We start from the raw sequence: 55682 nt of genomic DNA, 5'->3' as shown, positions 1-55682 counted from the left end.
ACATACCGAGAGACCGACTGCGGAGTGCTGCAGCCATCCCGAGGGTGACCATGGCAACCGACGTGCTGACCTATCTGCCAAGATGCTAGCCCGTTGTTGTTCGTTTTTCTTGTTCATGGCCAAACGCATTACAACCCCCAAGGCCACCCATTCCTGCATACGCTGCGCACACAGGCGTTACAGCACGCAACTCATTGAGCGGAATCGCGAAACCGTCCAGACTCTGGGGTGTGCGTTGGAATTTGTGTAGAGGCCGGGGATAGAATGGGGAAAACCTGCGGGAAACCGTTGCCGCAATCCCACACAAGGCGCGTCAGGCGGCCGCAATTTCAGCGCTTAAGCGCATGTTATCCCCAGAATTCTTTTTCAGAACGCCGCAGCAAAGCGACGGCCTGAGCGCATGCGACGCCGTCACAAACATCTACAGCGCTCCCATAACGCAGTGGCCGCCTCCCCCAGTTGGAGAAGGCGGCCACTATTGCGGAGATCACTTTGCTGTCGGGGCAATCAGAGCGCGAAGGCAGCCTTGCGCGCGAAGCCCGGCAGCACCGGTGCGGCGACGTCAAACGCGCCCCATGGGTCAGCGCTGCGGCCAAGCCGCTTCCACAGCGTCGCAGTGCCAACGCCGTCCTCCACGAGGATTGCAACCAGGCGGCCGCCGTCTTTCAGCTGATCGAGCAGATCGTCAGGCACCACTTCGATCGCGCCCTCGATGACGATCGCGTCAAACGGCGCATTGTCCACCGAGCCTGCCGCCAGCGGCGCCAGATTTACCTGCACGTTCTGGATATCTAGCGCTTCGAGGTTGGCACGCGCAGCTTCGGCGAGGTTCTCGTCGCATTCGAGCGCGATGATCGTACCGCCCATGCCAGACAGGATGGCGGCGCCGTAACCGGTCGCACAGCCGACAACGAGAACGCGGTCGCCAGCATTGACATCGGCCAGCTGCAACAGCTTGGCCTGCGTACGGGGGGCCAGCAGGCGACGACGGCCTGCACCATCGCCCGTCAGCGGCAGCGCCTCATCGGTGTAGGCGATGTCGGTCAGGGCCTCCGGCACAAAGCGCTCGCGCGGCAGCCGGCGCATGGCGTCCAGGATACGGCGGTCCGTGACGTCACTGGGAAGAACCTGACCTTCAACCATATTCAGGCGCTGCGTAGCGGCGTCCACCATCGTCGTCTCCGGCACATCTGTTTCGTATTGCGGCGCACGATAACGCATCGTCCGATGATATGCGATGGGGTGCGCGGCTTGATTTCACACTGCATTCAGCCACGAAGGCCGGCCCGGTTCAATTCGGGGAGCAAGTCTGCGGCCCTTAAGCCATCACCCGGCCCTCATAAAGCAAAAGGCGTTTTTAGTGTCCCAACTTATGTGTCCGTGCGCTCAGGAGCTCAAACGTTGGCGGGCTGCGTCGAAACGGTTTTCGTTGAAACATCACACATGCACTTTGCAGTCCTATGTTGGTGTGCTACACGGCCAGTTCATCACTGAACTCGGCTTCGCCGGGACGGAAGGCCACGTGGCGGAGTGGTGACGTAGCGGACTGCAAATCCGCGCACCCCGGTTCGATTCCGGGCGTGGCCTCCAACTTTCCTAATGATTTCAGCGCGAGAAAAAGCGATCTGCGCCCTCCGCGGGTTGGTTAGCGGGGATTGCGCGCCTCATCCCAACCGTTTGTTAGATGGTCAGGCCGCTAGCTGCGTCCATGAGCGCCGCCTCGGACCGCCCGCCTTTCGAAACCGACATCCCGACGCCGTTTCGCGGGCCGAGAGCACGCGCGGGCGGTAAACGACGCGGCAAAGGTCGGCGCCGGTCCAGCTACGCCCAGAGACTGACTCGGGCCCGTCGGGCCAAGCTTCAGTTCTGGGGAGGCGTGCTATTGGCATGCCTCGGCTTTGCCGCCATCGCCGCCTGGGAGCGATACAATCGCCCGGTCGGCGAGATGCGCAGTGGCCCGGTGCCGCTGTGCTCGTCGTTCCAGCGCAACAACTGCATCATCGATGGCGATACCGGCCGCGACCAGGGCGAGAAGTGGCGACTGATCGCAATCGACACGCCGGAAATATCCGACCCGGGTTGCGAAAACGAACGGGTGATCGCCATCGCAGCGCGCAACCGCCTGCGCGATCTTCTGGTCGATGGCTACCGCCTGCGCTCCTCAGGGCGCAAGGACCCCCACGGGCGCAATCTGGTTGATATCGAGCTGACCGATGGCCGCGATGTCAGCCGCATTCTGCTTGATGAGGGTCTTGCGCAGCGCTGGCCCAACCGTGGCAACATCTGGTGTGATCGCTACACGAGCAATCCGGTTCGCAAACGCGGGTAGCGCATCTTGCGCGTACAAAGCATAGGAACACAAAGAAGAACGGCGCCATCTCCGAGGAGACGGCGCCGCTTTTTATTCCGGGTCCGAGCGTCCGATTACTCGATCAGATGCAGCGACTTTATGCCTGCGCTTACCGACTTACCGTCTTTAACCGCAGCCGTCAGATCCCACTTCGTCTGGTTGAGGATCAACGTATTGACGATGAGGGTCATCGTTCTGTTGTTCAGCTTGGAACCACCGTTGAACGTCACATCGCGGCTCGGCAGGTACATCATGCCCCGGAAGTTCATGTCGTTATCGTTGAACACCAACTGCGAGCGCTGCATGCCGCTCTTCTCAAAGATGACGATATCCTTGTAAGTGCCGCTGGTCGGTGCCGTCACATCTACCTTAGCGCCGCCGTTGAACTGGATCTTCGACTGGTCGGCGAAATAGAACGTAACGCCTTCGCCCTTCCAACTGCCCAGCGCATTCCAGCCACCATTCTTAATGATGTAAAGGCCCGGCTTCAGCGTGACGTTCTTGACGCCGCCGTTGAAGTTGATCCAGCCGCAGTACACGCCCGGGCTCAGGGTAACGTTGGTATCGTTGTAATTCATGTTGCTGAAGTCGCACTTCGAGGTCGACGGCTCTTCCAGCTTGCCCTTGTAGGGATCGTCATCAACCGTGCAGCCAAGCTCCAGATTCTTCGGGCGGTTGTTGCCGTTGATCAGCACGCTCGTGCTCTCGATGCAGATACGCGGGCTTTCGACAACGGTACCTGCGTTAAATACCGCAGCGTTGTTGGCCTTCGACTCAACATGGATCTCGCAGTCGGGTGCCTTGATCTCAGCGCCTGAGTTCAACAGCAGTGCCTGACTGGCCGTCTTGTCCAACGCAAGAATGCAGAACACGCCTTCATCGGTCTGACCCATGCCGACGCCTTTGGCCTTCGACAAAACGCCAACATCAAGCTGCTTGACGCCGAGAATGCCGGCGAGCGTCGTCTTGACCACACCCGTAGCAGTGCCACCGAACACACCATCGCCATACGACTGGAAGGCCGTTGAAACGTTGCTCGCAGCGTTCTGATCAAAGTTGGTCGTGAACATTTTTTCAGCGACGCTGATCTGCTCACCTTCCGCAGCGCGCGCACCAGCAAGAACCGCACTGTCGAGCGCAGCCTGCATCTTCGTCTGTGCATGCACGGTACGACCGTAGTCGATCGCGATACCGGCGCCCATGGCGACAAGCACGAACAGGAACGCAATCATAATTGCGACCGCACCGTCATCCTTGCGGGCAAGTCGACTGGCACAGGCCGAAAATTTGTTCGCAAGGTAGTTCAAATGCGCTCTCCCACGTTCAGACACGTCTCACTAGACGCCAATGTGTCTTCTAAATGGGAAATATAAAGAGCGCGCTTTTGAACGCGGTGAACAGAACTTTACACCTGCTGCATAATCACGTTTTTCATATCATTCTGGCTGTAATTTTTACCGCGTGTTAGCCATAGCGGCGCGGTTCTGATGTGCATCAGGCCGCATGCGTCGAGCACGACATCCCAACACACTCGCAACGCGATACGTTACGGAGCGGCTTCAGGTGCAGGCTGGTCCTGTTCCGCAGCCGGAGTAGGTGCGTTCTCTGCAGGCGCAGCCGGAAGCGATCCCGTGGCCAGCGGCGTTGCTGGCTGCGCAGCACGCGCCAGACGGTTCTGATTCAGCACCGAGCCGAACCACATTTCCTGCGGCAACAGACGCGCGTGCAGCGAATCCCACATGGAGCGTGACGTGATGCCGTCATAGAACGTCGCAATCGGCGGCGTCAGGAACAGCAGGCCAAGCGCCGTGGCGCCCATGAGAGCCGAGCCGGTCAGATTGCGGCGATCGAACAGTTTGAAGGCCGTGCCGAACGAACGCTTGATGCGATTTCCCAGCACATCAACGGAATAGATCTCATCCAGAACCAGATGTGTCAGGTAGCCGATGAACAGGAAGCCGCCGGCCAGCCAGGCGACACCCTCATGCCGGTCGAACACGTAATAGAAAACGATCATGGTGAAGAAGGCACAGGCGAGCCCGGCCACCAGCGAATGCCAGAGACCGCGATGGGTCGCAAGACGATGGAACGCCGTGTGCAATCCGTAGCGGACGAACAGCAGCGTCCCCAGCCATAGCAGCCACATCTCCGCGATTGAGAGCTTGGGCGCGAACTGGAACAGCAGCACGAATGCGAAAAACACCGCCAGGCCAGAGAAAAGCGCGCGGCTGGGGCGGGAATCCTTCAGGTCGATATCCGGCAGGACAGACCCCAGCGAACCAGCCAGAGTGACGGCCACAAGGTTTTCCGGCGCGATTACATCCGCCGCCAATGTCAGCGTGGCGAGCGAACCTGCCACCAGCGTTCCAACAACGATGTGCGTTGGGAAATTTGCCATAGCCGTCACCTCTCCCGCGCGCCGCAACGCGGCTACGTTCTCAACTGAACTCCATCTCCCATCAGATTCGCGAATGCAGAGGGAGGCGGGCGCCGGACTGGTGTGTGGAAAAGATGTATCTAACCCCAATGCGTGGTCGGAGCGTGGATCCGCTGCATCGCAAGGCTACGCCATCTTGCGTATCGCCGGCGCGGCCTCGTTGCTGAATGGGACGAAAATGAGAAGCATTCGCAATACGCGAGCAATGTTCAGCGCGATATTGTCACCGCCGCATCTAAACACTTGCAGACGTTTCCAACGGCGGCCTAACTGCGCCCATGCACACCGTCTCACATTCCTCGCCGCGGCCAAGCCAGCGGAGGCATCAGCTATTCGCCGCCACCAGCATCGCCGTGGCATTGCTGGTCATGGGCATCAAATACGCCGCGTATCTGATGACGGGCAGCGTGGCGCTGTTTTCCGACGCGCTGGAAAGCATTGTCAATTTGGTGACCGCCGTTGCCGCGCTTGTTGCCATTCGCATCAGTATGCAGCCGCCCGATCGCGGACATCCGTTCGGCCATCACAAGGCTGAGTATTTCGCCGCAGTGCTGGAAGGCGCGCTGATCATCGTGGCGGCGCTGCTGATTTTCCATGAAGCGTATCAGGCATTCCTGTCGCCGCGCACGCTTGATCAGCCCATCGCGGGCATGCTGGTGAGCGGCGTTGCGACCGCCATTAATGCCGCCTGGGCAACACTGCTGATCCGACGCGGACGGGCCTGGAAGTCGCCGGCACTTGAAGGCGACGGCCACCATTTGTTTACGGATGTCATCACATCGGTCGGTGTGCTGGTCGGCCTGGGCCTGGTGTTGCTGACGGGATGGAGCATCCTCGATCCGCTGATGGCCACCGCCGTTGCAATCAACATTCTCTACATGGGCTATAAGCTGACTGTGCAGTCCATGAGCCAGCTTATGGACCATGCCGCTTCGCCGGAGATCGAGGCACGGATCAAGGATGCCATCCGCGCCAACGGCGATGGCGCGCTGCAGGCGCACGACATCCGCACGCGCACGGCCGGCCCGCTGACCTTTATCGAGTTTCATCTCGTGGTGCCGGGCGAAATGTCCGTGCAGGCGGCGCACGACATCTGTGACCGCATCGAAGACGCGATCGAAAAGGAACTCATCAATACCGACGTGATCATTCACGTCGAACCCGACGACAAGGCGGAACACAAGGGTGCCGTCGATCTGTGAGCAACGCGGCGATCGTTATGCGGATTCAATCAGCGTGCAGCGGAACACAGGCGAGAGATTGACTGGCCCCATTGCACGCAATCCCGATTGCTGCCTAATAGCCCCATGACGGAAAAACCTAGCATTCGCCTTTTCATTGAAGCGCCTCTCGCCAAAGGCGTTGCCGTTGCCTGCAACGAAGATCAGGCCAACTATCTGGGCAATGTCCTGCGGCTGGCGGCGGGTGCTGAAATTGCCATCTTCAATGGCCGCGACGGTGAATGGCGCGCGCGCATTGCGGAGATCCGCAAAAAGCGCTGCATGCTGGAATGCGTTGAACGCATCCGACCGCAGCATGATGGTCCTGACATCCACTATCTGTTCGCACCGCTGAAACACGCGCGCCTCGATTACATGGTGCAAAAGGCAGCCGAGCTGGGCGTGGCGCATTTGCAGCCGGTCATTACACGCCGCACCGTGGCCGCGCGCGTCAATCTTGAGCGCATGCGCGCCAATGCGATTGAAGCGGCGGAGCAGTGCGGCGTGTTGCGCGTGCCGACAGTTGGCGAACCGCTGAAGCTGGAGGCGCTGCTAGCGCAGTGGCCAGCGGATCGGCATATGATTTTCTGCGATGAAGGCGCCGAAGTCGCCAATCCGTTGGAAGCGCTGCGCGCGTTGCAATCGGGGCCGCTGGCTGTGATCGTCGGGCCAGAGGGCGGCTTTGATCCCACCGAGCGGCAAGCGCTGCAAGGTTGTCCGTTCACCACCGCGATTTCTCTTGGGCCCCGCATCATGCGCGCCGACACCGCTGCCGTTGCGGCGCTGGCATTGGTCAACGCGACGTTGGGCGACTGGCGCTAAATTTGACGCAGCAATTCCGCGCAAGAACGCGTCACCCAATAAAAAATGGGGCCGCCGAACCGGCAGCCCCAACTTATCCATCTGGTTTCGTCGTCTGGGGTCTAATGTCTCGGACAACAGAAGCCCGGCACAAAAAGACCGACGATTAGCCGCCGCACTTGGCGTCGAGCTTGTCCAGAGCCGCGTCATAGACCTTGCCATCGCCCGATTCCGGATCGAGATCGGCGCCCGCTTCAAACGCGGTCTGGAAGTCGGCCCCCAGCGCATTCATGAAGGCTTCCATCTTGCTGTCGAGCTCGTCGGCCTTGCTCTCGTCCTCAACGTCCGGCGAGGACATCAGCTTGGTCATCTCGCAGTAGGTTTTGAGCTTGGCCGCATCGTTGCCGACAGCCTCGAAAGTCTTGACGGCCGATTCAACCGCTGCGCTGGCGGCCATGAGCGGCGAGGCCAGGAGACCGCAGAGGGCGGCGGCGGCCAGATACTTCTTCATTGTTTTCTCCCATATTTTGCGAGCGGCATCAGCAGCGTGGTTGTGACTTTCAGGGCACGTGATTCGTCTGACCATTGGATATACCCAACTCTTCAACGGGGCCGAACACATAAAGCCGTCGGTCGGCTCCGGGGATTCCGCGCAGTATCGGTGGCCAGCAATAGTGGTTTTTTATGGGACCCCTGCTTCAGAGCGATGACTTGACTCCCTACGCCAAGGGCTTAGAGGCGAGCTTGGACCGCACTGCCGCTGTTGACTGCGGTGGCAGGGAGGGCTTTCCAATCGACCGGCGGCTCCCCAACTTCCGGACTTACTAACGAACTTCCCGATTGAACCTCTGTGAGGCCTGCTGCATGTCGACCCGCGAAGATGGCGCGCCAGGCCACCTGATCCGCTCCCGCGATGACCTCGTTGCCTGGATCGCCAAGGGTGAAAAGCCCAAGAATCGTTGGCTGATTGGCACCGAGCACGAAAAATTTGTCTTCCATACCGATAGCTTGACCCCCGTGCCCTACGAGGGGGAACGCAGCATCTCGGCCCTGCTCAAGGCCTTGATCTCCGAATTTGGCTGGTCGCCCATCATGGAGGGCGACAACATCATCGCTCTGAAGCGCGAGGATTGTGAGCTGTGCGGCAACATCAGCCTGGAGCCCGGTGGCCAGTTCGAGTTGTCGGGCGGAGCTGTCGAAACCCTGCACGAGACGGCGGCTGAAACGCACCAGCATCTGCGCGAAGTGCTGAAGGTCGGCGAACCGCTGGGGATCGGCTTTCTGGGACTGGGCTTCTCGCCCAAGTGGACGCTGGCCGAAACGCCCCACATGCCCAAGCAGCGCTACAACATCATGACGCGCTACATGCCGACCGTGGGCTCGCGTGGGCTCGACATGATGTATCGTACCGCGACCATCCAGGTGAACCTCGACTTCGCGAGTGAAGCCGACATGGTCAAGAAGCTGCGCGTATCCCTGGCGCTGCAGCCCATTGCAACGGCCCTCTTCGCCGCCTCGCCCTTTACCGATGGCCGACCCAACGGCTTCAAATCCATGCGCTCGGAAGTCTGGCGCGATACCGATCGCCGCCGCACCGGCATGCTGCCCTTCGCCTTCGAAGACGGCATGGGATACGAGCGCTATGTCGACTATGCCCTTCAAGTGCCGATGTATTTTGTCTATCGCAACGGAAACTACATCGATGCATCCGGTGCCTCGTTCCAGGATTTCCTGGATGGACGCCTGCCCCAGATGCCGGATCAGCGGCCGACGCTGGATGACTGGTCCGACCATCTCACCACGCTGTTCCCCGAGGTGCGTCTGAAGCGCTTCTTAGAAATGCGCGGCGCCGACAGCGGGCCATGGCAGCGCATCTGCGCCCTGCCCGCGTTCTGGGTTGGTCTGCTCTACGACAGCGAGGCGCTGGATGCCGCCTGGCATCTGGTGAAGGACTGGACCGAAGAGGAGCGCGAGGCCCTGCGCAACGCCGTGCCTAAATCGGCGCTGGCAACACCGTTCCGATCGGGGACCGTCCAGGACATAGCCAAGGAGGTATTGCGGATCGCCCGGCGTGGACTGCGCGCGCGGCAACGCCTCAATCCCGCAAGCCAGGATGAGACGCTTTATCTGGAGCCGCTGGAAGACGTGGCCAACTCCGGCAAAACCCTGTCAGATCATATGCTTGATAAATTTAACGGGCCGTGGCGCGGGCAAATCGACCACGTCTTCGGGGAATACGCTTTCTAGGATCTGATATTCGGGCTGAAACCGGCGCAGCGCCGGTTCAAACCGCCGGCAAATGCCGCTAAGCTCACCGTTCAGGTTGTATTCATTCGGGCCCGCGTTAACTCCAGCGTCAGGGTACGGGGGGCTACAGGTATCCGGTTTCGAGGGCCGGAGCGGATGCCAGCAGCGGCGGGAGAACGGACGTGCTCGGAAGCAATATGAAATGGACGCCGATCAGCGTTGGCGCGCGGGCAAGCATTGCTGCTCTAGGCGCTGCGCTTGTTATCGGATTGGTGCTGGCGCTCGACATTTTGGGCGCGGCCACCCCCGCAGAGGCGGGGCAGTGCGGCGTGAGTTGCCGTAACGCCTATAACCAGTGCCGCATGTCCACCAAGGGTTCGCCCTCGTGCGAAGTGGCCTTCACCCGCTGCATGCAGAGCTGCATCAAGCGCTGAGCTAGGCGAACGCTGAGGCACCTGAATTCACCTCGGGCAACCTCAGGCTGACCACAGCACGACAGCAACCCGCCGGGGCCCGTGCGCGCCCATCACGATCTTGCCGCCGATGTCGCCGGTACGGGATGCCCCCGTGATGAGATTGACAGTACGCGGCATGCGGCCGCCGGTTGCCGCAAGCATGGACTGCATCGCTTCTTCATAGCTGGCGACGATCGCGCCTGTCTCCAGAACGACAATGTGCGTTTCCGGCAGATAGCCCAGCGTCACAGGGTTTTCCGCCCCCGACACCAGCAAAAGCGTGCCTGTTTCCGCCACACCGGCGATAGCGCGCGAAACACCGATCACATCGGCAGCCTCCGCCATGCCTGCTGCGATCTCGAGCCCCGAAGTCGACGACCATGGCAGTGCGGCAAGGAATGCATCGGAGCCCATCCGGATACGCGCCAAGCCTGCCGCATCATCGGCGACGTTGGCCGCAACATAGTTCGCAAGCGCCGCCGGAATTTCGGCAACGCTCCCCACTTCGATGACATCCGCGCCAAGCCGTGCAAGCTGCGCCTTGAAACGACCGATCAACGTCAGCTGTGCAGCACCTTCCGGGTCAGCTGTCTGGATTGAACGTAGCGGCCAATGCTGCGGCGGATGCGCAATGCGCTCCGCAACGGCTTCAGCCCGCGCTGTCTCGGATGGCATCGCCGGCGCATCCAGCGCCTTTCGAATGCGCGACAAGATTCGCAGTCGGTGGCTCATGGCACACTGTCCGATTTTCTGGCGCGCGCAGCAGACACATCCGCACGATCACGTTGCGCGCGCTTGTGTTCACGCTGTGCCCATTGCTGCTGAAACGTGCCACCCTGCGGCGCCGCCAGATCGCGATAGTCCGTCCAGGCATGCAAAAACGGCAACCGCCGTATGCGAGCGCCAGAACCGGCCAACCACTTGAGCGAGCGCGCAGCAATGCCGGCACACCAGCGATAGATCCGCGGATGCTGCGCCAGCCTTGCCCATGTGTGCAGCATGACGCGGGCCCGGCGCGAGCGCGGCTGCTCCAGCGCAAGCGACCGCCATTGGCGCATCACCGAAACAAGCGGGATTTCAACCGGGCAAACTTGCTCGCAACGGCCGCAGAAAGTGGAAGCCTCGGCCAGATGCGCTGCCTGCTCCGCACCCGCCAATGCAGGCGAGAGCGCTGCACCGATCGGTCCTGGATAAACCGAGTTATACGCGTGTCCGCCGATGGAGCAGTAAACCGGGCAATGGTTCATGCACGCCCCGCAACGGATGCAACGCAGAACGGGGCGCATCTCGCTGGCCAGAAGCTCGGTGCGGCCGTTGTCCAACAGAATGATGTGGCATTGCTCAGGACCATCGGGATCATCCGGCCGGCGGGGTCCGGTGACGATGGTGGTGTACGCGGTGAACGCCTGCCCGGTGGCAGAACGCGCCAGGAGGCGCAGCAACGGCCATGCATCGCTGAAGGTCGGCACCACCTTGTCGATCGACGTGAGAATGACGTGCACTTTCGGCAGCGACATCGTCAGATCGGCGTTGCCTTCGTTGGTGACAATAATCGCAGAGCCGCTTTCAGCCACCAGAAAATTTGCGCCCGTGATGCCGACGTCCGCCGAAAGAAATTTGTCACGCAATATGCCGCGCGCCTCGGCTATCATTTCTTCTGGCGTATCGAGCTTGCGATCAGGAGCAAGATGCCCGTGTTGGCGGCGGAATACGTCAGCGACATCCTCGGCGCGCATGTGAATAGCGGGCGCGATGATGTGGCTGGGCTTCTCGTTGCGGATCTGAACCAGATACTCACCGAGGTCCGTCTCGACCACGTCGAACTCCGCATCCTGCAACCGTTCGCGCAGCTCGATCTCCTCGGAGACCATCGACTTCGACTTGGTGATTGTGCGAGCGCCGGCTGCACGGCAGATATCAAGTACGATGCGACAGGCATCATCACCGCTTGCAGCCCAGTGCACACGCGAACCCGCCTTGGTTGCGTTGCTTTCGAAGGCTTCAAGATAAAGATCAAGATGCGCCAGCGCGTGATCGCGGATATCGCGGGCGACGCGGCGTAATGGCTCGAACTCCAGCAATTCTTCACGGGCACGGCGCCGCCCGGCGACAAACCCTGCGGGCACATCGGCCAGTGCACGCTGCAATGGCGCGTCGGCGAGCGCGGTATCAATGTCAGCATCAAATTGCGTGCGCGCCGTCATCGCCGCTCACCATCGCTGCTGTACGCAATAGCTGGCGCGGTCATCTCGCCGGCCAGCACCTCCGCGATATGCCGACATTGGATGTCAGCGCCTTGGCGTGAAAGCTTGCCTGCAACGTTGAGCAGGCAGCCCATCTCGCCTGACAACAGAAGATCAGGTTTGACGCTGGCGGCGTTGGCGCATTTTTTCGTAACCATCGCGTTGGAGATCGCCGGAAACTTGACCGCAAACAGACCACCAAAACCGCAGCATGCATCGGTGTCCGACATCTCGCACAACTCCAGCCCCGGCACGGCCGCCAGCAGGCGGCGCGGTTGCTCGCGCACCTTCAATTCGCGCAGCCCCGAGCAGCCGTCATGGTATGTGACGCGGCCAGCAAAACTGCCCGGCACCTGCTCCAGTCCGCACACATCAATCAGGAAGGCGCACAGCTCGTGCACCCGCTCGGCAAAAGCGCGGGCAGCGGACGCGTGTTGCGCATCATCGGCCAGCAGTCGCGGATAATGCACTTTGAGCATCGCGGCGCAGGAACCGGACGGTGCCACCACATAATCGAGTCCATCGAACGCGCGCATCGTTTGCAACGCAATCTTGCGGGCGTTTGCATTATCGCCGCCGTTGTAAGCGGGCTGGCCGCAGCAGGTCTGCTCTTCCGGTACGACGACTTCGCATCCCGCAGCTTCCAGCAGACGCACAGCAGCAAAGCCGACAGAAGGGCGCATCAGATCGACAAGGCAGGTGACAAAGAGCCCGACGCGGGGCCGCCTTGCATAGACTTCGGTCATGCTGATCACCGGATGGCACTGGTTTGCGTACAGCACACCAAATCGGCCGCCGGTGAGCAAGCGAATGCAGCGCCGTTTGCCTGAAAGAAGGATCGTAGCCGGGGGCGGATCAAGCAAGCCCGCAGGGTTGCATCAGCCCGCAGATCATCGCACCGTGGGCTGGGCGCACACTGCTGCGCCGCTAGATTTTGTCGACAGCAACTGCCCGCGTTGGTTTACCGACTTTACGCGCGGGGCGGCTTGAAATCGCCTTGTCCAGATTGAGATCCTTCTCCCAGTAGGGAGCCGGACCGTACAGCTCGCAGAGATAGTCGATCAGCGCATCGACCTTCGCTGGCATGAACTCGCGGCTTGGATAGACGAAATGAACCCCGCCCGCCGCATTGCGGTACTGAGGCAGCACAATGCGCAACGTGCCATCGCGCAGCTCTTCACCCACATCCCAGATCGACAGCAGACCGATGCCGATCCCCGATATGACCAGCTCGCGCAGGAATTCGACCGAGTTGCAGTGTACCGAGCCCTGCGGACGAAATTGCACCTCTCCTTCCGGCCCGGACATGCGCCACACGTCAACAGGATCGGCCGTCAGGCAATTGTGCAGTTCCAGATCGGCCAGTTGTGGCGGTACCCCGTGACGCTCGATATATGAGGGTGAAGCGCACAGCACGCGTGTGTCAGCGGCGATGCGCCGAGCCGCAAGCGAAGTTTCGCCGAGATCGCCGATGCGCACCGCGAGGTCAAAGCCTTCGCGGATGATGTCAACATACGCATCGGAAATGTTGACGTGCAGCTCGATCTCTGGATAGCGCGCCAGAAACTCCTTCATGTGCGGCGAGATGTGCTTGCGGCTGAACGCCGTCGGCACGCTGAGTTTAAGCAACCCGCGCGGCTTGGTGTTGCGACGGCTTACAAAATCTTCTGCCTCTTCGCACAGGCTCAGGATATCGGCGACGCGCTTGAAATAGCCGGCACCGGTTTCAGTCAGGGTGAGATGGCGCGTGGTGCGCTGGAACAGGCGCGTGCCCAGACGCTCTTCGAGCTGGCTGATGCGCTTGGAAACAACCGCCGGAGAAAGCCCGATCTCACGCCCTGCGGCCGACATATTGCCGGTGCGGGCGACGCGTGCGAAGATGTCGAGATCGCTAATGGCAGTCACGAGATCCCCCGTTGGCAACAGGCCCCCGGCCTTCTCCCAAGACCGCAAGGCGACAACGCATGCCAGCGAATACGTGTAACCGCCGCATGACGGTGACCATAAGGTATCGGCTGGAACACCCGATAGCTGTACTGTTGTCTAAGAGTATGACAGCAATCGGCGGCGCTGCGATACTTAATTTCTGTACACGCCGCGCCGCCCATCTGAACTTTTTGAAGCTGGAGCCCCCCATGACGCTGTCGAGAATGCCGGAGCCTGATCGCACGGTGCTCGACCGGAGCGAGGCGATTATCGGCGAGCTTGTCGCGCTGCTCGGCGCAGATGGCATCATATCGCGGGAAGAAGGCCGTCGCGCCTTCGAGGCCGATGCATTGACCGCATATCGCCAGCCGCCGCTCGCCGTCGCCCTGCCGCGCACCACGGAAGATGTGTCGAAGCTTCTCAAATATTGCCGCCAGGCGGGCGTGAAGGTTGTGCCGCGCGGCGCAGGCACTTCGCTGTGTGGTGGCGCAACCCCGACAGCGGATTCCATCGTCATCGGCACCTCGCGCATGAACAGCGTGCTGGAAACTGATTTCGTCAACCGCACCATCACCGTGCAGACGGGCATCACCAACCTCGCGATCACCGATGCGGTTTCGGCGGAGGGTTTTTTCTATGCCCCCGATCCATCGAGCCAGCTTGCCTGCACGCTCGGCGGTAACCTCGCCATGAACTCCGGCGGCGCTCACTGTTTGAAATACGGTGTGACCACCAACAACGTCCTTGGCCTCAAGATGGTGCTGATGGACGGCGAGATCGTGGAGATAAATGGGCCGTATCTGGATTCCGGCGGCTATGATTTCATGGCGCTTGTCATCGGTTCCGAGGGCCAGTTCGGCATCATCACCGAGGCAACGCTGAAGATCATTCCGCGCATGCCGTTCGCGCGGCCGGTGATGCTGGGCTTCTCATCGTGCGAAGCTGCGGGCCAGTGCGTCGCCGCCATCATCGGCTCGGGCATCATTCCGGTCGCGATCGAATACATGGACAAGCCTGCCATCGCCGTCGCTGAAGCATTCGCAAAGGCTGGCTATCCGCTGGACGTCGAGGCGCTGCTGATCGTCGAAGTGGAAGGCTTCGAGGACGAGATCGACCGGCTGCTGCGTGCCATCACCGACATTGCGCGCAACTTCGATCCTCAGGTTGTCGAGGCCAGCACATCGACCGAGCACAGTGATCGCATCTGGAAGGGCCGCAAGGCCGCGTTCGGCGCCATGGGCCGCATTTCCGACTACTATTGCATGGACGGCACTATCCCGCTGGCACGGTTACCCGAGGTGCTGAGCCGCATCGGCGAAATCTGCGCCGAGAAGCGCCTGAAGGTGGCCAACGTGTTCCATGCTGGCGATGGCAACCTGCATCCGCTGATCCTGTTCAATGCCAATGATCCCGACGAGGCGATCCGGGCCGAACAGGCGGGCGCCGAAATCCTGAAGCTGTGCGTTGCCGTGGGCGGATGCCTGACGGGCGAACATGGCGTCGGCATCGAAAAGCGCGATCTGATGGATATACAGTTCTCGCCATCGGATCTTGCAGTTCAGATGCGGATAAAGAGCATCTTCGATCCCCATTGGCTGCTGAACCCCGGTAAGGTCTTTCCGTTGCCCGCTCAGGAACTGGGCGAGCAGTCGGCGGCAGACGAAGCGGCCTGAGGAGAAAGCCATTGAGCGATTTGCAGCGCCCCGGCGCCGACTGGGAGCTTCAGTTCGTCATTGCCGGCTGCGCGGAAAAACGGATGCCGGTGGAGATCGTCGGCTCCGGTTCCAAGCGCGGCATCGGGCGACCTGTGGATGGCGCCGTTACGATCACCACCGCCTCGCTGCGCGGCATCTCTCTGTATGAGCCAAACGAGCTGGTGATGTCTGCGCGCGCGGGCACGCCGCTGTCGCAGGTAGAATCCGAGCTGGCCACGCGCGGACAGATGCTGCCGTTCGAACCAATCGACCTGGGCCCGGCAACCGGCGCTGCGCACGGTTCGCAGACCATCGGCGGCGTGTTCGCCACCAACATGTCGGGCGCTCGGCGCATCCAGTGTGGCGCGGCCCGCGATCATCTGATCGGCGTCAAAGGCGTCAATGGCCGGGCGGAGCTGTTCCAGCTTGGCGGCCGGGTGATGAAAAACGTCACCGGCTATGACGTGACGCGCGGGCTGGCGGGAAGCTGGGGCACGCTGGCAGTGATGACGGAAGTAACGTTCAAGGTGATCCCGTGGCCCGAAACCGCGGCGACGGTGATCTATCTCGGGCTGCCGGACGACCTAGCCATCGAATTGCTTTCAACCGCGCTGACGCTGCCGGTGGAAGTATCGGGCGCCATCCATCTGCAGGCTCCGGTGGCCGCTCGCCTTGGCCATCCGGGACTGCGCATCATGGGCAAGTCCGTCACTGCTCTGCGGCTGGAAAATTTCTCCAGCGCGGTTGCCGGACGCAAACAGCATTTGAAAGAAATGCTGAAGGTCTATGGCAAGGCTCTGGAACTGGACCACCGTGAATCGCTCGAGTTCTGGGGCGAACTGCGGCGGCTGTCGGTGATGCCCAACCGCCCGTCACTGCTGTGGCGCATCTCGACCAAGCCGACGACCGCGCCCAAACTCGTCGCCGCGATCAAGCGTTACATGCCGGTTGAGGTGTATTACGACTGGGGTGGCGCCTTGATCTGGCTCGAGGTGCCGGCAGCCGACGACGCCAGTACGGCCGAGATCCGCCGCGTCACCGCGATCCACGGCGGCCATGCGACGCTGATCCGGGCTGAGCCTGCCGTAAGGGCGGCGGTGGAAGTGTTCCAGCCGCTTGATCCAGGACTGGAGCGCTTGACCCGCGGCTTGAAAGCAGCCTTCGATCCCGCTGGCATCCTCAATCCTGGCCGCATGTACGCCAATTTGTAGGAGCAGCGAGTGTGATCGGAAGCCTTTCACGATCCGACATCACAGCCATTCCGCATTAAACCGACCGACAAACGGCTTTCACTTCTCAGCACATCAGGCACCAGCGGATGCAGACGAATTTCAGCCAGAAACAGTTGAGCAACGAGCGCATCGCCGAGGCCGAAGCGATCCTGCGCCGCTGCGTCCACTGCGGGCTGTGCACCGCCACCTGCCCCACCTATGTGCTGACGGGCGACGAGCGCGACAGCCCGCGCGGGCGCATTTATCTCATCAAGGACATGCTGGAGGACAGCGCGCCTGCCAGCCCCGAAGTACAGCACCACGTCGATCGCTGTCTGTCGTGTCTGTCGTGCATGTCAACCTGCCCGAGCGGCGTCGACTACATGCATCTGATCGACTTCGCGCGAGAGTACATCGAGCAGACCGGCACGCGCCCCTGGAAAGAGCGCGCCATGCGCCGCCTGCTGTCCGAAGTGGTGCCGCATCCCGATCGCTTCCGCTTCGCGCTCAAGCTGGCGCCGCTGGGCCGTCCGTGGGTGAAACTGCTGCGCCGCTTCGGCTTCGATCAGGCCGCTGCCATGATCGAGCTGGCACCCGCCGTGCTGCCGCCATCGCCGAAATATGAAGGCCCTGGCGTTGCTGCCACGGAGGACGAGCGCCGCGCCCGCGTCATCATGCTGGCCGGTTGTGCACAGCAGGTGCTGCGGCCGGGCATCAACGATTCCACCATCCGCTTGCTGGCGCGTCACGGCGTCGATGTCATCGTGTCCGCGGGTGCCGGCTGTTGCGGAGCGCTGACGTATCATTTGGGCGATGAAGCCGGCGCCATCGAATTTGCCAAGCGCAATGTTGATGCGTGGTGGAAGGATATCGAGAACGACGGCGAGCCGGTCGATGCGATCATCGTCAACGCATCCGGCTGCGGCACGACGGTGAAGGACTACGGCCATCTGCTGCGCAACGAACCTGACTACGCCGACCGTGCGGCGCGCATTTCCGAGCTGGCGCGCGATGTCTCCGAATTCATCGGCAAATATGACCTTGGCGCGCCGCGACGCTGGTCGTCGCTGCGGGTGGCGTATCATTCCGCCTGCTCGCTGCAGCATGGTCAGCAAATCAAGGAAGTGCCGCGCGAGCTGCTGGTGAAAGCCGGTTTCAGCGTGGTGAACATTCCGGAAGGGCACATTTGCTGCGGCTCGGCCGGAACGTACAACATCATGCAGCCGGAAATTTCCAGCCAGTTGCGCGACCGCAAAACCAAGAACATCAAGCGCGTGAAGCCCGACGTCGTGGCGGCGGGAAATATCGGCTGCATCACGCAACTGTCCACGTCGCTGGACGTTCCGATCGTGCACACGGTCGAGCTTCTGGACTGGGCGTTCGGCGGTCCGGTGCCACTCGGCCTGGAAGATTTGTCGAAATTCGTTTCCGATGTGCCAGAACCGAGCAAGCGCCGCGTGAACGATTTCATTCACGCTTGAGCTATGATCGCCGCGCTGCGCCGACCCGACTGAAGCGCGATGGGGCGGCGATGGAAACCATGCAGCGTAGGTGCGGAGAAAAGCGATCGTGCTTTAGCGCGCGCGATGTGGCATGGATCGCAAGAGCAAGATACTCTGCCGACCAACGCAATTCCGTTCCCGCTTCGCCGGGCATCAAGAACCCGGAGTTCTTACCGATGACAAAAAAACACAGCCCTGCGGAAGAACGCCGCGCAGCCGTCTCGACCGACTGGCGCCATGAACGCGGGCCGTTCGATTTCATCGGCGACGTGCATGGCTGCACGGATGAACTGATCGCGCTGCTGGAAAAGCTTGGCTACACTGCGCGTCTTGAAGGCACCGGCGATGATCGCCGTGCCATCACCACCGCGCCAAAGGGCCGCCGCGCTGTTTTTGTCGGCGATCTCATCGATCGCGGGCCCGCGTCCCCCGACGCGCTGCGCATCGCGATGGATATGGTCGAAAGCGGCCATGCGCTGATGATCCTCGGCAATCACGACGACAAGTTCCTGCGCTGGCTTAAGGGCAACACGGTGAAGATTGGCGCCGGGCTGGAACGCACGATCAGCCAGCTTGAAGGCGAAGGCGACGGCATAAAAACACGGGCGCAGGCGTTTCTGGCAACGCTGCCAAGCCACGCGTGGCTCGATGGCGGTTCGATTGCGGTAGCGCACGCTGGCATCCGCGAAAGCATGCTGGGCCGCAACTTCCCACGCGCACGCGACTTCGGCCTCTATGGCGAAACATCCGGCCGCGTCGATGCCAACGGCGTGCCGGAGCGGTTCAACTGGGCAGCGGATTATCGCGGACCGGTGCCGGTTATCTTCGGCCACACGCCGGTGCAAGAACCCGAATGGCAGAACAACACGCTGTGCATCGACACCGGCTGCGTCTACGGCAATACGTTGACAGCGCTGCGCTGGCCCGAGCGTGAGCTTGTCAGCGTGCCCGCGAACGAATCCCACGCCAAGTTGAAGCGCGGCTTCGGCCTGCCGCCGCCGCGCCCGGTGTTCGATCCCGCCACTGCCAAGATCGTTCCCGTGCCCGATACGCCCGACGAAGTTGAGCCGCAGCAGCCTGATTCACGGCCGAAGGTCGGCTGATGGTAATTGGGTAGGCGGCTGAACCAACGGTCGTCCGTGCCAGTTCGCGCCTATAAAATGATGCAGCCGATCGCAGCGGTTTTCGCGACTATTGGCGCGTAGGTGGTGCGTTCGCCGTAATAACGCTATAAGGCGCGCAATCCGAAGCCTCCGCACCCGTTGCGCAACCTATTGATTTCCCATGAGCAAGCAGAAAAAAGACGCGCGCCCCACCCCTCGCCTGCCGCGCGGGCTGCGCGACATCGAAGCCGCCGAGCTGCGTCAGCAGCAGACGATGCTGGGCAAAATTCGCGGCGTCTATGAGCTTTATGGCTTCGAGCCGCTGGAAACGCCTGCGTTCGAATACACCGACGCACTCGGCAAATTCCTGCCCGATCAGGACCGCCCCAACGAGGGCGTGTTCTCGCTGCAGGACGAAGACGAGCAGTGGATGAGCCTGCGCTACGATCTCACCGCGCCGCTGGCCCGCTATGTGGCGCAGCACTACCAGTTCATCGCCAAGCCGTTCCGCCGCTATGCCACCGGCTATGTGTTCCGCAACGAGAAGCCAGGGCCAGGCCGCTTCCGCCAGTTCATGCAGTTCGACGCTGACACGGTGGGCGCCGACAGCGTCGCGGCGGATGCGGAGATGTGCATGCTGGCAGCCGACACGCTGGAAGCGCTCGGCATCAAGCGCGGCGATTACGTCATCAAGGTCAACAACCGCAAGGTGCTGGATGCGGTGATGACTTCAATCGGCATCGGCGGTGATGACAACGCAGCCAAGCGGCTCACAGTGCTGCGCGCCATCGACAAGTTCGACCGTCTCGGCGCCGAAGGTGTGCGCGAGTTGCTCGGCAAGGGCCGCAAGGATGAAAGTGGCGACTTCACCAAGGGCGCGGAGCTGGATGACGCCGGCATCGAGGCCATTCTCGGTTTCACCGCAGCGCTGGCGGGCAGCAACGACGAGACACTCAACAAGCTGCGCGCGATCACCGACACCGAAGGCGTTTCCGAGCTGGCGCAGATCGCGGAGCTGACGGCCTCGGCGGGTTATGGCGTTGATCGCATCCGCATTGATCCATCGGTAATCCGCGGCCTCGAATATTACACCGGCCCCGTGTTTGAGGCCGAGCTGACCTTCGAGGTGAAGGACGAAAAGGGCAACCCTGTGCGTTTCGGCTCGGTTGGTGGCGGCGGCCGTTATGACGATCTCGTCGCCCGCTTCACCGGCCAGAAGGTGCCCGCGACGGGCTTTTCAATCGGCGTCTCGCGGTTGCAGGCGGCCCTTGCCGTTCTCAATCGCGACAGCGCACCGCCAGCGGATGGTCCCGTCATCGTCACGGTGATGGAGAAGGAGCGCATCGCCGATTACCAGAAGATGGTGCACACGCTGCGCTCCGCCGGCATCCGCGCCGAGTTGTATCTCGGCAACCCGAAGAAGTTCGGCAAGCAGCTTGAATATGCCGACAAGCGCGGCAGCCCCTGCGTGGTGATCCAGGGTTCGGACGAACGCGATGCGGGTAAGGTGACGCTGAAGGATCTGATCGAGGGCGCCAAGGCCGCCGAGGCGATCAAGGATCACGAGGAATGGAAAGAGCAGCGCCCGGCGCAGGTGACGGTGGATGCCGCCGATCTTGTGGCTGAGGTGCAGGCTATCATCGCGCGCCACACATCATCCCGACCCTTGTCGGGATGACGTCTTTCTGGGCGCTGGCGACTTCTCCTTCGGAGAGCCGGCCGCCAGCGCTGATTGATGTGCCCCCCCGCTGCGCGTCGCCCCACCGTCATCCCGGCGCAGGCCGGGATCCACGCAAGTTTCCCGTGCCCTGGCTAAATTTTGCGCGACCTCGCCATGTCCTGCCCGACGCTTAACCTGTTGCCAAAACGGCATAAACACATGGCGTGACGTCGTGTCCGCCAACCGGACGCGCGCCGATCATCGGCGGGCCTTCATCCGGTGCCAGAAAGCCGAACAACAGCATTCGACGCGGCGCCAGCGGCAACTTCGGGTTGGATTGTTGCGCGGCCGATTTGATCTGGCGGCGCGCCGCCGCTAGGTTCTGCGCCGCCTCGTCAACCATGGGCAGTCATGCACGCCAATCCCTCAACGACCGAACAGGACGTCAACGTTGCGGATGCGACCGAACGCAACTGGGTCGACCGTTATGCGCCGCGTCCGTTGCGTCCCTGGTTACGGCTGGCGCGGCTGGATCGTCCTATCGGCTTCTGGCTGTTGCTGCTGCCGTGCTGGTGGTCGGTCGGTCTGGCCGAAGTAAAGCTCAACCAGCCCTATCCCAGTCCGTGGCTGCTGTTCCTGTTCGCCGCCGGTGCCCTGCTGATGCGCGCTGCGGGCTGCGCCTATAACGACTACATCGACCGCGACTACGACGCCCGCACCGCGCGCGGCGCCAGCCGCCCCATTCCCGCCGGTCAGATACGCCCCATATCGGCGTTGATTTTCACCGTGCTGTGCAGTCTCGCCGGCCTTGCCGTGCTGCTGCAGTTCAACAGCTTCACCATCAAGCTGGGCGCTGCGTCGCTGCTGCTGGTCGCGATCTATCCGTTCATGAAGCGCTTTACCAACTGGCCGCAGCTTATTCTCGGGCTGGCGTTCAACTGGGGCGCGCTAGTCGGCTGGAGCGCCGCCACCGGATCGATCGGCATCCCGGCGCTGCTGCTCTATGCCGGGTCAGTGCTGTGGACGATCGGCTACGACACGATATACGCCCATCAGGATCGCGAAGACGACCTGATGCTGGGCCTGCGCTCCACCGCCATTCGCTTTGGCGAAAACACCATGACCTGGGTGGGCTCGTTCTATGCCGGCGCAATCGTGCTGTGGCTGCTGGCGGGTTTCCTGGCCGGCACGCATCTGATTTTCTTCCTGGCCATCGTGCTGGCATCGCTGCAAATGGCCTGGCAGGTGACCACGCTGGATACGCGGGACGGTGCCAACTGCCTGCGCCGGTTCCGCTCGAACCGCGACGTGGGGATGGTGATCTTCCTGGGGCTGGTGGCCGACATGGCCATATCGCGCATGGCAGGGCTGAGTTGAGCCCGCTGCGGGCCATCGGCGAACCTGAAATCAATTTCGGCTTGAATCCGTGCCTGGATTCAAGCCGAAACCGGGAGCCTCGCCATTGTCTTCAGAGCAGCCGTCTGGTGCGACCATGCAGACATGATGCCACATTCGGCTTCCTACCAGCTTAAAAGATAGCGTAAATTCGACGTAATCGATCGACCGGTTGCAAGACGCCACGGGTCAAAAAGTTAACGAAGGAGACGTTTCTACTATGGGTGACACCACGACATCGCCGAAGCAGCTTCTCCATCTCGTCTTCGGCGGCGAACTGACGTCGCTTGAAGGCGTGCAATTTCGGGACCTGAAGGACATCGACATCGTCGGCATCTATCCGAGCTATTCCGAGGCGCACACTGCCTGGAAAGCTGCCGCCCAGCGCACGGTTGACAATGCGATGACGCGCTACTTCATCGTCCACATGCACCGGCTGCTGGAGCCGGAAAACGGCAAGGCCTGACCGTGGCATCGGTAGCGCCGGCCCCGCCAAAGCCCGCCAGCAAAAACCTTTCCCTCAACGCACAGAAGCGGGGACTGCTGAAGCGGTTCACACGCGAATGGATTGCGCCGCGCTGGCGTCAGTTGGCTGTCGCCTTCGGCCTGACCGCATTGCTCGCGGCCATCACCGGCGCCTATCCGATGATCATCAAAGCGTCCTTCGACATGTTGATGGCGGAGGAGACGGGCTCGCTCGGCATCGTGCTTGGCGCGATCATCGGCGCCACGATGCTGCGTAGCCTGCTGCTGTACCTGCAAACGGTACAGACCAACCGCGTCGTCATGCGCATGACCACGGACATGCAGCGCGTCGGCTTTGCGCATCTCATGACGTCCGATTTCGGCCGCCTGTCGCGCGAAACACCGGGTCGGCTGGTTTCCAAGCTGACCAACGATATCGGCTTTGTGCAAACGGCCGTGCAGGCCGCGCTGAACACTGCCGTGCGCGATGCGCTGATGATCGTCGCACTCGTTGCATCGATGATCTATCTCGACTGGATGATGTCGCTGATCGTGCTGTGCGTTTATCCGATCGCCGCACTGCCGGTCGCCAATCTCAGCCAGAAGCTGCGCCGCGTCGCCAAGCAGACCCAGAACGAACTGGGTGACATGACTTCGCTGCTCACCGAGAAGCTGTCCAGCGCCCGGCTGATCAAATCCTACCAGCTTGAAAACTACGCTTCGGATCAGCTCAACAAGAGCTTCGAGCACGTTTTCAATCTGAAGATGAAGGCCGTCATCAACCGCGCCCGCATTGATCCGCTGCTGGAGGCGCTTGGCGGTCTGGCCATTGCCGGTGTTATTGCGCTCGCCTACTGGCGCATCGCCAATGGCATCTCGACGGTTGGCGATTTCATGGGCTTCATCACCGCGCTGCTGATGGCTTCCCAGCCCATCCGCGCCCTCGGCACACTTTCCGGCCGCATCAATGAGGGCCTCGCCGCCGCTGAAAGCTACTATGAGCTGGTCGACGAAAAGCCGACCATCGTCGACAAGGCTGACGCCAAGCCGCTTGCGATCAGCAAGGCCGCCATCTCGTTCCGAAACGTTGGCTTCGGATACGCAGGCAGCGGTGCGCAGGCGGTCAGCAACTTCACGCTCGACATTCCCGGCGGTGCGACGGTGGCACTGGTCGGCCGCTCCGGTGCAGGCAAATCGACGGTGCTCAATCTGGTGCCGCGCCTGTTCGATGTCGAATCCGGCTCCATCGCCATCGATGGGCACGACATTCGCGACGTCACCCTTCAATCGTTGCGCGACGGCATTTCCATCGTCTCGCAGGACGTAACGCTGTTCGACGACACCATCGCGGCCAACATCGCGCTCGGACGCCTCGGCGCAGGGATGGACGACATCGCCGAAGCAGCGAAAGCGGCGGCGGCGCATGAGTTCATTCTGACCCAACCCGATGGCTATTCCACCGAGATCGGCGACCGCGGGCTGCGGCTTTCCGGCGGCCAGCGTCAGCGCCTCGCGCTTGCCCGTGCCATCCTGAAGAATGCGCCGATCCTGCTGCTCGACGAAGCGACCAGCGCGCTCGATACGGAATCGGAGCGGCTTGTGCAGGAAGCGCTAGCCCGCTTTACCCGCAACCGTACCACGCTGGTCATCGCGCACCGGCTGTCCACCGTTCAGAACGCCGACATCATTTGCGTGATGGAGGATGGGCAGATTGTCGAAACCGGCACGCACATGGAATTGCTTGGTCTTGACGGCCATTACGCGCGGCTTGTGCGCTCGCAGGCACTGGTAGCGACACCGACCGACACAGAGAACGTACGCGAACCCGTCTGATCTTTCTCACACCGGCGGCTCTTTTTCGCACCGGCGACTCCCTTTCAGGGAGCCGGCCGCCGGTGCGCGGATCCCAACACCGCCCGCGCTATTCGCGGCGCAGAATTGAATCGACCAGCCGGTTGGCCCAGCCCTTGGCCTGAAACGAAGCTTTCAGTTCATCTGGATCGTAGACGGTGTCGACCCACGTGAAGAAATCCATTGGGGTTTCAGCAGTGTCCGCCAGATAGCGCTCAAAGAAGTAATCGAGAATGCCGGTCTGCGCCTGCCGGATATGGCCGAACTTCAGCGAAAGCTGCTTCTTGGCCTCCTCCATCGGCACGCCTTCATGCAGGTGCTGATAGAGGACACTCATCAGCCCGGCCCGGTCAGCGCCCGACTTGCAATGCAGCAGCGCGGGATATTCGATTTCGTTGAAAAGGCGGGCAGCGCCCTTCAGCTCTTCAAGACTGGGCGCGGCGCGCGAACGCACCTGAAAATTGACAAGCTTCACGCCCGCCTGTTCGCAGGCCCGCGTTTCCAGCCAGTAGCTGCCGCACTCACGGGCACCGCGCAGATTGACGATCGTGCGCACACCCTTGCGCGCGAACCGGCGGATCTGATGCGGCGCTGGCTGAGCGGCACGCCAGGTTTTGCCAGACAGACGATGTGCGTTGAGATACGCTATGCGAAATATGCCGTGATCGACAAACAGCATGCTCATATAGGCGGCAGGCGCCGACAGGACCCGGCGAGGGCCCGGCGGCAGCGCGTCAGCCACACTGCGGGTAAATTTTCGCCCGGCGCGTCGCCATGAGCGTTTTGCCCGCTTCACCAGTCCTGCCATCAAAGTCCGCTGATTTTGAGAGGTGGAGGGAGCGGGCGGCGTACACAGCAAACCGATAAAAAATCACGGTATGCGCCCCACGACCCGGTTTGCTAATGCTAGATATTAGCTATAGGAACCACCTGCAAGTGGTTCACCCAGAACCATTGCCCATCGAGGCGACCTGGCGCCGAGGTACCCTTCGAGGATGGCACGTTCGCCCGCGATGAAAATCAGGCTTAATCGCTTCGTTGGCGGCACGCTGGCGCGCGTAATTACGCTGGTTCAGCGCTCATCACGCACCACCTATGAACCTGCCGACGCGCTGGAGCGTCTGGCCGCCGATCACCCGCTGATTGTCGCGGTTTGGCATGGGCAATTCATGCTCACGTCAGGATTTCGCCCCTCGGAAGAAACGAAAGTTGCGGCCATGGTAGCCCGCCATGGCGACGCGGAACTCATTGGTGAAGCAATGTCTCGCCTCGGCGTTGAGCTGATCCGCGGCGCAGGCGCCGGCGTGCGCCGCAAGGACCGGGGCGGAGCCTATGCGCTGCGGCAATCGGTGCGGGCTCTGAACGACGGTTATTCCCTCGTCATGACCGCCGATGTGCCACCCGGCCCAGCGCGCCGGGCCGGCATCGGTATCATCATGATCGCCGGCCTCTCGGGCCGCCCTATCGTGCCCTGCGCTGCGGCAACGTCGCGTTTTCTGTCGCTGAACACGTGGAGCCGGATGACAATCAATCTTCCCCGCTCCAAGCTGGTGTATGTGGCTGGCGATCCTATTCATGTCCCGGCCGACGCGGGCGAAGCTGAGCTGGAGGCCTTGCGCCTTGAGCTTGAGACCAGCCTCAATGCCGTGACTGCGAGGGCCTATGCCATGGCGGGTGCCAATCTTGATCGCGCATCTCCACCGACCAGCGACCCGACCGCTCCGCCGGCAGCGCCCGACTTCCGCCTGAAGACCTATCGCACGGCGATGACGCTGCTGCGGCCGCTGGCGCCGGTGCTGCTCAAGGTACGCGAACGCAGCGGCAAGGAAGATCCACGGCGTCGTGGCGAGCGTCTGGGCGTAGCTTCCACTGCGCGCCCTGCGGGAACGCTGTGCTGGATACACGCGGCCAGTGTCGGCGAGACCAACGCCATTCTGCCGCTGATGGACGCGCTGTCCGCTGCCCGGCCCGATCTCAGCTTTCTGCTGACAACCGGCACGGTGACATCGGCCGGTTTGGCCGAGCGCCGTCTTGGCCCTAATGCGCTGCACCAGTATGTGCCGCTGGATGCGCCCCAGTATGCGGGCCGCTTCCTAGATCACTGGAAGCCCGATCTCGCCGTTTTCACGGAATCGGAGATCTGGCCCTCGCTTATCCTGGAAACGTCGGCGCGCAGCATTCCCATGGCGCTCGTCAACGGTCGCCTCTCGCACCGCAGCCGCCGCCGCTGGGAGCGTAACCGCACCACCGCCGTGCCGCTGTTCAGTCGTTTCAACGTCATCTTAGCGCAGAATGAGCGCATGGCGCTTGGCTTCACCGGGCTTGGTGCGCGCACGGTCATTCCGGCTGGCAATCTGAAAATAGATCTGCCACCGCCGCCGGTCGACGATGCTGAGTTGCAGCGCCTCAAGGCGGCGCTTGGCAGCCGCGAAGTTCTTGTCGCGGCCAGCACTCACCCGGGCGAAGAGGAAGAGATCGCCGCCGCCCATCGCGCGCTGGTCCGCAAGTTCGAGAAGCTGTGCACCATCATCGCCCCGCGTCATCCCGAGCGCGGCACGCCGTTGTCGGAAATGCTGAAAAACCTCGGCTTCCGTGTCGCCCAGCGCTCACTGGGCGAACTGCCGGACGACCGCACCGACATCTACATCGCCGACACCATCGGCGAACTAGGCACGCTTTATGCCCTGACGCCGTTGGCGTATATCGGTGGCTCGCTGGTGCAGCGGGGTGGGCAGAACCCCATCGAAGCCGTGCGCCACGGTGCAGCCGTACTTACTGGCCCCAACTGGCAGAACTTCCCCGACGCCTATCAGGCGCTGCTGCAGCACAAGGGCGCCGTTGAGGTTCAGTCCGGTGCGGATCTGGCGGAAAAGGTTGCCACCCTGTTCGAAAATCCGGTCGAGCTGCAACGCATGCAGTCCGGCGCCGAACAGGCGCTGGCAACGCTTTCCGGCGCGCTCGACATCACGGTTGAAGCGCTGTTGCAATACCTCCCCGATGGGGGACTGAAGCGTGCCTCTTGAGGAACCGGTCTGGTGGTACGCGAAGCCCGATGACGTGCGCCGCCGCCTGCTGACACCGGTAAGCTGGCTGTACGGCTGGATCGCCGAGCGCCGCTATTATCGCCAGCAGCCGTATCGTTCGCGCCTGCCCGTCATCTGTGTTGGCAACTTCACCGCCGGCGGCACCGGCAAGACACCGCTCTCGCTCGCCATCGCGCGCATGCTGCTCGACCGTGGCGAACGGCCCGTTTTTCTCACCCGCGGTTTCGGCGGCAAAACGCGTGGCCCCGCATGGGTTGAGAACGTGACTGACGCTGCACGCCGTTACGGCGATGAGCCGCTGCTGCTGGCCGCCGTCGCTCCGACCATGATCGCGCGTGACCGACGCGCAGGCGTTATAGCAATCGAGAACGATCCGCGCCCGTTCACCGCCGTGGTCATGGACGATGGACTGCAGAACCCGGCAATCGCCAAAAACCTCTCCATCGCGCTGATCGACGGCAAGCGCGGCATCGGCAACGGCGAGGTCATTCCGGCCGGACCGCTGCGCGCTCCGTTCGATTTCCAGATCGGTCTTGCGGATTTGATCGTCGTCCGCGATCCCCCAGACAAAACGCCAACGTCGGGCATCAACGCAATTCTGCGCGATGGTTTTCCCGGCCCGGTGCTGGAAGCGCATGTAACCGCCAGCGGCGAGACCGCCTGGATTGCACAACAGCCGCTGCTGGCATTCGCCGGCATTGCCAATCCGCGCCGGTTCTATCGCCTGCTTGAAAAGCTTGGCGGCAACTTGGTCGATGCGCAGTCGTTCGCCGACCATCACCCGTTCACCGCTGCGGAAGCTGCGCGCCTGCTTGAGCAAGCGGCGGCGTCGAACGCACTGCTGGTGACAACGGAAAAGGATTTCGCGCGCCTGAAGGGCAATCCCGCGCTTATCGAACTGGCGGAGAAGTCTCGCACGGTGCCGATCGAAATGCGCATCGCGCAGCAGGACATGCCCACGCTGCAATCGCTGATCGATGATGCCATCAAGGCCTCAACGCACCGGCAGCGGCCACCATTGCCCAGCGCGTGAGCGAGCGCCCCACGCGCGCCGCTTAAATTAAAGCCCGTCGATCTCCGGCTTAACGCGGGTTTCGAGATAGCGCTTCATCGATGCATCCGGCGAGGAATAGGCCTCCTGCAACTCTACGCTCCAATAGCGCAGATCCGGCAGCATGATCTGCTCGCCGGTGACGGCGCAGAGCACATAGTCGCCAGGGGAGATCACCTGAAACTCACCACCGAAATATCTCACCTTAGCTTCGGTGGTGAGGCCGAAAAATCTATCAATCCGGTTCATACGCGTCTCTGTCTGCCCAGTCTGGCCTTATGTGCACGTAGCCGAAAGCGGCGTTTCAAAAATCAGCCGCTCACAATGCCAATCGCCAGCGGTACGTCAAGCACCGCCCAAATAGTTACGAATGTTCCGCGTTAATATTCAGAACAATGAGCCCTGGTCATCGCTTTTGCGGACGCGGGAACGCCGTACCCCGGGCGCTGCGGCTTGCGCGGGCACAGCCGCTTCCGACGAGCGTTCACTTTCATTGCCGCCCGTATCGACAGCCACGCTCTCGGTCACCGTATCCGAGGGGGCATCACCCAGCACGCGGGTTTCAACGCGGCCATCCTGCAATTCCACCTCAAGGCGTGCCCCGACTGGCGCATCCGCGACGGAGCGCACGGCCCGCCCATCGGCATCACGCACTAGCGCAAACCCGCGCTGAAGCACACTCTGGTAGCTCAAGGTTGACAGAAGCTTGTCGAAGCCTTCCAGCCGCTGGCGCCGACGCTGCAGCAGATTGCGCAACGCCTGCCCGGCGCGGCCATGCTGCACACCGACGCGCTCCGCGCCAACGGCAATGCGATGCAATATCGGGCCGGGATGCAGCCGCGCCGAAACACGCGCAAATCGCGTGTGATGCGCCCGCGTATTGGCCAGCAACGCGCGGCCCAAACGCTTGTCGCATGCATCAAACCGCTGACGCGGCAGCGCCAGCACATCCTGCAAGCGCGGCAACCCACGCGCAGCGGCTCTCAGATCGGAACGCGAATGTTCCAGCGTGCGCCGCGCCGCAATCTTCAAGCGGCGACCATGGCTTTGCGTTGTATCGTCGAGGTCGGAAAACTTCGGCACCGCCCATTCGGCGGCCTTAGTTGGCGTTGGCGCGCGCGCATCGGCGACCAGATCGATCAATGTCCAGTCGGTCTCGTGCCCAACAGCGGAAATGACTGGGATAACGCTGGCCGCAACCGCGCGCACGACAATCTCTTCATTGAAGCCCCACAGGTCTTCAAGGCTGCCGCCACCGCGCGCAACGATGAGAACGTCGGGCCGCACGATAGGCCCGCCGCCCGTCAGCCGGTTGAAGCCAGCAATCGCGTTCGCAACCTCAGCGGCGCAAGTCCCGCCCTGCACGCGCACCGGCCACACCATCACGCGCGTCGGAAAGCGCTCGTTGAAGCCGTGCAACATGTCGCGGATGACGGCGCCGGTGGGTGACGTGATGATGCCGACGAGGCTCGGAAGAAACGGCAGCGCGCGCTTGCGCTCCTCGGCGAACAGTCCTTCAGCGGTGAAGCGGCGCTTGCGCTCTTCCAGCAGCGCCATCAGCGCGCCGAGCCCCGCCGGCTCCAGGCTTTCGATGACGATCTGATATTTCGACGAACCCGGATAGCTCGTCACCTTGCCCTGAACGATCACCTCCATCCCTTCCTCGGGCTTAACCTTGAGGCGGGAGTAGGTCATCTTCCAGATGACAGCTTCAATCTTTGAACGGTCGTCCTTCAGCGCAAAATAACTGTGGCCGGACGCGTGCGGCCCGCGGAAGCCGGAAATCTCGCCCCGCAGGCGCACATGACCGAAGCCTTCCTCTAAAGAGCGCTTGATGGCGCCGGAAAGCTCCGAAACCGTAAATTCGGCGACGTTTGCGCCGGCTTGAGATTTAAGGTCCAGTTCGCTCACGCGTGAGTGCTCATTTGTGGCATTCCGATTCGATGATACATCAGACCGCGCTTCGGTGTTCCGCCGGGCGCCAGCAGTCCCCTTGCTTAGTCCACTTGCTTTCGAGAGACACGCATCGATGAACGTTCTCCTCATCGGCTCCGGCGGCCGCGAGCATGCCCTTGCCTGGAAGCTCAGCGCCAGCCCGCTGTTGTCGAATCTCTATTGTGCGCCCGGCAACGGCGGAATTGCGGACGTGGCCGAATGTGTGCCACTCGCTGTTGCCGACCATACGGCCGTGATGCGTTTCTGCAAGGACAACGCTATCGATCTTGTTGTCGTCGGCCCGGAAGCACCGCTTGTCGCCGGTCTGGTTGACGATCTCACCACCTCCGGCATCAAATGTTTTGGACCTTCGCAGGCCGCCGCGCAACTTGAAGGCTCGAAGGGCTTCACCAAGGATCTGTGCGCCGAATTCAATATACCCACCGCGGCCTATGGCCGCTTTACCGATGCCGCCAGCGCGAAGGCATACGCCGCTCAGCAGAAGCTGCCCATCGTTGTGAAGGCTGACGGCCTCGCAGCGGGTAAGGGCGTCACCATTGCTGAAACACACGCTGAAGCCGATGCTGCGATCGAAGCCTGCTTTGAAGGCGCGTTTGGAGCTGCAGGCAGCGAAGTGGTGATCGAGGAATTTCTCGTCGGCGAAGAGGCCAGCTTCTTCGCGCTGTGCGACGGCAAGAACGCGCTGCCGCTTGCAGCCGCGCAGGACCACAAGCGCGTCGGCGATGGCGACACCGGCCCTAACACGGGTGGCATGGGCGCCTATTCGCCCGCCGCCGTCGTCACGCCGGAAATGTCGGCGCGCATCATGGATGAGATCATCAACCCAACCGTCGCGGCGATGCAGGCTCGCGGTATCCCGTTCAAAGGCGTGCTGTTCGCAGGCCTGATGATCACCGCCGATGGCCCCAAGCTCATCGAATACAACGTGCGCTTCGGCGATCCGGAGACGCAGGTGCTGATGCTGCGGTTGAAATCCGATCTGCTGCTGGCGCTGCTGGCCGCAACCGATGGCGTGCTCGATACGTTTGATCTGCGTTGGTACGACGACGCCGCGCTGACGGTTGTGCTGGCCGCAAACGGCTATCCGGCGACGCCCGAAACCGGCACCGAGATCAACGGCGTTGAGAAAGCCGCCGCGGTTGACGGCGTCGAGATCTTCCACGCCGGAACGCGCCGCGATGGCGGCCGGCTGCTGGCAACGGGTGGCCGCGTGCTGAACGTAACGGCAATCGGCAATACCGTCGCCGAAGCGCAGGCGCGCGCCTATCAGGCAGCGGCCGCTATCGACTGGCCGGGCGGATTTTATCGCAAGGACATCGGCTGGCGCGCAGTCGAGCGGGAGAAGACATCGCAGTGAGCGAGCACGTGCGGCATTGCGCACCCTCGCCGCCGCGTAACGGCGCAAAATTTCGTCTCTAGAGTGCTAATGTACCGCGTTACCTTCTGAATTATCCGCTTCGGTCACCGGCGTTCGCACAAGGGCATTGATGAGCAAACGGCACACTCCCGTCCGAACCATAGGCGGCGCCAAGACCCGCTCCTCAGCGCCTTCAATCGCGCTTGCGCTTGGTGGCGGCGGTGCGCGCGGTCTGGCGCATATTCCCATCCTTGAAGCATTCGATGAGATGGGCATCCGCCCAAAGGTGATCGCCGGCACATCCATCGGGGCGGTGTTCGCGGCGGCGTATGCTTCCGGCCTCAGCGGCAAGCAGATCCGCAATCACACCTTCGAAGTGCTGAACAAGAAGATCGACCTTGTCCGCGATCTTTATGCCGCGCGCGTTCGCAGCTCCGGCAGCTTCCTCAACGCGTTTGCACCGCGTCCCGCCTTTCTCTCACCCGAAAAGCTGCTGGATACGATTTTGCCGCCGCAATTCGCGCGCGACTTCGATCATTTGACGACGCCGCTGAAGATCGTCGCATCGGATTTTTACGCGCAGGAAGCTGTCGTTTTCAGCTCCGGACCGTTGCGCCGCGCGGTTGCCGCCAGCATGGCGCTGCCGATCATTTTCCAGCCCGTGGAAGTTGAAGGCCGCGTGCTGATCGATGGCGGGCTAGTCAATCCGTTGCCGTTCGATCTCATCGCTGGCGACGCCGACCTCACTGTCGCGGTCGACGTCAGCGGCGCGCCGACGCGCAGCCCCGACCGCGTGATGCCGAAAGCATGGGAAACCCTGTTCGCCTGCAACTTCATCTTCGAGCGCACGATCATTCGCGAGAAGCTGCGTCACAGCCAGCCGGATCTTTATATCGATGCGGGCACCAGCCGTTATCAGATCCTCGACTTCATGAAGCTGGAGGAGATTCTGGCGGCGGCGGAACCGGCGAAGGAACGCGTCAAGGCGCAGCTCGCGCGGTTGCTGAAGGCCGAGACACTGCCTGCCGTTGACGAACAGGCGCCGGCTGAAACGGAGCGCCCGTCGACACCGCCGCCTTCCCGCTCGCCACGCAAGCGTTGAACTGATTTCCACGCACACCCGCGAACGGTAAGGCGATCAGCGCCGCCCCGCGAAGAACGCTTTCAGTATCGCTGCGGCCTCAGGCTCGGCGATCCCCGGATAGAGCTCCGGCGCGTGATGGCAGGTCGGCTGATTGAAAACACGCGGCCCCTGTTCCACGCCGCCGCTCTTGGGATCGGACGCGCCATAGTAAAGCCGGCGGATGCGCGCGAACGAGATCGCCGCCGCGCACATCGGGCACGGTTCCAGCGTCACATACAGATCGCAGTTGATGAGCCGCTCCGAGCCCAACAGCGCGCACGCCTGCCGGATCACCAGCATCTCGGCGTGTGCGGTAGGATCGGAAAGCTCGCGGGTGCGATTGCCCGCAGCGGCCAGCAACTGCCCGTCCGGGCCCGCCACCACCGCGCCAACCGGCACTTCTCCACGTTCCGCAGCGGCTTGCGCCTCCTGCAAAGCGCGCAACATGTGGCCCTCAACGCGCTCCGGTGCCATATGGGCTCCAATCCCAACCCGGTTGAAAACATCCATGTCTGCCGACAAACCAATAAAGCGCCGTATTCGCAAGCCCGCCGGTAAGGCGCCCCGGCCATCAGGCTCGCGGAGCGCACGCCCCGGCGAAGCCACCGGAGGGCGAAAGCCCGGCGCCAAGGGCAAAGGCCCAAACTTCGCCAAGCCGCCACGCGGCAAGCCAGCTGGCAAGGGTGCCCGCCCGGATGGCGCAAGCCGTCGCGGACAGCGGGATGAAAATCGCGATGAGCGGCGCGACGACAGGCGCGATGAGCGCCGGGTCGGCGGACGCGATGAAAAGCGCGGAGAGCCGCGCGATGGCAGACGCGACGAGCGCCGCGACGGCGGACGCGATGAAAAGCGCCCCGCGGCGAGCAAGTTCGTTCGCCGTGAACGCGCTTCCGGCTCACCTGAGCGGAGGTGGCGTGACGAAGGCGACAGACGCCCACAAGCCGCCCAGCGCGATGAAAAGCGCGGCGAGCGGCGCGACGACAGGCCTGACGCGCGCCGCGACGGCGGACGTGATGAAAAGCGCCCCGCCAGCAAGTTCGTTCGCCGCGAGCGTGAAGACTATCAGAAGCCCACAGGCGCAGCGCACCGCGCGGCCCGCTCCCAGCGCGATGACCGCGCCCAGCCTCAGGGTGAGGATCGCCCACGACACGAGGCCGGCCGGCCGCAATCCGAGGACAGGCCGCAGCGCAACGTTCGCCCCCAACGCGAAGGGCGTCCACTGTCCGCGCGCCCGCAGTCCAATCGACCGCCGCGCCCCGCATCGGGCGCGCGCAAGTCCTTGAGTCCAGCCATCAGGCGCCAAGCCGCCGCCGAAGCCGAGATCCCCGCGCTCAATGCCGATGGTCCTGTGCGCATCGCCAAAGCGATGGCCCGCGCGGGCCTGTGCTCGCGCCGCGACGCCGAGCGCTGGATCGAGGAAGGCCGCGTCAGCGTCAACGGGCGCGTGCTGTCGACACCCGCGTTCGAGGTTGGGCCCAAAGACAAAGTGCTGGTGGACGGCCAGCCGCTGCCCGCCGTCGAACCGCCGCAGCTCTGGCGCTATTACAAACCGCGCGGGCTGGTAACCACGCACGCCGATCCGCAGGGGCGGCCTACCGTGTTCGACTCGCTGCCGGAGGAATTGCCGCGTGTCGTTTCCATTGGCCGGCTCGACTTCAACAGTGAGGGCCTGTTGCTGCTGACCAACGACGGCCGCCTCGCCCGTTACATGGAACTGCCTTCCACCGGCTGGCTGCGGCGCTACCGTGCCCGCGCGCATGGCCGGGTGACGCAGGATTTGCTGGACCGCCTGAAGGACGGCGTCGAGATCGAGGGCGTGCGTTACGGCCCGGTTGAAGCCGCCGTCGATAGCGTACAGGGCGCCAACACCTGGCTCACCGTCTCGATCCGCGAGGGCAAAAACCGCGAAGTGCGGCGCATCCTGGCCCACCTGGGGCTGGAGGTGAACCGCCTGATCCGCATATCCTACGGGCCGTTCCAGCTGCTGGATCTCAAGCCCGGCGAGGCCGAGGTTGTTCGTCGGCGCGTCCTCGCCGATCAGCTTGGGCCACGGCTGGCGGAGCAGTTCGATCTCGGAAAACCCGCTGATCCCGAGCGGGAAAAGCGCCAGGCGCGCAACAAGAAGGCAGACTAGACACCATGAGAATTGTCGGCGGAACGCTGCGCGGTCGTCCCATCACAGGACCGCAGGATGGCACAGTGCGTCCAACAGCGGATCGGGTAAGGGAAAGCGTATTCAACATTTTGGCGCATGGCGTTCCCGAGCTTACGCTTGAGGGCGCCCGCGTCATCGACCTGTTCGCCGGAACCGGCGCGCTTGGTCTTGAAGCACTGTCCCGTGGCGCCAACTTCTGCCTGTTCGTTGATAGCGATGCACAATCGCGCGCGTTGATCCGCACCAACATCGAGAAGTTCGGGCTGACCGGCGTGACCCGCATCTTCCGTCGTGACGCGACCGACCTGGGCCCCGTCGGCACCATGGCGCCGTTCAACCTCGCCTTCCTTGATCCCCCTATGACCAGGGGCTGGGCGAGCGGGCGCTGACCTCGATGGTTGAAGGCGGCTGGCTCACGCGCGGCGCCATTATCATCGCCGAGGAACGCGCCGACACCGCGTTCACCCCGCCGACCGGCTTCACCGAGCTTGACCGCCGCACCTACGGCGACACGCAGATCGTGATCATGCGCCACGCCGCCTGAGCGCGTCAGCTTTCGGGCGATATTATCTTCTGAATTCAGGGATTTAATGGTGCTGCGAGAGAGGATTGAACTCTCGGCCTCTCCCTTACCAAGGGAGTGCTCTACCACTGAGCTACCGCAGCATCCGGATTGCCCCGGCCCGCTGGTGTTGCGGTCGCTCAGAGCGAGCCCGGTGTAATCGGCGCAGCGCGCGATGGCAAGGGGTACAATGCGCACCGGGGGAACAATTCGGTGCCTTTCGCTGTCCAGCGGCGCAATTTTCGCTCGTCAGTGCCAAAAAGCCGCTTATCCCTCCGTCATTTAGCTTGACGCCTGACCAATAGCCCATCTGCCCGGACTTCTGGCTTCAAAGGCTCGCCAAACAGAAACGGCCGCGCGGAGGGGAACCCGCACGGCCGAGAGGGAGATCCTGTCGGGAACGCGATTAGCGGTCGCCGCCCGGGATGCCCTGCTGTTCCATTTCCGGCAGATCTTCACCGCCATCCGACTGGCGCTCAGGACCAAGATCCGGGGCCGGGTCGTTGCCAAACTGGTTCTGCTCCTGCTCGACGATCGAGCGATCCGCGCCGCGGGAAGCGCCAGCGTCAACGTCGGGATTGGAAGAACCGCTGAACTGCTCGGCTTCCATCTGCGGGATCGACTCAGCCTGTGCCGAAACAGAGAACAGACCAACCAGGGCCGAAGCAGCGAGAACCGCAATCATCTTAGAGGTCGACATGACGTTTCAACTCCACAAAACTTTGCCTGCAAATCTTAGAACGCCTGTCTTCCAAGCGCCCCGAACGACCACCGTCCGATGAGAACGACCTTACCGATAATCCCCTAAGGTTCCGCTCGATGGACAACGACAATTGAATTGAATAGCATTGTTCTTTTCGTTATTTCGTCGGCATAAAATTGATTATGTTCCGTATTCAAACTTAAACCCCTGCGTTTTGATTCAACCACGCGAGGGCACGTCTGAGCATGCGCACAATCAGGCTCAGCCTCGATCTGAATATCAGTCATCTAACGTTTTAATGAGTGATTGATTAGTATCGGAGCTGGTGAGCCACCAGTCCGAGTTCGGTTGTCAGGAACAGGGTTCCATCCCGAGCCGGCGCTACTTCAAATTCAGGGATTAGGTTGCATCAGCCAACGCAGTGACAGCTTCATTGATGCTCATCGGCAAGCATCTTCTGGCAGCGCACAAGGCGATGTTATTGCGGAGCTATTGCGCCGACTTTCCCTGCTAAAAGCGGCCTTGCGCTATGCTGCCGCGGCGGGGCGGCTTGCCTAGAGCGTCCAGCGTCCCCATAACTGCCCCAATCCGACGGGTGCCTTGGGGTGCCGATCTCTCCGCAAGATATACTCAGCACAAGAAAAGACGCGTCCATGGATCAATCCGACCGCCCGAGCCGCTCTGAAGTCGAGGCTGCATTCCGCACCATTCTACGCTGGACGGGTGAAAACCCGGACCGCGACGGCCTCCACGAAACGCCCAAGCGCATGGCGCGCGCGTATGAAGAATATTTCCGCGGTTACAACGAAGACCCGGAAGCGATCCTGTCGAAGACCTTCGAGGAAACCGAAGGCTACGACGAAATGATCGTGCTGCGAGGCATCCGCTTCGAAAGCCACTGCGAGCATCACATGGCGCCGATCATCGGCCGCGCGTGGGTTGCCTATATTCCCAGCGGTCGCGTCGTCGGCATTTCGAAGCTGGCCCGTGTCGTTGAGGTGTATGCCAAGCGGCTTCAGATCCAGGAAAAGATGACCGCCCAGATCGCAAACGCGATTGAATCGGTGCTGCAGCCTCAGGGCGTTGCCGTGGTGCTGAAGGCAGAACACCACTGCATGACGGCACGCGGCATCATGAAGCCCGGCACCGACCTCGTTACGTCGCGCATGCTCGGATGCTTCCGCGATAACCCGGTGACACGTCAGGAATTCCTGTCGATGATCGCTTAAGATCACGCAGCGTTATCGTTCGTCGCGCTTACCGCGAACACAAAACAACGGCGGCCCCGGCAACGGTTGGCCGCCTTTTTTGTTGTCCCGTTGAATGTGGGAAGCAGTCAGCGAGAGCGCGCGCTTCACAACCACGATGGGTAATCAACGCGCGTGAGGTAAAGCCCGCGCGCGGCGGCGACCGGTCCACATGCTGCGCGATCACAGGCATCAAGCGCAGCCTTGAGATCGCGCGCGTTCCACTTGCCTTCACCGACCAACTTGAGACTGCCGACCATCGAGCGCACCTGATTGTGCAGGAACGAACGCGCAGAAACGTCGATGACAATCTCCTCGCCGTAACGCGAGACTTGCAGGCGATCGAGCGTTTTCACCGGCGATTTCGCCTGACACTGCGACGCGCGAAATGTCGTGAAATCGTGATGACCAATGAGAACCTGCCCCGCCGCGTGCATTGCATCCGCATCCAACTCGATCGGCAGCCACCAGACGTGATCGCGCTCCAGCGTTGGCGGCGCGCGCCGCGATAGAATGCGATAGCGATAGTGGCGCGCAACGGCGCTGCGGCGCGCATCAAAATCAGCGACCACGCGCGCACATTCCAGCACGGCGACGGTTGCGGGACGCAGGTGAAAATTGATCGCCTCGCGGACGCGGAACGGCTCCCACTCCTTTGGCAGATCGAAGTGCGCAACCTGCCCCAGCGCGTGCACGCCGGAATCGGTGCGGCCAGCGCCGTGCACTGTGACGCTCTCGCCGGTGAAGCGGCGCACCGCCTCCTCGAGCGCACCCTGCACCGACGCACCATCGGCCTGGCGCTGCCAGCCGAGAAACGACGTGCCGTCGTATTCAATAGTGATGCGATAGCGAGGCATGGTCAGAGCGATAGACAGATCAAAATGAAAAAGGCGCGCCCGATTGCGCGCCTCAATCCCTAATGTGATGCAGCATCGCCCTCAAGTCTCACCTGAGGTGAAAGGCGTGCGCAATCAGCGCGCGGCGACATTGCCAGCGGTGCTACCGGTGGAAACGCCTGCTCCAACATTGAGTTCAACCGCAGCGGCGCCATCCGGATTGATGATGAGATGACGGGTGGGTGGCACCGGCCGGTACACGCGAACGCCGTGCTCGATTGTGACAACCGCACCGTAGTAAGGCCGCGTCTCAATCCGCGTGGTGTGCGCCTGCTGCGCGCTCGCCTGAGACATGCTGGCGGCGAGGCATACCCCGGCAACAAACAAACGCATCACACTGTTCTCCGTAACGTGCAGACCCATCAAAGCGATAAGTAACGCCCGTTAACGGTTCGTCAACCTTTGTTCACGGTTAACGTCAATATCGGGTGATAAGTGGCCGTCTGGATTGGATTAAAGTCGAGTGCCCGGCGGGATGGGAAAGCCCCGCAACACCTCGACAACAGGCATCGGCTTCTTGCCCGCGCGCTGCAGTTCGACAATGCGGATCGCGCCATCACCGCAGGCAACCGTCAGCGCTTCGTCGAGCACCTCACCCGGCGCGCCACGCCCCGCCACCAACTGGGAACGCAGCACCTTGAACCGCTCCCGCTTGCCGTCGCGCTCCACTTCAAACCACGCTCCCGGAAACGGCGAAATGCCCCGGATCAGATTGTGCACGTCACGCGCGCTGCGTGCGAAGTCGATACGCGACTCCGCCTTGTCAATCTTGTCAGCATAGAGAATGCCGTCATCGCTCTGTGGCTGGCAATCCAGCGTACCACGTTCCAAAGCAGCCAGCGCACGCACCATGGCCGAAGCGCCGCGTGCCGCCAGCACATCGTGCAACTCGCCCGCCGTCTCATCGGCGGCAATGGCAACCGGCTCAGCCAGGCAGACCGGACCGGTGTCGAGGCCCGCCTCCATGCGCATGATCGTAGCCGCAGTGTCGGCATCGCCCGCCATCACCGCGCGCTGAATGGGCGCCGCTCCGCGCCAGCGCGGCAGGATCGACGGATGCAGGTTGTAGCAGCCAAGGCGGGTGCCATCGAGAATGGGTTGCGGCAGCAACAGCCCGTAGGCGACGACGACCGCAGCATCGGCATTGTGTTCCGCAAAGATGGCCTGCTGATCGGCGTCTCTCAACCTCGTCGGCGTGAACACCGGAATGCCTGCGGCCTCGGCGAAAACCTGCACCGGCGACTTCCGCTCCGCCATGCCCCGACCCGCTGCGCGCGGCGGCTGTGAATAAGCGGCCACCACTTCGTGGCCAGCGCCGACGATTTCCGCCAGCGTCGGCACGGCGAATTCGGGCGTACCCATGAAAATGATGCGTAGTGACATGGCGACACCCAGGGGCAGAACTGAACTGAAAACAGCATCGCAATTGACGTGACACCGGACGCTCAACGCCAACAGCGGATCAGTCTATGAGGCGCGTCTGCTTCTTGAAGCGGCGCACGATCATGTTGCGCTTCAACGACGAAAGAAAATCGATGATGAGCTTGCCGTCGAGGTGGTCAACCTCGTGCTGGATTGCCGTCGCCAGCAGCCCATCGGCCTCAAGCTGCTGCGCCTTACCGTCACGATCGACATAGCTAAGCGTCAATGTGGAAGGGCGATCGATCTCGACCAGCGTATCGGGAATGGAAAGGCAGCCCTCTTCGTGCAAACGCAGCTTTGAGCCGAAGTCGACAATCTGCGGATTGATGAGAACCAGCGGGTGAGGCTTGTCGTCATCATCGGCAACGTCAATGACCACCAGTCGCCGTAACACGCCGACCTGCACAGCCGCCAGCCCGACACCGGGCGCGGCATACATGGTTTCAAGCATGTCGTCGGCAAGCTGACGCGTCTCATCATCAACCCGCTCAACCAAAGCTGAGGGCTTGCGCAAGATCGGGTCCGGAAGTTTGACAATGGGCAGTTTCGCCATGGGACTGGAATAGAAAAGTCCGGCAGTCCGGTCAATCGCCACGATTGGCATGCTGCGTCAGCGCCGCCACCGCGCATCAGTCCGGAGTGTGGCGCTCTGGCGCATGGTCGGGCGCCGCATCGTCGTCGGCTGCAGGGACGTCATCGGTGTCGGCGTCGGACGATTGATCCTCGCTGCGCGCACCATTGCGCTCGGCCGCCATCTCCCCATCGGAAATGCCATCCGTGCCATCGGTCGGATATTCGACATTGGGATCGGTGACGCCATCGGGCGGCCAAGGCATGCCATCCTCAACCGTTCCGGGCTCGGCGGGCGGGGCGGGATCGGCGGCCAAGGCGACGCCACCCGAAACGATGCTGCCGAACAGAACCATCCCAAGCGCAAACAGAGCGAGCTTCTTGCTGTCCATTATCTGTTTTCCTTCCCTACCCCCGTAGCGGGCAACTGCTCCACGGCGCACCACATATTCTCTGCCTGGGCGCCGCCTCTCAAGCGGCATAAATGATCCACTGGGCAGCGACGTAATATTCGGTAACAATAGGTCGGTTCTGGCCGGTCTGGACCCGCACATGTCCGCGAGCGCAAAACGTCTGATTGTCGGATGGCAGGAATGGATTGCCCTGCCCGACCTCGGCTTGCCTGCGCTGAAGGCGAAAATCGATACCGGCGCCAAGACGTCGGCGCTCGACACGCACTCGCTGGAGCCGTTCGATACCTCGCGGCGCCCGCGAGTCCGGTTCCACGTGCGCCCCTGCCCGGAAACGCCCGAACTGGAGGTGCCGGCTTCGGCCGACATTCTCGACCGGCGCGAAGTGGTCAGCTCCAACGGGGTGAGCGAACTGCGTTACGTGATTTCCACGCACCTGAGTATTGGCGGGCGGCAATGGCCGATCGAGGTGACGCTGGCCAACCGCGAACACATGGCCTACCGCATGCTGATTGGACGGCAGGCTATCCGCACCGGCCTGCTGGTCGATTGCCGCGCTTCGTTCTGCCAGCCGCGCCTGAGCTACGATCTTTATGACGGCACCAGCCGCACCGCGTGAGCGGCGATGATGCTTATGTGAGCGGCGATGGTTGCACGGGCCCGATGCGATGACCGCGTACAGGCAGCGCGACGCTAAAGCGGATCCACTTCCTCCAGCATCAGAACGATCGGCGCCTTATGGTGCTGCGTGTGCGCCGGGATCATGGTGCCGCGAACCTGCACGTCGCGACCGACCAGCCCCGTCAACGCCTGCTGCATGTCTTCATCTATGGGCGCCACGTGAATTTCGTCGGTGGCATCGACGTTATCTTCCTCGTCCGCGCCTGCGAGGCATACGGCCTTCGGCAACTTCAGGATGATGGCGCCATCCCGGACGGTCAGGCGGCCCTGCGCGATCTGATCTTCCCCATTGGCAGGCAAACACCCGCCATCCTGTGCCAAGGCTGGCGCTGCAGCCCCTAGCAATGCAATGAACGCGAGCATGCCTGTCAAATTCGCACTGCCACCAAGCCTGCGCATGGCCGCCCCGTATCGGATCGTATTCCTATGTATTCACTACACCGATTTTCTTGCCGCCGCAGCATGTGATAGCAAGCGATCATGCACACCTGCTCGATCCTTCCCGCTTCGGCCGCCGACCTTGACGACATCGCGGCGCTGTTCCGCGCCTACGCGCAATCGCTGCCCGTCGATCTCGATGCGCAGGGGTTCGAACAGGAGCTGGCGACCTTGCCGGGCGTCTATGCTCCGCCGACCGGCGCGCTGCTTATTGCCCGCGCTGCTGACGGTGCCACTGTGGGATGCGTGGCGCTGCGGCAGCTATCGGCGGCATCGTGCGAAATGAAGCGGCTTTACGTGGCGCCGGCATCGCGCGGCACAGGGCTTGGCGCCGTTCTGGTGCAACACATTCTTTCGGCTGCTGCCAGTCTCGGCTATCGCGAGATGAAACTGGATACCCTGCCGCACATGCAGGGCGCGATCGGGCTTTACCGCCGCTTCGGTTTTGCGGAAATTGCGCCCTACGGCACCCATCCCTATCCCGGTCTCATCTGTCTGGCCAAATCGCTGGACGATATTGTTGCATGAGGGCGCTGAGACATGAACGCGGCGGAGAATTGAGTTGGCGAAAGCAACTCGCGCAACGCAGATGCTGGCAAAGCACGCGGTGACATTTACCGTGCACACCTATGCCTACGATCCCGATGCCCAGCGCACCGGATTGCAGGCGGCGGAAGCGCTCGGCGAGCATCCATCGCGGGTACTCAAAACGCTGATGGCCGAGGTCGACGGCAAGCCGGTGTGCGCGATTGTGCCTTCCGATGCCGAGGTCTCGATGAAAAAGCTGGCGGCGGCGTTCGGCGGCAAGAGCGCGCAAATGATGAAGCCAGCCGATGCGGAGCGGCTGACCGGCTACAAGGTGGGCGGCATCAGTCCGTTCGGGCAGATGCGCAGGGTGCCCGTGGCGCTGGAAGCCGCAACGCTGGCGCACGATCTGGTTTTCATCAACGGCGGGCAACGCGGGTTGCAGGTGCGTCTATCGCCCCACGATGCCCTGGCTGCGCTCGGCGCCATCAGCGCCACACTGCTTGCCGAAGCCTGATCGTCAAAAATTCATCTCTAGACGATTTTGTATCCGAACACGGCATCGCTTGGGTTTGCGTGCGGCATCGCGTGAGCTGGAAGTGCACGCCAACGCCTCCCACTTAAGTCTGCACATTCAGCATCATCGGTGAAACCATGACGCAAGCTCTTGAACTGGGACTGGACACTTTCGGCGATGTGACGCGAGGCGCAGACGGCGAATTAAAATCGCACGCCCAGGTGATCCGCGACGTGATTGAAGAAGCGGTGCTGGCCGATCAGCTCGGGCTCGATTTCTTCGGTGTCGGCGAACACCACCGCGCCGACTTCTCGATCTCTGCCCCGGACGTTGTGCTGGCGGCCATCGCCGGACAGACGAAGCGCATCCATCTTGGTTCGGCGGTAACGGTGCTCAGCTCCGATGAGCCTGTGCGCGTCTATCAGCGCTTCTCAACGCTCGATGCTGCATCGAACGGGCGCGCGGAGGTTATCCTGGGACGTGGGTCGTTCACGGAGTCATTTCCGTTGTTCGGCTATGCGCTCGACCAGTACGACAAACTGTTCTCCGAAAAGCTCGACCTTTTCGTGCAGTTGCTGCGCAACGAACCGGTGACGTGGCAGGGCGAGACCCGTGCGGCGCTGACCAACCAGAGCGTCTATCCGCCGATTGAACACGGCACGCTGAAAACGTGGATCGGCGTTGGCGGCAGTCCGGAATCTGTCGTGCGCGCGGCCCACTTCGGACTGCCGCTGATGCTGGCCATCATCGGCGGTGATCCACGCCGGTTTGCGCCCTACGCTGAGCTTTATCGCAACGCGCTGGCTGAGTTCGGCAAGCCGGTGCTGCCGATCGGCGTACATTCACCCGGCTATATCGCCGACACCGATGAGCAAGCGCGCGAAGAGATGTGGCCGGACTATAAGTGCATGCACGATCAGATCGGCGCCAGCCGCGGCTGGCCGCCGTTGCAGCGCGCACAGTTCGATCGCGAGATCACGCACGGATCGCTTTATGTCGGTGCGCCGGAAACGGTGGCGCGCAAGATCGCGACCACGGTGAAGGAGATCGGCGCCGCACGCTTCGATCTGAAGTACAGCGCCGGAATGCTGCCGCACGACAAGCTTATGCATTGCATTGAGCTGTACGGCAGCAAGGTGATGCCGATGGTGCGCGATCTGCTGGCGTGATCGGCGGGTAATCCCTGCTGCGTAAAAGACTGAATGGTGGCGCACCCTGTGAGCCGCCATTTATCGTTACGTTGTGCGCATCAGGGTGCCGTTGCTCAACCCGGAAGCGCGTCGGCGTAAATCTCGCGTTTGAAGCCAACCAGCAGTTTGCCACCGCCGAGTTCCAGCACCGGGCGCTTAATGAGCGAGGGCTGCGCCACCATCAGCGCGATGGCCTTCGCTTCATTCAGGTCCTGCTTGTCGCTGTCCGCAAGTTTGCGAAACGTGGTGCCCGCGCGGTTAAGCAGCGTCTCCCATCCGACCTTCTTGCTCCACGCGGCCAGCCGCTCCGCATCGATGCCGACCTTTTTATAATCGTGAAACGTGTAGTCGACACCGTGCGCTTCGAGCCAACTGCGCGCTTTCTTCATCGTGTCACAGTTGGGAATGCCGTAGATGGTGATCGGCTTCATAGCAAAATCCCTCGCATTGAATCGTTCGGCACCGGGCGACGCACCGTTGCCCTTTGGCACGAAGGATACGAATTCGGAACCTCAATGGAATAACGTTCGTTGCTCCGCTGTGGAGTAAATGCGAGGAACTGCCATGACCGACCGGCTTGCGATTGCCGCCCTGCTGTATCCGATGGTGAGCGGCGTGCTGTTTGGGGCAGGAATTCTGCCGCTGATGATGCTGACGGAGCAGGCGCAGTACCTTGCCGAGTGGTTTCCGATCATCATCGTTGCCAGCCTGCTGCTGGCCGCGCCGATTTGCTGGTATCTCGCGCCGCGGTTGCGTGCACACTCTCAGCGCCGCAAGGCACAGAAGAGCGCGCTGCAAGGCCAATGACGACTGCCGAAGCTACCGACGATCACCGTAACGCCCGGGCCATGGACACCTTAGTAGACACCCATCGGTTTTTGCGGCAGGCCGTGGCACTGGCGCGCGCCAATGTCGATGAAGGCGGGCGTCCGTTCGGGGCGGTGGTGGTGCGCAATGGCGAGGTGATCGCGACCGGCGTCAATGAGTTCCATCGCAGCGGCGACATTACCGATCACGCCGAATTGCTGGCGCTGCGCGCGGTGGCGCGTGCGCACGGATCCGATGCGCTGAAAGGCGCCGCCGTGTTTGCCAGCGGTCATCCGTGCCCGATGTGTCTGGCGGCGATGCGGATGGCGGGCGTTGGTCTGGTTGCTTACGCCTATTCAAACGCCGACGCCGAGCCGTTCGGACTTTCAACGGCGGCGATATACGACGACCTGCGGCTGCCGTTGGGCGAACAGTCGATGGCGATCAGGCATGTACCGCCGGTTGCAGATGACGCGGCGGCTGCGGGCGACGGGCTATATGCGCACTGGGCGCATCGCGGCTGACGAAGCTTCACCCCTCTGCAGCGCGGCCGACCAGCCCCCCAAAAAAATGAACTCTAGCCGATCACGGGATCGCCTTCCGTATCAGATTGCGAAGGCGAAGGAGGTCGCGAACAATGGTTGCCAATATGACAACATTCCTTCATCTTCTCCCCCTGGATGAAAAACGGGTGATTAATGGCAACGCAAATATTTGCTTTTTACAATAATAAGGGAGGAGTTGGCAAAACTACTTTGTGCCAAAACGCCGCCAGTTTATATGCGGAGAGAAACCCAGAAAAACTAGTACTCGTGATCGATTTGTGCCCTCAAGCCAACATTTCCCAATTTTTTCTAGGTGGTGGTAAAAAGGGATATGACGAGAACCAACGACTACAGTCTCAAGCAACTCGAAGAAACATCGTAGGCTTCATGGATTGGCTGCTGAGCGGAAATTCTGGTTTCACCAGCATTCCCTCAAGCTACATGACTCATGTTCAACGCTATAACGGTGAGATTGCAAATAACGTCTATTTGATTGCCGGGGATTCGTTCCTTGAATCTCTATCGTTGGCGCTAAACTTTGCAACTATGAATCCAGGCAATGTTAATGCTTGGGCGGAGTACGTAACAGCAATACGACGGCTCTGTGATGCTGAGTTAACGAAGACCGATTTTAAGGATATGACTGTCTTCATTGACTGTAATCCCAGCTTCTCCATTTACACACAGATGGCTCTTGTGTCTTCGGATCAAATTGTCATACCAGTAATGGCTGACTACAGCTCACTGGAAGGCATCAAGGGCATAATGATGTTATTGTATGGAAAATATCCATCATCTGCATCAAAGACTTACGCAGACAAAGTGCAGACATTCAACAAGCAAGTTAATTACTTTAAGCTCTCGTTGCCAAAAATATTTGAGCTGCCATTCAACAATTTTACGGTAAATTTGGGTGTCGCGAACGCTTATGGGTCCATCAAAAACGAAATATCTGCTTTTGCTTGGCATCAGTATAGGTCTGACCCAACTATATTCACGTCGGTGTCAACTCCACCTGCGACGAACAAAGAATGGGAAAAAATTTTCATGTCAAACGTGAAAGATTTCCACACGTCTGGCAAGGTATCATCTAGTTTAGGAATTCCTCTTCATAGGCTACCTGGCCAGACCAATTATACGATGCCTGACGGCACTGAAATAAATATTCCCAAAAGTAATTACAACGAATCTCTCAAACACCTACAAAAATTTGTTCTTAAGCTCTGATATTTTGGTCGTTTTATGGAGATTTCGTTTTATGGAGATTTATTGTGAGGGGCGGCCACTGCGCTGCCCCCTCATTGGAGCCATGTCGGCAGTCTTGTGTATCTTGCCAAACGGGGACGCGGCTAGATCGCTTCTACTGCTTAGCTATCGGACAGCAGAGTTCAGCTCTCTACCTTTCGATTATTGACTCGCAACTAACTCATCACTCCCACTCGATGGTGCCGGGGGGTTTGGAGGTGATGTCGTATACGACGCGGTTGATGCCGCGCACCTCGTTGATGATGCGGGTGGCGGTGGCGCCGAGGAACGCGTGCTCGAACGGATAATAGTCCGCCGTCATGCCATCGGTTGAGGTGACGGCGCGCAGCGCGCAGACATATTCATACGTGCGCGCATCGCCCATGACGCCAACGGTGCGCACCGGTAGCAGCACGGCGAACGCCTGCCAGATCTCGTCGTAAAGCCCGGCCTTGCGGATCTCGTCGAGATAGATCGCATCGGCCTGACGCAGAATGCTGAGCTTCTCTTCGGTGATCTCGCCGGGGATGCGGATGGCGAGACCGGGACCGGGGAACGGATGGCGGCCGACGAATGTTTCTGGCAACCCCAGCTCGCGGCCCAGCGCGCGCACTTCATCCTTGAACAGTTCACGCAGCGGCTCGACCAGCTTGAGGTTCATGCGCTCCGGCAGGCCGCCGACGTTGTGATGCGACTTAATGGTGACGGACGGGCCGCCCGTGAACGAAACGCTTTCGATCACGTCGGGATAGAGCGTGCCTTGGGCCAAAAAGTCAGCGCCGCCGAGTTTGCGCGCTTCTTCCTCGAACACATCAATGAACAGTCCACCGATGATCTTGCGTTTGGCTTCCGGATCGCTCTTGCCCGCAAGCGCGGCCAGAAAGCGTTCGCGCGCATCAACGTGCACCAGCGGAATGTTGTAATGCTCGCGGAACAGGCGGACGACTTCCTCGGCCTCGTTGTGGCGCAGCAGGCCATGGTCGACGAAAATGCAGGTGAGCTGATTGCCGATCGCTTCGTGAATCAGCACCGAGGCAACGGCGCTGTCGACACCGCCGGACAGGCCGGAGATGACACGCGCGCCACCGACCTGAGCGCGGATTTTGGCAATTTCCGCCGTGCGGAAGTGCGCCATCGTCCAGTCGTTCTTGAAGCCCGCAATGCGGTGCACGAAGTTGGCCAGCAGCTTCGCGCCATCGGGCGTGTGCACCACTTCGGGGTGGAACATGGTTGTGTAGATGCGGCGCTTCTCGTCGGTGGCAACGGCGAACGGCGCGTTCTCGCTGGTGGCCTTGACGGTGATGCCCTCGGGCATCTGCGTGACGCGATCGCCGTGGCTCATCCAGACAGGATAGCGCTTGCCGACTTCCCACACGCCTTCAAACAGCGCCGACGGCTCCTTGATGACGACATCGGCGCGGCCAAACTCGGCCGGGTGACCGCCCTCGACAACGCCGCCGAGCTGCACCGCCGTCGTCTGCTGACCGTAGCAGATGGAGAGAATAGGCAGACCGCTTTCGAACACGCCCTGTGGCGCGCGGGGCGAGCCTTCAGCGGTGACCGATGCGGGGCCGCCGGACAGGATGATCGCCTTGGGCTGCAGCCGCTCGAGCGCTTCCGAAGCGCGGTTGAATGGCACGATCTCGGAGTAAACGCCCGCCTCGCGGACCCGGCGCGCAATAAGCTGCGTCACCTGACTGCCAAAGTCGACGATGAGGACGGTGTCGGTATCCGCGACAGGGCTGCTCACGTGATCTCCGCGTTTCGAGGGCTTAGAGCGCCCATAATCGCCGATGCGGGAGCGGGCGCGCTCAAAGGTGTGTCAACATGTGTGGCCTCATAGACACCCCGCAATCCGGACCGTCAAGGCGGGCGAGCGTCGCGTTGCAGGGCTTTTGCGCCCCTGCCCACGGGAAAGTTGCATCGCCTGTCTTCGCACTTGGCCGGCACAATGCTGGAGCTGTCGGCCGCTGCCCTGCGCCCCTGCCCGCTCCGGTTAACCCTGTTGGTCAGGAAACCGCCACTGCGCGCGCATCATTTCCATTTGTTGGGATTTTCGTAAGCCCCGCCGGGCAGCTTGCAGGTGTCGGCCGGCGTTGTAGTGGCCGGCGCCGCACGAAAGGAAGCTGGAATGGCCAATGTCGCCGCCCCGTTCATGGAAATCGTCGCGCAGGATGGTGACGACATCACCGCCAGCCGCCGCGAGCTGTTTCGGGAAACGATGCGGCAGCGACTGACGCGATGGGTGCTGGGCGTTGCCTATGCCTGCCAGCCCAAGCGCGCGGGCGATGTGCCGTTTCTGCTGTGGCATGCGACTGCCGACGTGGCGCGTGGTGGCACGCGCGAGCCGGGCGAAGCGACGCTGCAGGCGCGGCCGGAGGGCTTCGCCGGCGTCGCCCGCGATATAACCCCAGCGCGGGTGCTGGCAGCGGCGCGCAAAGGCTATTTCCCGTGGAGCCATTGCGGCCCGCTGAAGTGGTGGACGCGCGACAACCGCATGGTGGTCGATCCGGCGCAGTATCGGCTTTCGAAGGACGCGCGCCGCATCATGCGCAAGGGCACCTATCGCGTGACGTTCGATGAGGCGTTCGACTGATGGTGATCAAGGCCTGCGCCGCGCCGCGCAAGGCCGCGCCGCCGGGCTGACCTGGATCACGCCGAAGATCATGAAGCTGTATGCGGCGCTGCACGACCAGGGCATCGCGCATTCGTTTGAGGTGTGGGACGCGGACGGCGAGCTTGTCGGTGGTGGCTATGGCATCGCGGTGGGGCGCATCTTCTACACCGAATCCCAGTTCAGCCGCGCCAGCAACACCTCGAAGATCGGGTTTGGCTACCTCAATCATCACCTGGCGAAGTGGGGCTTTGTGCTGAACGACGGCAAAGACTTCACGCCGACGCTGAAGGACATGGGCTTCGCCCTCATTCCGCGCGCCGAGTTCGAAGCCGTGCTGGCGCGGAATTCGCGCGCGGAAACATCGGCACCGCAGGGCAAGTGGCACGTTGAGGACGATCCCGGCGCTGCAAAGTAAGCGCGAAGGACGCGGTGCGGCTGCGTGTAGGCGGTGCTGCGGTGGTGGTGGCTTACGGCGTGACGATGCCGGCAGCGACGAGAATGCGCGCGGTGTGGAACCCGATCCACCACATCAGATGATAGCTCAACCAGTTTGAGATGAACGACGCGAGAAAATACAGCGCCACCGCCAGCCACACGGACGTGGACCAGAAGCGGCGATGGATGGCGGCGAAATAGCCCCACAGCAGCAGCGCCAGCGCGGTGGACACCCACACGGTTGGATTATGCATGGCATCGTCGCCAACGTTTCCAAGCGCCGACATGCCAACGCCACCCGGCACAAGACGGATTGCAAATTCATAAATGCCGTAGATCGGCGCCATAAATCCGATCGCGATGGCATAGAGCTTGAAATAGGCCGGGAACGACCGACGCTCCGGGGCGAAGGCGCGGAACAGCGCAAATGCGAGCAGGAACGTGAGCGCCATGCCGACGTAAATGCCGGCCTGCGACAGCGCCTTCATCATCGTCTGCATGCTTTCGGAGAGCTGCGCGCCCTCCGTGCCGGGCACGACCATGCGGATGACGATGGGAACAAAAAACAGAATGTAGAGCGCAATGCCCGTCAGCGCGAACGAGACGTAGCCGCGATAGGTCCTGTCATCGGCGAAGGCGACCGTCTGGCGGATGGGTGAGCGCAGGATCTTCAGATAGACGGCGGGGAAGCTGCGCCGAACAGATGTGGCTGCGGGCCCCAGAAAGCTGAGTGCGCTGGTGCGCAGATCGGCACCACAGGCAGAGCAGAAATTGCCCGCTGTCTCAGCCCCACACTCGCTGCACGCCAACGACGGCGCGGCGCTCGCGGCCATCGGCGCGGCTTCAGGCAGCGATGCTTTCGGCCTGGTTCATCTTCGATCCCCCGCGCGGTGGCCAATGAGGATTGGCGAATTGCGCGGCTGGATTGTAGCAGCGCATCATCGGTGCGCACAGCATTCACCGACGGGGCGGCGCCATTCCAGTGGAAGGCGTTACCCCGTTGCATCTCGTGCTGATGGTGAGAAGGCCCCTCAGGTGATCACGTGACACGTTCAGATCACGCGTTCACATCACGTGTTCAGGCGCCAGATCTCGAAGTTCAAAGCTGCGGCATAGCTGAGCCACAGGAAATACGGCACGAACAGCAGCGCCGCCGAGCGACGCACCGGCCATGCCAGCACGATGAAGGCGAGCACGACCGCCCACAGCGCGCCGATGTCAATCAGGGCTGATGCGATCTGCTTCTCGCCGAACATGAAATAGGACCACGCGGTGTTGAGCGCCAGCTGCAGCAACCACAGCCACAGCAACGGACCGAACCCCTGCGCGCGCCAGGCAATCCACCCGGCCAGCGCGATCATGGCGTAAAGGGCCATCCAGACGGGCATGAACACTTCATCGGGAGGTGTCCACACCGGCTTTTCCAGGGCCGCATAAAACGGCCCTGGCAGGTACGTTGATCCAGTGTAGGCCGCGCCCGCGACGAGAAGAACGAACACGAGCAAGCCTGAGTATTTCGTCACTGTGCTGCCTCAACCTGCATAGTTGCTTTGCCGACAATGGACAGACGCTCGACGGCGGCCGCGAGTATCTGTCCGAGCATGTCTGCATAGCGCATACCGGCGAAGCCTGCCATGAGGTTGACTTTCCCATCCCAGCACCAGCCCGGATTGGGATTGACCTCAAGCAACTTGATCTCGCCCTTGGCATCGGCGCGGAAATCGAAGCGCGCGTAATCGCGGCAGCCGAGGCGCTCGAACAGGCGCGTCGAATGCTCGACGAGTTGCTGTTGCTGCACCTCCGACAGTTGCTCGGCCTCGTGATACGAAACCTGCGTCCAATAGGGGCTATCGGGCTCCCACTTGGATTCGTATCCGAGGATCTTGGGCAGGTTCGGATCGAGCTTGGTGAAGTCGACCTCAAGAATGGGCAGCGCGCGCAAACCCTGATCGGGGTTGCCGATCAGCGTGACGGAATATTCCGCTCCGGTCAGATACTCCTGCACCAGCACCGGACGGCGCGGAAATGCGATGCGCAGCTTCTCCAGGTAGTCGAGCAGACCCTTTTCGTTGTGCACCACCGCTTCCTTGGTGATGCCCTGCGAACTGTCGCCGTAGTTCGGCTTCAGCAACGCCGGAAACACCGATGGCAGCGTGGCACCCTGATCGCCGGGACGCACATGCGTTTCCAGCGGCACCGGCACGTCGAGCGTCATCGCGACGGCGCGCACCAGACCCTTGTCGTAGCACGCGGCGAGCGCGGGCGGTGCTGCACCCGTGTACGGGATGTCCAGCGCTTCCAGCATCGCCGGAACGTGCAGCTCCTTGAACGGGTCGTTGTTGAAGCCTTCGTCGCACAGATTGAACACCAGATCGGTGCGCAGCTCCGACAGGTCGCGGTCGAGGGTGGCGTGGTTGTCGAGAAAACGGAAGCGATAAGCCGGCAACTCCGACAACGCGTCCTTGAGGCGCCGGATGGTCTCGTAGTCCTCGGCCTGGAATTCGCCGCCGCGCTTCACCGCGTCGGGCAGGCGCGGATCGCCCATCAGAACCGTGACGTCGATCTGCTGCACCTTGCCCTTCGGCTTGCGCTTGATGACCGGCGCATCGGCCGACAGCAGCAGGCGGCGCGCCATCATGCCGAGATCCTGATCGCGATCCGACAGCGCCTCGGTGCTGCCGTGGTGGCGCACGTTGCGGAAGCCGACCTTTTCCAGCAGACGCGCAATGCCCTCGCGCGTGTAAAGCCGCTCGGCATAGAACTGGTCGGCGATGACGCCCAGCTCGTCATGCACGATGACCTCGCGCGAGATCAGCCGCTCGCGATCCGCCGACAGCGAGCGCTCGCGGCAGACGAAATGATGCTCGTCGATCCATTCCCACGACCGGCGCTCGAAATGATCGGCCATGTAGGCGCCGTCGGTGATGTCGAGCACGAGCTGGCCGGACGGACGCAGCAGCTTGCCCACCATGGTCAGGACTTTTTCGTCGTCTTGCTTGTTGGAGAAGTAGCCGAACGAGTTGCCCATGATGGCGACGCAATCGAAGCTGGCTTCCGGCAGACGCGGATTGCGGGCGTCACCCTCCTTGAACGCCACCTGCAGGCGCTCGTTCTGTGCGCGCTTTTTCGCCAGCCGCACCAGATAGCGCGAACGGTCAACGCCGGTGACGTTGCGGAAACCGCGCCGCGCCAGCTCGATGCAATGGCGGCCCTGCCCGCAGCACAGATCGAGGATCTGGCTGTGCGGCTGCACCGGCGCGGCGGCGAGGATGAAATCCACGTCGCGGCGTGTGTTCTCATTGTTTTCGACGACGTCGCCGTCCGTCTTCACGTAGAGAGCATTGAAAAGTTTGCGCCACCATTCGGCGGGCAAATGGGCCTCAAGATCCGCAACGGGACCGAGGCACGAACGCGGCGCGGGACGCTTCGGGCGCTTCGCCTTGGCAACTGGTGCCATGATGGACGTATGTCCTTAAAGGGCCGCGCTCTGACCCGGGGCTTATGCTGCCCCCTTCAGCCACGAACGGCCGATCTATACTAGGCCCCTATGGCCCAATAGCCGGCGAACTTATTTTCGATTTGTGGCTTTGCAAGAGGCGCGACGCAATTATTCGCGCCCGTTGCTGCGCCGCGCCGATCACTGTTTGTGTCGGCGCATTAGCGCGATGAAGAAACCATCGGTGCCGTGGCTTGCGGGCGTCAGTTGCAGCGTGTCGGTGTGCCCGTCAGCGGATGCAGGTGCAGCCCCGCCCACCTGCTTTTCCCAAACCGGCGCAAAGGGCTCCAGCGCGAAATCGGGATGGCGCTCGATGAAGGCCGTCACCTGATCGCGGTTTTCCTCCGGCAGCATCGAGCAGGTGACATAAACAAGGGCGCCGCCCGGCTTGGTCATCTCGGCGCCAAGTTCCAGCACCGCCACCTGATCCTTGATGCGTTCCTCAAGGTTGGCGGGCTTCAGACGCCACTTCGCGTCGGGCTTGCGCCGCCATGTGCCCGAGCCAGTGCACGGTGCATCGACGAGCACGAGATCGAAGCGCGGTCCCAGCGCCTTCAGCGCATCCTCTTCGCCGCCGTCCATCACCTGCACGTTGCGCACGCCGGCGCGCTTCAGACGCTCGAAGATCGGGCGGAGCTGCTTCTTGTCGGCGTCATAGGCGTAGATCTGGCCGGTGTTCTGCATACCGGCAGCCAGTGCCAGCGTCTTGCCGCCCGCGCCCGCGCACAGGTCCAGCACCTGCATGCGCGGGCCTGCACCGGCCAGTAGTGCAGCGATCTGCGAGCCTTCGTCCTGAACTTCGAACCAGCCCTTGCCGTGCGCCGTTTCAGCTTCCAGATGCGGCGCCTTGGCTGCGCCTTCGGGTGCCGGCACACGCACGCAGTTCGCCGCATAGGGCGTCGCTTCAGCATTGTAGCGCGACAGCGCCTTCAACACCTTGTCCGGTGAGGCCTTCAGCATGTTGGCGCGCAGATCGATTGGCGCGCGTGCGGCCTGCGCGGCAGCCTCTTCGGCAGCACGGGAGCCAAAGGCGCGCTCAAGTGACGGCTGCAGCCACTCGGGAAAATCGCCGGCGACATAGGCCGGGACATCGGCGGGCAGTTCGGCAGTCAGGCCTTTGATCTCGTCGTCCGACAATGGCGTCAGCGCGTGCTCGGAACCGTCGGCGGTGGCGGCAATTTCATCAGCGCTCAAACCAAGCGCACGGGACGCGGCACCCAAAGCCAGCGCACGCGGCTCGTCGCTGCCCATGCGGGCGGCGATGGAATGGCGGCGACGCAGCGCATCGAACACCAGCGTGCCGATGGCGGCGCGATCGCCGGAACCAGCAAAGCGGTGCGCACGGCCCCAGTTGGCCAACGCCATCGAAGCGGGGCGGTGCCGGTTTAGAATGTCGTCGAGAACTTCAGCTGCTGCTGCGATACGTGCGCCCGCGCGCATGATTTTCAGGCTCCTGTCGCCAGAATGCGAACGGCGAAGATCACCCACATCGCAATCAATGCAATTGCACCGGCCGCCATAGCCGCAGAACGCGGCAGCACGGCATTAGAACCGGTGTGAATATAAGCATGGACCAATCGCGCGCCGACGAACAGCCACGCCAGCACCACGAACACAAAGCTGTTGGTCGAAGTGATGAGAATGAACGCCACCAGTGCATAAAACAGCATCGGCAGCTCAAGCTGGTTGTGGAAGCAGTTCGCGATCTGCATCGCGCGTGGCGGCCAGTTCGGCTGGCGCAGCGCGATTTCGTGCTGCTTCACGGCGCCGGAATTGAGCGCACGGCGGCGTTGCGCGCCCATCCACAGCATGAGAGCGAACGTCAGCGCGACCTGAACGAACACTGGCAGCAGCAGGCTGGAAACTGGCATCGGCGAGGCTCCCGTTCAGTTTTTGCACCGGCGCCTCCCCCGCGGGGAGCCGGCCGCCGGTGCTGGTTTTACGCCCCACCATCGACACGTGCATCACCACCGGCGCATCGCAGGGTAACTGGCGTGGATCCCGGCCTTCGCCGGGATGACGTCGTTAGCTCACACCGGCGACATTCTTTTTGCGCCGGCGACTCCCCTTCGGGGAGCCGGCCGCCGGTGATTGTCGTTTCGCACCGGCGACTCCCCTTCGGGGAGCCGG

56 protein-coding genes, 2 tRNA genes and 1 pseudogene (1 of these 59 running past the window's edge) are annotated in these 55682 nt (G+C 61.9%); 30 read left to right on the top strand and 29 right to left on the bottom strand.

The genetic code is table 11. The features are described 5' to 3' along the window. Both QEZ49_RS08280 and QEZ49_RS08275 read right to left on the bottom strand, forming a co-directional pair. Positions 1-81: the 5' portion of a TolC family outer membrane protein gene (locus tag QEZ49_RS08280; protein WP_280385891.1), read on the bottom strand. It extends 1392 nt beyond the left edge of the window; 81 of the gene's 1473 nt are visible here — the first part of the coding sequence; its start codon is at positions 79-81; its stop codon lies beyond the left edge, outside the window. Between the two features lie 426 nt (positions 82-507). Further along, complete coding sequence (locus QEZ49_RS08275) at positions 508-1221, bottom strand: protein-L-isoaspartate O-methyltransferase (protein WP_280385889.1); 714 nt, start codon at positions 1219-1221, stop codon at positions 508-510. A gap of 295 nt (positions 1222-1516) precedes the next feature. On the opposite strand from QEZ49_RS08275, the gene QEZ49_RS08270 reads away from it, so the two are divergent. Further along, a tRNA-Cys gene (locus QEZ49_RS08270) sits at positions 1517-1590 on the top strand. Positions 1591-1882: 292 nt separating this feature from the next. Then, entirely contained in the window at positions 1883-2329 is a 447-nt protein-coding gene (locus QEZ49_RS08265) for a thermonuclease family protein (protein ID WP_280385887.1), read from the top strand. Between the two features lie 95 nt (positions 2330-2424). On the opposite strand, the gene QEZ49_RS08260 is transcribed toward QEZ49_RS08265, so the two are convergent. Both QEZ49_RS08260 and QEZ49_RS08255 read right to left on the bottom strand, forming a co-directional pair. Further along, the gene (locus QEZ49_RS08260; RefSeq protein ID WP_280385885.1) at positions 2425-3657 is read right to left on the bottom strand and encodes a pilus assembly protein; all 1233 of its coding nucleotides are present in this window, start codon (positions 3655-3657) and stop codon (positions 2425-2427) included. Between the two features lie 239 nt (positions 3658-3896). Then, positions 3897-4748 (bottom strand): metal-dependent hydrolase, encoded by an 852-nt coding sequence (locus QEZ49_RS08255; RefSeq protein WP_280385883.1) that lies wholly within the window; start codon positions 4746-4748, stop codon positions 3897-3899. A 317-nt stretch (positions 4749-5065) separates the two neighbouring features. Here QEZ49_RS08255 and QEZ49_RS08250 point away from each other — a divergent pair, with 317 nt between their 5' ends. Together QEZ49_RS08250 and QEZ49_RS08245 are read left to right on the top strand one after the other, a co-directional pair. Continuing rightward, on the top strand, positions 5066-5989 hold the full coding sequence (locus QEZ49_RS08250; protein WP_280385881.1) for a cation diffusion facilitator family transporter: 924 nt from the start codon (positions 5066-5068) through the stop codon (positions 5987-5989). 105 nt (positions 5990-6094) lie between these two features. Next, positions 6095-6829: a 16S rRNA (uracil(1498)-N(3))-methyltransferase gene (locus QEZ49_RS08245; RefSeq protein WP_280385879.1), complete on the top strand. Its 735-nt coding sequence runs from the start codon at positions 6095-6097 to the stop codon at positions 6827-6829. A 145-nt stretch (positions 6830-6974) separates the two neighbouring features. On the opposite strand, the gene QEZ49_RS08240 is transcribed toward QEZ49_RS08245, so the two are convergent. Beyond that, complete coding sequence (locus QEZ49_RS08240; protein WP_068461018.1) at positions 6975-7319, bottom strand: hypothetical protein; 345 nt, start codon at positions 7317-7319, stop codon at positions 6975-6977. 353 nt (positions 7320-7672) lie between these two features. Here QEZ49_RS08240 and QEZ49_RS08235 point away from each other — a divergent pair, with 353 nt between their 5' ends. Together QEZ49_RS08235 and QEZ49_RS08230 are read left to right on the top strand one after the other, a co-directional pair. Beyond that, the gene (locus QEZ49_RS08235; protein WP_280385876.1) at positions 7673-9055 is read left to right on the top strand and encodes a glutamate--cysteine ligase; all 1383 of its coding nucleotides are present in this window, start codon (positions 7673-7675) and stop codon (positions 9053-9055) included. A gap of 197 nt (positions 9056-9252) precedes the next feature. Continuing rightward, positions 9253-9489, top strand: a complete 237-nt coding sequence (locus QEZ49_RS08230) for a hypothetical protein (RefSeq protein WP_280385875.1) — start codon at positions 9253-9255, stop codon at positions 9487-9489. A gap of 42 nt (positions 9490-9531) precedes the next feature. Here QEZ49_RS08230 and QEZ49_RS08225 read toward each other — a convergent pair whose 3' ends face one another. From QEZ49_RS08225 to QEZ49_RS08210, 4 genes are all read right to left on the bottom strand, one after another. Next, positions 9532-10185, bottom strand: coding sequence for a lactate utilization protein (locus tag QEZ49_RS08225; protein WP_280385873.1), 654 nt, complete (start codon positions 10183-10185; stop codon positions 9532-9534). A gap of 53 nt (positions 10186-10238) precedes the next feature. After that, on the bottom strand, positions 10239-11714 hold the full coding sequence (locus tag QEZ49_RS08220) for a LutB/LldF family L-lactate oxidation iron-sulfur protein (protein ID WP_280385872.1): 1476 nt from the start codon (positions 11712-11714) through the stop codon (positions 10239-10241). Next, positions 11711-12499, bottom strand: a complete 789-nt coding sequence (locus QEZ49_RS08215) for a (Fe-S)-binding protein (RefSeq protein ID WP_280385870.1) — start codon at positions 12497-12499, stop codon at positions 11711-11713. The genes QEZ49_RS08220 and QEZ49_RS08215 overlap by 4 nt, the downstream gene beginning before the upstream one ends. 181 nt (positions 12500-12680) lie before the next feature. After that, on the bottom strand, positions 12681-13658 hold the full coding sequence (locus tag QEZ49_RS08210; RefSeq protein WP_280385869.1) for a LysR family transcriptional regulator: 978 nt from the start codon (positions 13656-13658) through the stop codon (positions 12681-12683). A 230-nt stretch (positions 13659-13888) separates the two neighbouring features. On the opposite strand from QEZ49_RS08210, the gene QEZ49_RS08205 reads away from it, so the two are divergent. The 5 genes from QEZ49_RS08205 (at position 13889) to hisS (ending at position 20867) form a co-directional block, all read left to right on the top strand. Then, positions 13889-15352 (top strand): FAD-linked oxidase C-terminal domain-containing protein, encoded by a 1464-nt coding sequence (locus QEZ49_RS08205; protein ID WP_280385867.1) that lies wholly within the window; start codon positions 13889-13891, stop codon positions 15350-15352. An 11-nt stretch (positions 15353-15363) separates the two neighbouring features. Continuing rightward, entirely contained in the window at positions 15364-16584 is a 1221-nt protein-coding gene (gene glcE, locus QEZ49_RS08200; RefSeq protein ID WP_280385865.1) for a glycolate oxidase subunit GlcE, read from the top strand. A 107-nt stretch (positions 16585-16691) separates the two neighbouring features. After that, positions 16692-18065 carry a glycolate oxidase subunit GlcF gene (gene glcF, locus QEZ49_RS08195; protein ID WP_280385863.1) on the top strand — a complete coding sequence of 458 codons (1374 nt, stop codon included), beginning with the start codon at positions 16692-16694 and terminating at the stop codon, positions 18063-18065. A 197-nt stretch (positions 18066-18262) separates the two neighbouring features. After that, positions 18263-19189, top strand: a complete 927-nt coding sequence (locus QEZ49_RS08190; RefSeq protein ID WP_280385861.1) for a metallophosphoesterase — start codon at positions 18263-18265, stop codon at positions 19187-19189. Positions 19190-19370: 181 nt separating this feature from the next. Continuing rightward, the gene (gene hisS / locus QEZ49_RS08185) at positions 19371-20867 is read left to right on the top strand and encodes a histidine--tRNA ligase (protein WP_280385859.1); all 1497 of its coding nucleotides are present in this window, start codon (positions 19371-19373) and stop codon (positions 20865-20867) included. 172 nt (positions 20868-21039) lie between these two features. On the opposite strand, the gene QEZ49_RS08180 is transcribed toward hisS, so the two are convergent. Then, the gene (locus QEZ49_RS08180; RefSeq protein ID WP_280385857.1) at positions 21040-21252 is read right to left on the bottom strand and encodes a hypothetical protein; all 213 of its coding nucleotides are present in this window, start codon (positions 21250-21252) and stop codon (positions 21040-21042) included. 8 nt (positions 21253-21260) lie between these two features. Between QEZ49_RS08180 and ubiA the strand changes: the two genes are divergently transcribed. The 3 genes from ubiA (at position 21261) to QEZ49_RS08165 (ending at position 24542) form a co-directional block, all read left to right on the top strand. Further along, positions 21261-22226 carry a 4-hydroxybenzoate octaprenyltransferase gene (ubiA, locus tag QEZ49_RS08175; protein ID WP_280385855.1) on the top strand — a complete coding sequence of 322 codons (966 nt, stop codon included), beginning with the start codon at positions 21261-21263 and terminating at the stop codon, positions 22224-22226. Between the two features lie 238 nt (positions 22227-22464). Then, positions 22465-22710: a DUF4170 domain-containing protein gene (locus QEZ49_RS08170; RefSeq protein WP_280385852.1), complete on the top strand. Its 246-nt coding sequence runs from the start codon at positions 22465-22467 to the stop codon at positions 22708-22710. A gap of 2 nt (positions 22711-22712) precedes the next feature. Beyond that, complete coding sequence (locus QEZ49_RS08165; protein WP_280385851.1) at positions 22713-24542, top strand: ABC transporter transmembrane domain-containing protein; 1830 nt, start codon at positions 22713-22715, stop codon at positions 24540-24542. An 88-nt stretch (positions 24543-24630) separates the two neighbouring features. Here QEZ49_RS08165 and QEZ49_RS08160 read toward each other — a convergent pair whose 3' ends face one another. Next, a complete protein-coding gene (locus QEZ49_RS08160; RefSeq protein WP_280385849.1) occupies positions 24631-25245 on the bottom strand; it encodes a tyrosine-protein phosphatase in 615 nt (204 codons plus the stop codon). A 328-nt stretch (positions 25246-25573) separates the two neighbouring features. Here QEZ49_RS08160 and QEZ49_RS08155 point away from each other — a divergent pair, with 328 nt between their 5' ends. Both QEZ49_RS08155 and lpxK read left to right on the top strand, forming a co-directional pair. Then, complete coding sequence (locus QEZ49_RS08155) at positions 25574-27583, top strand: glycosyltransferase N-terminal domain-containing protein (protein WP_280385847.1); 2010 nt, start codon at positions 25574-25576, stop codon at positions 27581-27583. Then, on the top strand, positions 27573-28637 hold the full coding sequence (lpxK, locus tag QEZ49_RS08150; protein ID WP_280385845.1) for a tetraacyldisaccharide 4'-kinase: 1065 nt from the start codon (positions 27573-27575) through the stop codon (positions 28635-28637). Before QEZ49_RS08155 ends, lpxK begins: the two co-directional genes overlap by 11 nt. 27 nt (positions 28638-28664) lie before the next feature. Here the strand turns inward: lpxK and QEZ49_RS08145 are convergent, their stop codons facing one another. Next, positions 28665-28904: a DUF2093 domain-containing protein gene (locus tag QEZ49_RS08145; protein ID WP_280385843.1), complete on the bottom strand. Its 240-nt coding sequence runs from the start codon at positions 28902-28904 to the stop codon at positions 28665-28667. 138 nt (positions 28905-29042) lie between these two features. Beyond that, complete coding sequence (gene xseA, locus QEZ49_RS08140; protein WP_280386014.1) at positions 29043-30557, bottom strand: exodeoxyribonuclease VII large subunit; 1515 nt, start codon at positions 30555-30557, stop codon at positions 29043-29045. 127 nt (positions 30558-30684) lie between these two features. On the opposite strand from xseA, the gene purD reads away from it, so the two are divergent. Then, positions 30685-31968, top strand: coding sequence for a phosphoribosylamine--glycine ligase (gene purD, locus QEZ49_RS08135; protein WP_280385841.1), 1284 nt, complete (start codon positions 30685-30687; stop codon positions 31966-31968). Between the two features lie 130 nt (positions 31969-32098). Then, on the top strand, positions 32099-33070 hold the full coding sequence (locus tag QEZ49_RS08130) for a patatin-like phospholipase family protein (RefSeq protein ID WP_280385839.1): 972 nt from the start codon (positions 32099-32101) through the stop codon (positions 33068-33070). Positions 33071-33106: 36 nt separating this feature from the next. Here the strand turns inward: QEZ49_RS08130 and QEZ49_RS08125 are convergent, their stop codons facing one another. Continuing rightward, positions 33107-33565 carry a nucleoside deaminase gene (locus QEZ49_RS08125; RefSeq protein ID WP_280385837.1) on the bottom strand — a complete coding sequence of 153 codons (459 nt, stop codon included), beginning with the start codon at positions 33563-33565 and terminating at the stop codon, positions 33107-33109. A 34-nt stretch (positions 33566-33599) separates the two neighbouring features. Here QEZ49_RS08125 and QEZ49_RS08120 point away from each other — a divergent pair, with 34 nt between their 5' ends. Beyond that, positions 33600-35225: a pseudouridine synthase gene (locus tag QEZ49_RS08120; RefSeq protein ID WP_280385835.1), complete on the top strand. Its 1626-nt coding sequence runs from the start codon at positions 33600-33602 to the stop codon at positions 35223-35225. A 5-nt stretch (positions 35226-35230) separates the two neighbouring features. Then, positions 35231-35790 (top strand): annotated as a pseudogene (gene rsmD, locus QEZ49_RS08115) (16S rRNA (guanine(966)-N(2))-methyltransferase RsmD). A 47-nt stretch (positions 35791-35837) separates the two neighbouring features. Here rsmD and QEZ49_RS08110 read toward each other — a convergent pair. Then, positions 35838-35912 (bottom strand) — tRNA-Thr (locus QEZ49_RS08110). A gap of 302 nt (positions 35913-36214) precedes the next feature. Further along, positions 36215-36508 carry a hypothetical protein gene (locus QEZ49_RS08105; RefSeq protein ID WP_280385833.1) on the bottom strand — a complete coding sequence of 98 codons (294 nt, stop codon included), beginning with the start codon at positions 36506-36508 and terminating at the stop codon, positions 36215-36217. A 656-nt stretch (positions 36509-37164) separates the two neighbouring features. On the opposite strand from QEZ49_RS08105, the gene folE reads away from it, so the two are divergent. Next, on the top strand, positions 37165-37740 hold the full coding sequence (gene folE, locus QEZ49_RS08100; protein WP_068460947.1) for a GTP cyclohydrolase I FolE: 576 nt from the start codon (positions 37165-37167) through the stop codon (positions 37738-37740). 125 nt (positions 37741-37865) lie between these two features. On the opposite strand, the gene truA is transcribed toward folE, so the two are convergent. From truA to QEZ49_RS08075, 5 genes are all read right to left on the bottom strand, one after another. After that, positions 37866-38615 (bottom strand): tRNA pseudouridine(38-40) synthase TruA, encoded by a 750-nt coding sequence (gene truA / locus QEZ49_RS08095; RefSeq protein ID WP_280385831.1) that lies wholly within the window; start codon positions 38613-38615, stop codon positions 37866-37868. Positions 38616-38729: 114 nt separating this feature from the next. Beyond that, positions 38730-38987 carry a hypothetical protein gene (locus QEZ49_RS08090; RefSeq protein ID WP_280385829.1) on the bottom strand — a complete coding sequence of 86 codons (258 nt, stop codon included), beginning with the start codon at positions 38985-38987 and terminating at the stop codon, positions 38730-38732. Between the two features lie 120 nt (positions 38988-39107). Continuing rightward, positions 39108-40037 carry a methionyl-tRNA formyltransferase gene (gene fmt / locus QEZ49_RS08085; RefSeq protein WP_280385827.1) on the bottom strand — a complete coding sequence of 310 codons (930 nt, stop codon included), beginning with the start codon at positions 40035-40037 and terminating at the stop codon, positions 39108-39110. A gap of 79 nt (positions 40038-40116) precedes the next feature. Next, positions 40117-40629: a peptide deformylase gene (gene def, locus QEZ49_RS08080; protein ID WP_280386012.1), complete on the bottom strand. Its 513-nt coding sequence runs from the start codon at positions 40627-40629 to the stop codon at positions 40117-40119. Positions 40630-40705: 76 nt separating this feature from the next. Then, positions 40706-41038 carry a hypothetical protein gene (locus QEZ49_RS08075; protein ID WP_280385825.1) on the bottom strand — a complete coding sequence of 111 codons (333 nt, stop codon included), beginning with the start codon at positions 41036-41038 and terminating at the stop codon, positions 40706-40708. A gap of 160 nt (positions 41039-41198) precedes the next feature. On the opposite strand from QEZ49_RS08075, the gene QEZ49_RS08070 reads away from it, so the two are divergent. Beyond that, complete coding sequence (locus QEZ49_RS08070; protein ID WP_280385823.1) at positions 41199-41675, top strand: RimK/LysX family protein; 477 nt, start codon at positions 41199-41201, stop codon at positions 41673-41675. 74 nt (positions 41676-41749) lie between these two features. Here the strand turns inward: QEZ49_RS08070 and QEZ49_RS08065 are convergent, their stop codons facing one another. After that, on the bottom strand, positions 41750-42037 hold the full coding sequence (locus tag QEZ49_RS08065) for a DUF4431 domain-containing protein (protein ID WP_280385821.1): 288 nt from the start codon (positions 42035-42037) through the stop codon (positions 41750-41752). Positions 42038-42217: 180 nt separating this feature from the next. On the opposite strand from QEZ49_RS08065, the gene QEZ49_RS08060 reads away from it, so the two are divergent. From QEZ49_RS08060 to QEZ49_RS08050, 3 genes are all read left to right on the top strand, one after another. Beyond that, positions 42218-42703, top strand: a complete 486-nt coding sequence (locus tag QEZ49_RS08060) for a GNAT family N-acetyltransferase (RefSeq protein WP_280385819.1) — start codon at positions 42218-42220, stop codon at positions 42701-42703. Positions 42704-42737: 34 nt separating this feature from the next. Next, entirely contained in the window at positions 42738-43217 is a 480-nt protein-coding gene (gene ybaK, locus QEZ49_RS08055) for a Cys-tRNA(Pro) deacylase (RefSeq protein ID WP_280385817.1), read from the top strand. Between the two features lie 137 nt (positions 43218-43354). Further along, positions 43355-44386 carry an LLM class flavin-dependent oxidoreductase gene (locus tag QEZ49_RS08050; RefSeq protein WP_280385815.1) on the top strand — a complete coding sequence of 344 codons (1032 nt, stop codon included), beginning with the start codon at positions 43355-43357 and terminating at the stop codon, positions 44384-44386. Between the two features lie 95 nt (positions 44387-44481). On the opposite strand, the gene QEZ49_RS08045 is transcribed toward QEZ49_RS08050, so the two are convergent. Further along, a complete protein-coding gene (locus tag QEZ49_RS08045; protein ID WP_280385813.1) occupies positions 44482-44838 on the bottom strand; it encodes an ArsC family reductase in 357 nt (118 codons plus the stop codon). 133 nt (positions 44839-44971) lie between these two features. Between QEZ49_RS08045 and QEZ49_RS08040 the strand changes: the two genes are divergently transcribed. The 3 genes from QEZ49_RS08040 (at position 44972) to QEZ49_RS08030 (ending at position 46986) form a co-directional block, all read left to right on the top strand. Next, positions 44972-45214 carry a hypothetical protein gene (locus QEZ49_RS08040; protein WP_280385812.1) on the top strand — a complete coding sequence of 81 codons (243 nt, stop codon included), beginning with the start codon at positions 44972-44974 and terminating at the stop codon, positions 45212-45214. A 41-nt stretch (positions 45215-45255) separates the two neighbouring features. Further along, complete coding sequence (locus tag QEZ49_RS08035; RefSeq protein ID WP_280386010.1) at positions 45256-45738, top strand: nucleoside deaminase; 483 nt, start codon at positions 45256-45258, stop codon at positions 45736-45738. Positions 45739-45912: 174 nt separating this feature from the next. After that, positions 45913-46986 carry a ParA family protein gene (locus tag QEZ49_RS08030; protein WP_280385810.1) on the top strand — a complete coding sequence of 358 codons (1074 nt, stop codon included), beginning with the start codon at positions 45913-45915 and terminating at the stop codon, positions 46984-46986. 202 nt (positions 46987-47188) lie between these two features. Here QEZ49_RS08030 and guaA read toward each other — a convergent pair whose 3' ends face one another. Further along, a complete protein-coding gene (gene guaA, locus QEZ49_RS08025) occupies positions 47189-48754 on the bottom strand; it encodes a glutamine-hydrolyzing GMP synthase (protein WP_280385808.1) in 1566 nt (521 codons plus the stop codon). A 381-nt stretch (positions 48755-49135) separates the two neighbouring features. Here guaA and QEZ49_RS08020 point away from each other — a divergent pair, with 381 nt between their 5' ends. Continuing rightward, the gene (locus QEZ49_RS08020) at positions 49136-49600 is read left to right on the top strand and encodes a hypothetical protein (protein ID WP_280385806.1); all 465 of its coding nucleotides are present in this window, start codon (positions 49136-49138) and stop codon (positions 49598-49600) included. Beyond that, positions 49584-50036: a leucyl/phenylalanyl-tRNA--protein transferase gene (locus tag QEZ49_RS08015; RefSeq protein ID WP_280385804.1), complete on the top strand. Its 453-nt coding sequence runs from the start codon at positions 49584-49586 to the stop codon at positions 50034-50036. Before QEZ49_RS08020 ends, QEZ49_RS08015 begins: the two co-directional genes overlap by 17 nt. A gap of 52 nt (positions 50037-50088) precedes the next feature. Here QEZ49_RS08015 and QEZ49_RS08010 read toward each other — a convergent pair whose 3' ends face one another. From QEZ49_RS08010 to QEZ49_RS07990, 5 genes are all read right to left on the bottom strand, one after another. Beyond that, a complete protein-coding gene (locus tag QEZ49_RS08010) occupies positions 50089-50889 on the bottom strand; it encodes a hypothetical protein (RefSeq protein WP_280385803.1) in 801 nt (266 codons plus the stop codon). A gap of 237 nt (positions 50890-51126) precedes the next feature. Then, positions 51127-51579, bottom strand: a complete 453-nt coding sequence (locus QEZ49_RS08005; RefSeq protein ID WP_280385801.1) for a tryptophan-rich sensory protein — start codon at positions 51577-51579, stop codon at positions 51127-51129. Continuing rightward, positions 51576-53513 (bottom strand): methyltransferase domain-containing protein, encoded by a 1938-nt coding sequence (locus QEZ49_RS08000; RefSeq protein ID WP_280385799.1) that lies wholly within the window; start codon positions 53511-53513, stop codon positions 51576-51578. Before QEZ49_RS08000 ends, QEZ49_RS08005 begins: the two co-directional genes overlap by 4 nt. Positions 53514-53693: 180 nt before the next feature. Then, positions 53694-54992 carry an RsmB/NOP family class I SAM-dependent RNA methyltransferase gene (locus QEZ49_RS07995; RefSeq protein WP_280385797.1) on the bottom strand — a complete coding sequence of 433 codons (1299 nt, stop codon included), beginning with the start codon at positions 54990-54992 and terminating at the stop codon, positions 53694-53696. Positions 54993-54997: 5 nt separating this feature from the next. Beyond that, the gene (locus tag QEZ49_RS07990; protein WP_280385795.1) at positions 54998-55423 is read right to left on the bottom strand and encodes an MAPEG family protein; all 426 of its coding nucleotides are present in this window, start codon (positions 55421-55423) and stop codon (positions 54998-55000) included. Positions 55424-55682 lie beyond the last annotated feature (259 nt).

It is taken from the genome of Hyphomicrobium sp. D-2 (genome assembly GCF_029872155.1).
GTDB lineage: Bacteria > Pseudomonadota > Alphaproteobacteria > Rhizobiales > Hyphomicrobiaceae > Hyphomicrobium_A.
The sequence above is the reverse complement of the archived record's forward strand: the minus strand, read 5'-3'. Positions and strand labels throughout refer to the sequence as shown.

Bases quoted from the DNA above. Each gene is read 5' to 3' on its own strand.
- QEZ49_RS08045 (WP_280385813.1), bottom strand. From the start codon at position 44,838: ATGAAGCCGATCACCATCTACGGCATTCCCAACTGTGACACGATGAAG.
- glcF (WP_280385863.1), top strand. From the start codon at position 16,692: ATGCAGACGAATTTCAGCCAGAAACAGTTGAGCAACGAGCGCATCGCC.
- QEZ49_RS08010 (WP_280385803.1), bottom strand. From the start codon at position 50,889: ATGGCCGCGAGCGCCGCGCCGTCGTTGGCGTGCAGCGAGTGTGGGGCT.
- QEZ49_RS08190 (WP_280385861.1), top strand. From the start codon at position 18,263: ATGACAAAAAAACACAGCCCTGCGGAAGAACGCCGCGCAGCCGTCTCG.
- QEZ49_RS07990 (WP_280385795.1), bottom strand. From the start codon at position 55,423: ATGCCAGTTTCCAGCCTGCTGCTGCCAGTGTTCGTTCAGGTCGCGCTG.
- QEZ49_RS08120 (WP_280385835.1), top strand. From the start codon at position 33,600: ATGTCTGCCGACAAACCAATAAAGCGCCGTATTCGCAAGCCCGCCGGT.
- QEZ49_RS08235 (WP_280385876.1), top strand. From the start codon at position 7,673: ATGTCGACCCGCGAAGATGGCGCGCCAGGCCACCTGATCCGCTCCCGC.
- QEZ49_RS08230 (WP_280385875.1), top strand. From the start codon at position 9,253: ATGAAATGGACGCCGATCAGCGTTGGCGCGCGGGCAAGCATTGCTGCT.
- QEZ49_RS08220 (WP_280385872.1), bottom strand. From the start codon at position 11,714: ATGACGGCGCGCACGCAATTTGATGCTGACATTGATACCGCGCTCGCC.
- folE (WP_068460947.1), top strand. From the start codon at position 37,165: ATGGATCAATCCGACCGCCCGAGCCGCTCTGAAGTCGAGGCTGCATTC.
- QEZ49_RS08170 (WP_280385852.1), top strand. From the start codon at position 22,465: ATGGGTGACACCACGACATCGCCGAAGCAGCTTCTCCATCTCGTCTTC.
- QEZ49_RS08105 (WP_280385833.1), bottom strand. From the start codon at position 36,508: ATGTCGACCTCTAAGATGATTGCGGTTCTCGCTGCTTCGGCCCTGGTT.
- QEZ49_RS08155 (WP_280385847.1), top strand. From the start codon at position 25,574: ATGAAAATCAGGCTTAATCGCTTCGTTGGCGGCACGCTGGCGCGCGTA.
- QEZ49_RS08160 (WP_280385849.1), bottom strand. From the start codon at position 25,245: ATGAGCATGCTGTTTGTCGATCACGGCATATTTCGCATAGCGTATCTC.
- QEZ49_RS08060 (WP_280385819.1), top strand. From the start codon at position 42,218: ATGCACACCTGCTCGATCCTTCCCGCTTCGGCCGCCGACCTTGACGAC.
- truA (WP_280385831.1), bottom strand. From the start codon at position 38,615: ATGCCTCGCTATCGCATCACTATTGAATACGACGGCACGTCGTTTCTC.
- def (WP_280386012.1), bottom strand. From the start codon at position 40,629: ATGGCGAAACTGCCCATTGTCAAACTTCCGGACCCGATCTTGCGCAAG.
- QEZ49_RS08205 (WP_280385867.1), top strand. From the start codon at position 13,889: ATGACGCTGTCGAGAATGCCGGAGCCTGATCGCACGGTGCTCGACCGG.
- QEZ49_RS08020 (WP_280385806.1), top strand. From the start codon at position 49,136: ATGGCCAATGTCGCCGCCCCGTTCATGGAAATCGTCGCGCAGGATGGT.
- QEZ49_RS08075 (WP_280385825.1), bottom strand. From the start codon at position 41,038: ATGGACAGCAAGAAGCTCGCTCTGTTTGCGCTTGGGATGGTTCTGTTC.
- QEZ49_RS08040 (WP_280385812.1), top strand. From the start codon at position 44,972: ATGACCGACCGGCTTGCGATTGCCGCCCTGCTGTATCCGATGGTGAGC.
- QEZ49_RS08250 (WP_280385881.1), top strand. From the start codon at position 5,066: ATGCACACCGTCTCACATTCCTCGCCGCGGCCAAGCCAGCGGAGGCAT.
- QEZ49_RS08070 (WP_280385823.1), top strand. From the start codon at position 41,199: ATGTCCGCGAGCGCAAAACGTCTGATTGTCGGATGGCAGGAATGGATT.
- purD (WP_280385841.1), top strand. From the start codon at position 30,685: ATGAACGTTCTCCTCATCGGCTCCGGCGGCCGCGAGCATGCCCTTGCC.
- QEZ49_RS08125 (WP_280385837.1), bottom strand. From the start codon at position 33,565: ATGGCACCGGAGCGCGTTGAGGGCCACATGTTGCGCGCTTTGCAGGAG.
- QEZ49_RS08050 (WP_280385815.1), top strand. From the start codon at position 43,355: ATGACGCAAGCTCTTGAACTGGGACTGGACACTTTCGGCGATGTGACG.
- QEZ49_RS08145 (WP_280385843.1), bottom strand. From the start codon at position 28,904: ATGAACCGGATTGATAGATTTTTCGGCCTCACCACCGAAGCTAAGGTG.
- QEZ49_RS08225 (WP_280385873.1), bottom strand. From the start codon at position 10,185: ATGCCATCCGAGACAGCGCGGGCTGAAGCCGTTGCGGAGCGCATTGCG.
- QEZ49_RS08215 (WP_280385870.1), bottom strand. From the start codon at position 12,499: ATGACCGAAGTCTATGCAAGGCGGCCCCGCGTCGGGCTCTTTGTCACC.
- QEZ49_RS08015 (WP_280385804.1), top strand. From the start codon at position 49,584: ATGAGGCGTTCGACTGATGGTGATCAAGGCCTGCGCCGCGCCGCGCAA.
- hisS (WP_280385859.1), top strand. From the start codon at position 19,371: ATGAGCAAGCAGAAAAAAGACGCGCGCCCCACCCCTCGCCTGCCGCGC.
- fmt (WP_280385827.1), bottom strand. From the start codon at position 40,037: ATGTCACTACGCATCATTTTCATGGGTACGCCCGAATTCGCCGTGCCG.
- QEZ49_RS08255 (WP_280385883.1), bottom strand. From the start codon at position 4,748: ATGGCAAATTTCCCAACGCACATCGTTGTTGGAACGCTGGTGGCAGGT.
- QEZ49_RS08275 (WP_280385889.1), bottom strand. From the start codon at position 1,221: ATGCGTTATCGTGCGCCGCAATACGAAACAGATGTGCCGGAGACGACG.
- QEZ49_RS08180 (WP_280385857.1), bottom strand. From the start codon at position 21,252: ATGGTTGACGAGGCGGCGCAGAACCTAGCGGCGGCGCGCCGCCAGATC.
- ubiA (WP_280385855.1), top strand. From the start codon at position 21,261: ATGCACGCCAATCCCTCAACGACCGAACAGGACGTCAACGTTGCGGAT.
- QEZ49_RS08090 (WP_280385829.1), bottom strand. From the start codon at position 38,987: ATGCGTTTGTTTGTTGCCGGGGTATGCCTCGCCGCCAGCATGTCTCAG.
- QEZ49_RS08030 (WP_280385810.1), top strand. From the start codon at position 45,913: ATGGCAACGCAAATATTTGCTTTTTACAATAATAAGGGAGGAGTTGGC.
- QEZ49_RS08240 (WP_068461018.1), bottom strand. From the start codon at position 7,319: ATGAAGAAGTATCTGGCCGCCGCCGCCCTCTGCGGTCTCCTGGCCTCG.
- QEZ49_RS08035 (WP_280386010.1), top strand. From the start codon at position 45,256: ATGGACACCTTAGTAGACACCCATCGGTTTTTGCGGCAGGCCGTGGCA.
- QEZ49_RS08130 (WP_280385839.1), top strand. From the start codon at position 32,099: ATGAGCAAACGGCACACTCCCGTCCGAACCATAGGCGGCGCCAAGACC.
- QEZ49_RS08245 (WP_280385879.1), top strand. From the start codon at position 6,095: ATGACGGAAAAACCTAGCATTCGCCTTTTCATTGAAGCGCCTCTCGCC.
- QEZ49_RS08000 (WP_280385799.1), bottom strand. From the start codon at position 53,513: ATGGCACCAGTTGCCAAGGCGAAGCGCCCGAAGCGTCCCGCGCCGCGT.
- QEZ49_RS07995 (WP_280385797.1), bottom strand. From the start codon at position 54,992: ATGCGCGCGGGCGCACGTATCGCAGCAGCAGCTGAAGTTCTCGACGAC.